Origin of the sequence: Martinezella multihospitum (genome assembly GCF_900094585.1) — a bacterium.
Lineage (GTDB): Bacteria > Pseudomonadota > Alphaproteobacteria > Rhizobiales > Rhizobiaceae > Rhizobium > Rhizobium multihospitium.
Genome location: NZ_FMAG01000005.1, coordinates 1 through 56,321, shown reverse-complemented (window position 1 = coordinate 56,321; position 56,321 = coordinate 1). Strand labels below are relative to the sequence as shown.

Annotated in this window: 55 protein-coding genes (1 of these 55 running past the window's edge); 35 read left to right on the top strand and 20 right to left on the bottom strand. The window is 61.3% G+C overall.

The annotated features are described in order from the left end of the window. On the top strand, positions 1-162 hold the final stretch of the coding sequence (locus GA0061103_RS20755) for a 2,3-bisphosphoglycerate-dependent phosphoglycerate mutase (protein ID WP_092714550.1). The gene continues 474 nt to the left of window position 1, outside the view; 162 of the gene's 636 nt are visible here — the last part of the coding sequence; its start codon lies beyond the left edge, outside the window; the stop codon is at positions 160-162. Positions 163-356: 194 nt separating this feature from the next. Here the strand turns inward: GA0061103_RS20755 and phnF are convergent, their stop codons facing one another. Next, positions 357-1,091 (bottom strand): phosphonate metabolism transcriptional regulator PhnF, encoded by a 735-nt coding sequence (gene phnF / locus GA0061103_RS20750; protein ID WP_092714548.1) that lies wholly within the window; start codon positions 1,089-1,091, stop codon positions 357-359. A gap of 101 nt (positions 1,092-1,192) precedes the next feature. On the opposite strand from phnF, the gene phnG reads away from it, so the two are divergent. The 15 genes from phnG to phnN all read left to right on the top strand — a co-directional run bounded on the left by phnG (position 1,193) and on the right by phnN (position 14,175). Next, entirely contained in the window at positions 1,193-1,669 is a 477-nt protein-coding gene (phnG, locus tag GA0061103_RS20745; RefSeq protein WP_092714546.1) for a phosphonate C-P lyase system protein PhnG, read from the top strand. Further along, positions 1,669-2,295 (top strand): phosphonate C-P lyase system protein PhnH, encoded by a 627-nt coding sequence (gene phnH, locus GA0061103_RS20740; RefSeq protein ID WP_092714544.1) that lies wholly within the window; start codon positions 1,669-1,671, stop codon positions 2,293-2,295. The genes phnG and phnH overlap by 1 nt, the downstream gene beginning before the upstream one ends. A 3-nt stretch (positions 2,296-2,298) precedes the next feature. Next, positions 2,299-3,408 (top strand): carbon-phosphorus lyase complex subunit, encoded by a 1,110-nt coding sequence (locus tag GA0061103_RS20735; protein WP_092714542.1) that lies wholly within the window; start codon positions 2,299-2,301, stop codon positions 3,406-3,408. Continuing rightward, positions 3,405-4,301 carry an alpha-D-ribose 1-methylphosphonate 5-phosphate C-P-lyase PhnJ gene (locus tag GA0061103_RS20730; protein WP_092714540.1) on the top strand — a complete coding sequence of 299 codons (897 nt, stop codon included), beginning with the start codon at positions 3,405-3,407 and terminating at the stop codon, positions 4,299-4,301. Before GA0061103_RS20735 ends, GA0061103_RS20730 begins: the two co-directional genes overlap by 4 nt. After that, the gene (phnK, locus tag GA0061103_RS20725; RefSeq protein ID WP_092714538.1) at positions 4,298-5,074 is read left to right on the top strand and encodes a phosphonate C-P lyase system protein PhnK; all 777 of its coding nucleotides are present in this window, start codon (positions 4,298-4,300) and stop codon (positions 5,072-5,074) included. The genes GA0061103_RS20730 and phnK overlap by 4 nt, the downstream gene beginning before the upstream one ends. A 9-nt stretch (positions 5,075-5,083) precedes the next feature. Further along, the gene (phnL, locus tag GA0061103_RS20720; protein ID WP_092714536.1) at positions 5,084-5,791 is read left to right on the top strand and encodes a phosphonate C-P lyase system protein PhnL; all 708 of its coding nucleotides are present in this window, start codon (positions 5,084-5,086) and stop codon (positions 5,789-5,791) included. Further along, entirely contained in the window at positions 5,788-6,405 is a 618-nt protein-coding gene (locus GA0061103_RS20715; RefSeq protein WP_092714534.1) for a DapH/DapD/GlmU-related protein, read from the top strand. Before phnL ends, GA0061103_RS20715 begins: the two co-directional genes overlap by 4 nt. A 94-nt stretch (positions 6,406-6,499) precedes the next feature. After that, on the top strand, positions 6,500-7,054 hold the full coding sequence (locus GA0061103_RS20710) for a pyridoxamine 5'-phosphate oxidase family protein (RefSeq protein WP_092714532.1): 555 nt from the start codon (positions 6,500-6,502) through the stop codon (positions 7,052-7,054). 223 nt (positions 7,055-7,277) lie between these two features. Beyond that, entirely contained in the window at positions 7,278-8,132 is an 855-nt protein-coding gene (gene phnC / locus GA0061103_RS20705; RefSeq protein WP_092714530.1) for a phosphonate ABC transporter ATP-binding protein, read from the top strand. A gap of 95 nt (positions 8,133-8,227) precedes the next feature. Next, positions 8,228-9,139, top strand: a complete 912-nt coding sequence (gene phnD / locus GA0061103_RS20700; protein WP_092714528.1) for a phosphonate ABC transporter substrate-binding protein — start codon at positions 8,228-8,230, stop codon at positions 9,137-9,139. Between the two features lie 66 nt (positions 9,140-9,205). After that, positions 9,206-10,186, top strand: coding sequence for a phosphonate ABC transporter, permease protein PhnE (phnE, locus tag GA0061103_RS20695; RefSeq protein WP_092714526.1), 981 nt, complete (start codon positions 9,206-9,208; stop codon positions 10,184-10,186). Positions 10,187-10,194: 8 nt separating this feature from the next. Further along, a complete protein-coding gene (phnE, locus tag GA0061103_RS20690; RefSeq protein WP_092714524.1) occupies positions 10,195-11,541 on the top strand; it encodes a phosphonate ABC transporter, permease protein PhnE in 1,347 nt (448 codons plus the stop codon). A 189-nt stretch (positions 11,542-11,730) separates the two neighbouring features. Continuing rightward, the gene (locus tag GA0061103_RS20685) at positions 11,731-12,423 is read left to right on the top strand and encodes a DUF1045 domain-containing protein (RefSeq protein WP_092714522.1); all 693 of its coding nucleotides are present in this window, start codon (positions 11,731-11,733) and stop codon (positions 12,421-12,423) included. Between the two features lie 10 nt (positions 12,424-12,433). Next, positions 12,434-13,573, top strand: a complete 1,140-nt coding sequence (locus GA0061103_RS20680) for an alpha-D-ribose 1-methylphosphonate 5-triphosphate diphosphatase (RefSeq protein WP_092714520.1) — start codon at positions 12,434-12,436, stop codon at positions 13,571-13,573. After that, positions 13,570-14,175, top strand: coding sequence for a phosphonate metabolism protein/1,5-bisphosphokinase (PRPP-forming) PhnN (gene phnN, locus GA0061103_RS20675; RefSeq protein WP_092714518.1), 606 nt, complete (start codon positions 13,570-13,572; stop codon positions 14,173-14,175). The genes GA0061103_RS20680 and phnN overlap by 4 nt, the downstream gene beginning before the upstream one ends. A gap of 284 nt (positions 14,176-14,459) precedes the next feature. On the opposite strand, the gene polA is transcribed toward phnN, so the two are convergent. Further along, positions 14,460-17,462: a DNA polymerase I gene (gene polA, locus GA0061103_RS20670; RefSeq protein ID WP_092714516.1), complete on the bottom strand. Its 3,003-nt coding sequence runs from the start codon at positions 17,460-17,462 to the stop codon at positions 14,460-14,462. A gap of 438 nt (positions 17,463-17,900) precedes the next feature. Here polA and GA0061103_RS20665 point away from each other — a divergent pair, with 438 nt between their 5' ends. Then, positions 17,901-18,317, top strand: coding sequence for a MarR family winged helix-turn-helix transcriptional regulator (locus GA0061103_RS20665; RefSeq protein ID WP_092714514.1), 417 nt, complete (start codon positions 17,901-17,903; stop codon positions 18,315-18,317). Between the two features lie 13 nt (positions 18,318-18,330). Here the strand turns inward: GA0061103_RS20665 and GA0061103_RS20660 are convergent, their stop codons facing one another. Both GA0061103_RS20660 and GA0061103_RS20655 read right to left on the bottom strand, forming a co-directional pair. Next, positions 18,331-18,567, bottom strand: coding sequence for a transposase (locus GA0061103_RS20660; RefSeq protein ID WP_092714512.1), 237 nt, complete (start codon positions 18,565-18,567; stop codon positions 18,331-18,333). 68 nt (positions 18,568-18,635) lie between these two features. Beyond that, a complete protein-coding gene (locus GA0061103_RS20655; RefSeq protein WP_092714510.1) occupies positions 18,636-19,307 on the bottom strand; it encodes a glutathione S-transferase family protein in 672 nt (223 codons plus the stop codon). 152 nt (positions 19,308-19,459) lie between these two features. Here GA0061103_RS20655 and GA0061103_RS20650 point away from each other — a divergent pair, with 152 nt between their 5' ends. Then, entirely contained in the window at positions 19,460-20,371 is a 912-nt protein-coding gene (locus GA0061103_RS20650; protein WP_113346030.1) for a LysR family transcriptional regulator, read from the top strand. A gap of 127 nt (positions 20,372-20,498) precedes the next feature. Here the strand turns inward: GA0061103_RS20650 and GA0061103_RS20645 are convergent, their stop codons facing one another. Beyond that, complete coding sequence (locus tag GA0061103_RS20645) at positions 20,499-22,841, bottom strand: bifunctional diguanylate cyclase/phosphodiesterase (RefSeq protein ID WP_092714506.1); 2,343 nt, start codon at positions 22,839-22,841, stop codon at positions 20,499-20,501. Positions 22,842-23,040: 199 nt separating this feature from the next. Between GA0061103_RS20645 and GA0061103_RS20640 the strand changes: the two genes are divergently transcribed. Both GA0061103_RS20640 and GA0061103_RS20635 read left to right on the top strand, forming a co-directional pair. Further along, complete coding sequence (locus tag GA0061103_RS20640; protein WP_092714504.1) at positions 23,041-24,429, top strand: M20/M25/M40 family metallo-hydrolase; 1,389 nt, start codon at positions 23,041-23,043, stop codon at positions 24,427-24,429. Positions 24,430-24,558: 129 nt separating this feature from the next. Continuing rightward, entirely contained in the window at positions 24,559-25,491 is a 933-nt protein-coding gene (locus GA0061103_RS20635; protein WP_092714502.1) for a nucleoside hydrolase, read from the top strand. 25 nt (positions 25,492-25,516) lie between these two features. On the opposite strand, the gene GA0061103_RS20630 is transcribed toward GA0061103_RS20635, so the two are convergent. From GA0061103_RS20630 to GA0061103_RS20605, 6 genes are all read right to left on the bottom strand, one after another. After that, complete coding sequence (locus tag GA0061103_RS20630; protein WP_245304834.1) at positions 25,517-26,494, bottom strand: alpha/beta hydrolase; 978 nt, start codon at positions 26,492-26,494, stop codon at positions 25,517-25,519. Between the two features lie 84 nt (positions 26,495-26,578). Beyond that, entirely contained in the window at positions 26,579-27,748 is a 1,170-nt protein-coding gene (locus GA0061103_RS20625; protein WP_092714498.1) for a M20 aminoacylase family protein, read from the bottom strand. Positions 27,749-27,829: 81 nt separating this feature from the next. Beyond that, the gene (locus GA0061103_RS20620; protein WP_092714496.1) at positions 27,830-28,891 is read right to left on the bottom strand and encodes an ABC transporter ATP-binding protein; all 1,062 of its coding nucleotides are present in this window, start codon (positions 28,889-28,891) and stop codon (positions 27,830-27,832) included. Continuing rightward, the gene (locus GA0061103_RS20615) at positions 28,888-30,561 is read right to left on the bottom strand and encodes an ABC transporter permease (RefSeq protein WP_208603542.1); all 1,674 of its coding nucleotides are present in this window, start codon (positions 30,559-30,561) and stop codon (positions 28,888-28,890) included. Before GA0061103_RS20615 ends, GA0061103_RS20620 begins: the two co-directional genes overlap by 4 nt. Before the next feature lie 205 nt (positions 30,562-30,766). Continuing rightward, positions 30,767-31,783: an iron ABC transporter substrate-binding protein gene (locus GA0061103_RS20610; RefSeq protein ID WP_092715148.1), complete on the bottom strand. Its 1,017-nt coding sequence runs from the start codon at positions 31,781-31,783 to the stop codon at positions 30,767-30,769. A 119-nt stretch (positions 31,784-31,902) separates the two neighbouring features. After that, on the bottom strand, positions 31,903-32,787 hold the full coding sequence (locus GA0061103_RS20605) for a LysR family transcriptional regulator (RefSeq protein ID WP_208603541.1): 885 nt from the start codon (positions 32,785-32,787) through the stop codon (positions 31,903-31,905). A 99-nt stretch (positions 32,788-32,886) separates the two neighbouring features. Between GA0061103_RS20605 and GA0061103_RS20600 the strand changes: the two genes are divergently transcribed. After that, on the top strand, positions 32,887-33,294 hold the full coding sequence (locus GA0061103_RS20600) for a CidA/LrgA family protein (protein ID WP_092714493.1): 408 nt from the start codon (positions 32,887-32,889) through the stop codon (positions 33,292-33,294). Further along, positions 33,281-33,985, top strand: a complete 705-nt coding sequence (locus tag GA0061103_RS20595) for an LrgB family protein (protein ID WP_092714491.1) — start codon at positions 33,281-33,283, stop codon at positions 33,983-33,985. Before GA0061103_RS20600 ends, GA0061103_RS20595 begins: the two co-directional genes overlap by 14 nt. A gap of 57 nt (positions 33,986-34,042) precedes the next feature. Here GA0061103_RS20595 and GA0061103_RS20590 read toward each other — a convergent pair whose 3' ends face one another. Next, positions 34,043-35,380 (bottom strand): MFS transporter, encoded by a 1,338-nt coding sequence (locus GA0061103_RS20590; RefSeq protein ID WP_092714489.1) that lies wholly within the window; start codon positions 35,378-35,380, stop codon positions 34,043-34,045. 393 nt (positions 35,381-35,773) lie between these two features. Here GA0061103_RS20590 and cyoA point away from each other — a divergent pair, with 393 nt between their 5' ends. From cyoA to GA0061103_RS20565, 5 genes are all read left to right on the top strand, one after another. After that, positions 35,774-36,892, top strand: coding sequence for a ubiquinol oxidase subunit II (gene cyoA, locus GA0061103_RS20585; protein WP_092714487.1), 1,119 nt, complete (start codon positions 35,774-35,776; stop codon positions 36,890-36,892). 47 nt (positions 36,893-36,939) lie between these two features. Next, positions 36,940-38,943, top strand: a complete 2,004-nt coding sequence (gene cyoB / locus GA0061103_RS20580) for a cytochrome o ubiquinol oxidase subunit I (protein WP_092714485.1) — start codon at positions 36,940-36,942, stop codon at positions 38,941-38,943. Between the two features lie 5 nt (positions 38,944-38,948). Next, entirely contained in the window at positions 38,949-39,578 is a 630-nt protein-coding gene (cyoC, locus tag GA0061103_RS20575; RefSeq protein WP_092714483.1) for a cytochrome o ubiquinol oxidase subunit III, read from the top strand. Further along, positions 39,575-39,979, top strand: a complete 405-nt coding sequence (gene cyoD, locus GA0061103_RS20570) for a cytochrome o ubiquinol oxidase subunit IV (protein ID WP_092714481.1) — start codon at positions 39,575-39,577, stop codon at positions 39,977-39,979. The genes cyoC and cyoD overlap by 4 nt, the downstream gene beginning before the upstream one ends. A gap of 189 nt (positions 39,980-40,168) precedes the next feature. Continuing rightward, positions 40,169-40,933 carry an SURF1 family protein gene (locus GA0061103_RS20565; protein WP_092714479.1) on the top strand — a complete coding sequence of 255 codons (765 nt, stop codon included), beginning with the start codon at positions 40,169-40,171 and terminating at the stop codon, positions 40,931-40,933. Positions 40,934-41,450: 517 nt separating this feature from the next. Here GA0061103_RS20565 and GA0061103_RS20555 read toward each other — a convergent pair. Continuing rightward, positions 41,451-42,017: a histidine phosphatase family protein gene (locus GA0061103_RS20555; RefSeq protein ID WP_092714476.1), complete on the bottom strand. Its 567-nt coding sequence runs from the start codon at positions 42,015-42,017 to the stop codon at positions 41,451-41,453. A 243-nt stretch (positions 42,018-42,260) separates the two neighbouring features. Between GA0061103_RS20555 and GA0061103_RS20550 the strand changes: the two genes are divergently transcribed. From GA0061103_RS20550 to GA0061103_RS20540, 3 genes are read left to right on the top strand one after another with little or no spacing between them, the layout of a single operon-like run. Further along, positions 42,261-42,470 carry a CbtB domain-containing protein gene (locus GA0061103_RS20550; protein ID WP_092714474.1) on the top strand — a complete coding sequence of 70 codons (210 nt, stop codon included), beginning with the start codon at positions 42,261-42,263 and terminating at the stop codon, positions 42,468-42,470. A gap of 12 nt (positions 42,471-42,482) precedes the next feature. Continuing rightward, a complete protein-coding gene (locus tag GA0061103_RS20545) occupies positions 42,483-43,223 on the top strand; it encodes a CbtA family protein (protein ID WP_092714472.1) in 741 nt (246 codons plus the stop codon). A 34-nt stretch (positions 43,224-43,257) separates the two neighbouring features. After that, on the top strand, positions 43,258-43,887 hold the full coding sequence (locus GA0061103_RS20540) for a hypothetical protein (RefSeq protein ID WP_092715146.1): 630 nt from the start codon (positions 43,258-43,260) through the stop codon (positions 43,885-43,887). Between the two features lie 37 nt (positions 43,888-43,924). On the opposite strand, the gene GA0061103_RS35430 is transcribed toward GA0061103_RS20540, so the two are convergent. Continuing rightward, positions 43,925-44,233 (bottom strand): GCG_CRPN prefix-to-repeats domain-containing protein, encoded by a 309-nt coding sequence (locus GA0061103_RS35430; protein ID WP_092714470.1) that lies wholly within the window; start codon positions 44,231-44,233, stop codon positions 43,925-43,927. A gap of 241 nt (positions 44,234-44,474) precedes the next feature. Here GA0061103_RS35430 and GA0061103_RS20530 point away from each other — a divergent pair, with 241 nt between their 5' ends. Continuing rightward, positions 44,475-46,082 (top strand): inorganic phosphate transporter, encoded by a 1,608-nt coding sequence (locus GA0061103_RS20530; protein WP_092714469.1) that lies wholly within the window; start codon positions 44,475-44,477, stop codon positions 46,080-46,082. Positions 46,083-46,294: 212 nt separating this feature from the next. Here the strand turns inward: GA0061103_RS20530 and GA0061103_RS20525 are convergent, their stop codons facing one another. The 5 genes from GA0061103_RS20525 to GA0061103_RS20505 all read right to left on the bottom strand — a co-directional run bounded on the left by GA0061103_RS20525 (position 46,295) and on the right by GA0061103_RS20505 (position 51,672). Next, entirely contained in the window at positions 46,295-46,744 is a 450-nt protein-coding gene (locus GA0061103_RS20525) for a Ros/MucR family transcriptional regulator (protein ID WP_092714467.1), read from the bottom strand. Positions 46,745-46,914: 170 nt separating this feature from the next. Then, the gene (locus GA0061103_RS20520) at positions 46,915-47,502 is read right to left on the bottom strand and encodes a helix-turn-helix domain-containing protein (RefSeq protein WP_208603540.1); all 588 of its coding nucleotides are present in this window, start codon (positions 47,500-47,502) and stop codon (positions 46,915-46,917) included. A 112-nt stretch (positions 47,503-47,614) separates the two neighbouring features. Continuing rightward, positions 47,615-48,403 (bottom strand): EAL domain-containing protein, encoded by a 789-nt coding sequence (locus tag GA0061103_RS20515; RefSeq protein ID WP_092714465.1) that lies wholly within the window; start codon positions 48,401-48,403, stop codon positions 47,615-47,617. A 334-nt stretch (positions 48,404-48,737) separates the two neighbouring features. Further along, positions 48,738-49,550 (bottom strand): sugar phosphate isomerase/epimerase family protein, encoded by an 813-nt coding sequence (locus tag GA0061103_RS20510; RefSeq protein WP_092714463.1) that lies wholly within the window; start codon positions 49,548-49,550, stop codon positions 48,738-48,740. Positions 49,551-49,794: 244 nt separating this feature from the next. Further along, positions 49,795-51,672: an adenine deaminase gene (locus GA0061103_RS20505; RefSeq protein ID WP_092715143.1), complete on the bottom strand. Its 1,878-nt coding sequence runs from the start codon at positions 51,670-51,672 to the stop codon at positions 49,795-49,797. Between the two features lie 326 nt (positions 51,673-51,998). Here GA0061103_RS20505 and GA0061103_RS20500 point away from each other — a divergent pair, with 326 nt between their 5' ends. Genes GA0061103_RS20500 through GA0061103_RS20485 form a run of 4 tightly spaced genes read left to right on the top strand, consistent with a single transcriptional unit; the run spans position 51,999 to position 55,763 of the window. Further along, positions 51,999-53,036 (top strand): ABC transporter substrate-binding protein, encoded by a 1,038-nt coding sequence (locus GA0061103_RS20500; RefSeq protein ID WP_092714462.1) that lies wholly within the window; start codon positions 51,999-52,001, stop codon positions 53,034-53,036. Positions 53,037-53,082: 46 nt separating this feature from the next. Beyond that, positions 53,083-53,907, top strand: coding sequence for an ABC transporter permease (locus tag GA0061103_RS20495; protein WP_092714460.1), 825 nt, complete (start codon positions 53,083-53,085; stop codon positions 53,905-53,907). Beyond that, entirely contained in the window at positions 53,907-54,698 is a 792-nt protein-coding gene (locus GA0061103_RS20490) for an ABC transporter permease (RefSeq protein ID WP_092715141.1), read from the top strand. Before GA0061103_RS20495 ends, GA0061103_RS20490 begins: the two co-directional genes overlap by 1 nt. A 6-nt stretch (positions 54,699-54,704) precedes the next feature. Continuing rightward, positions 54,705-55,763 (top strand): ABC transporter ATP-binding protein, encoded by a 1,059-nt coding sequence (locus GA0061103_RS20485; RefSeq protein WP_092714458.1) that lies wholly within the window; start codon positions 54,705-54,707, stop codon positions 55,761-55,763. Between the two features lie 44 nt (positions 55,764-55,807). On the opposite strand, the gene GA0061103_RS20480 is transcribed toward GA0061103_RS20485, so the two are convergent. Next, the gene (locus GA0061103_RS20480; protein WP_092714456.1) at positions 55,808-56,110 is read right to left on the bottom strand and encodes a winged helix-turn-helix transcriptional regulator; all 303 of its coding nucleotides are present in this window, start codon (positions 56,108-56,110) and stop codon (positions 55,808-55,810) included. Positions 56,111-56,321: the final 211 nt, after the last annotated feature.

Genomic DNA, 56,321 nt, shown 5'->3' with positions numbered 1-56,321 from the left:
GGCAATTCGCTGCGTTCGCTCGTCATGGTTCTTGACCGGCTGAGCAAGGCGCAGATCCTGGAGCTCAACCTCGCGACCGGTGTGCCGATGGTCTACAAGCTCAAGGCCGATTCCACCGTCGCCTCGAAGGAAGTCCTCGGCGACATGTCCGGCGCGCATTGAGCGGCGTCTGACTAATTAGTTCCGGAATAGCCCCTCACCCTAGCCCTCTCCCCGTAAACGGGGAGAGGGGATCACCTTCGTACCCTCGTCTCGGCAGGTTAGTCGAGGGAAGGCTGTGGGCGCGTCCATCCCCTTCTCCCCGCGAGCGGGGAGAAGGTGGCCGATAGGCCGGATGAGGGCAATGCATCGCGCCGCTAATTCTCGACGGTAAAGCGCACCCTGTCGGCGGCGAAGCGGGAGATCGAATACTGCACCGGCACGTTGTCGAGATCTGAATTCAGCGCCTGGGTGATTAGAACGATGGCGCCCGGCGATAGTTGCAGATCGGCGAGGTCGCCCTCATCGGCATGCGTCGCGGTGATTTCGGTGACGACGCGCACATAGTCTGGCACGCCAAGCTCGCGAAACGCCTTGGTGATCGATCCGGTGGCGCGGTACACCTCGGCGATATTGCCGAAGCGATCCGCCGGGAACCAGCTTGTCGCCCGCGATACCGGGCGATGATCCGCGTGACCGAGCGTTTCGAGCCTTATCAGCGGCGCGCCAGCCTTGATTTTCAGCTGGCGGGCCAATTCCACGCTTGCAGGCTCTTCACCTGATGCAAGCAGCGCGCTGCGGGTCTCGCGCACCTGATCGCCGATCCCTTGTGAGAATCTCGTCCGCTTCGAGATCGGGAAGCTCAAGCGCTCCTTACGCTCGATCAGCGTACCCCGCCCCTGGACAGCCCGGACGATGCCTTCCTGCGCCAGCGCGGCAAGCGCGCTTCGGATCGTGTGCCTGTTGACGCCGAACTGCAGCGCCAGCGTCGTTTCCGGCGGCACCATACCCGTCTCGTCGAAATCCCCATGATTGATAGAGTTGCGAATCCGGTCGGCAATCTGCCGCCAGAGCGCCACGCCCGTTTGCCTCTGTATCTTTTGGCCTGCCATCTCGCCCACTCGCCCTGTCACACGCTTGTCACGACTCACTAATAAATATAAGACTATCTTGTATGGTTGTCTATATCAATAGACATTTAGAGGAAGGCGCGATGAATTCAGCACAAAGGCAGGAAGCGGCCGCCCAGGAGCGCCGGGAACGCAAGCGCGTTGCCGATCTTCTGGCGCAGGCGCAGCGCGACGAGCTCGAGGCGGCCTGGGAAGCATTGCCGACCAAGCCGACGGCACAGCCGGTGCGCGGCCCCGAGACCGGGCTCGTCATGGTGCGCGGCCGCATCGGCGGCGGCGGTTCGCCCTTCAATCTCGGCGAGGTCACGGTGACACGGGCCACCATACGGCTGGCATCGGGCACCATCGGCCATTCGCATGCGCTCGGTACCGATCGGGAAAAGGCCCGGCTTTCGGCCATCTTCGACGCCTTGTGGCAACAATCCGCCACCAAGGAATTCGTCGAGAAAGCGGTTCTGCAGCCCGTCATCGACCGCATTACCGAATATGATCGCAAGCGCGCCGAAGAGACGGCCGCGACCCGCGTCGATTTCTTCACCATGGTTCGCGGAGAAGATTGATGAGCCTGTTCAGCACCCCGACTTTCGGCAACGAGGCCCTGACCGGCGGTTTCAGCGATCCGGTCTTCGACGCGCAGAGCGTCTTCAAGATGACGATGGATGCCATGGCACGCCCGGGAACCATAGAGGTCATCACGGCCGATGCTGCACCGCCTGCCCCACTCGGTATCGCCGCCGGCGCCATCGGACTGACGCTTTGCGATCATGACACGCCGGTCTGGCTTTCCAACAGCCTCGCAAGATCGAGCCTTTCCGAGTGGCTGGCCTTCCACACCGGCGCGCCCGTTATTTCCGAGCGGCTGGAAGCGCATTTCGCCTTCATCGAAGCCGGCATGGCGCTTTCCTCCTTCAGCCAGTTCGGCATCGGCACCCAGGAATATCCCGACCGCTCGACGACCATCGTCTTGGAAATCCAGAGCCTGGAAGGCGGCAAGCAACTGGCGCTTTCCGGCCCCGGCATCAAGGATGTGACCATGATCGCCCCGGTCGGGCTGCCGGATGCGCTGCTGCGCATCTGGAACGACAATCGCGCGCTCTTCCCGCGCGGCGTCGACCTCATCCTGACGGCTGGCCGGCAATTCCTCTGCCTGCCGCGCACCACCAAGATCACCGCGACGGAGTTGTGACATATGTATGTTGCCGTTAAGGGTGGCGAAGCCGCCATCGCCAATGCTCACCGGCTGCTGGCCGACCGTCGCCGCGGCGACCGCTCGCTGCCGGCCGTCGGCATCGACCAGATCGTGGCGCAGCTGGCGCTCGCCGTCGACCGCGTCATGGCCGAAGCCTCGCTTTATGACCGGACACTGGCCGCACTCGCCGTTCGCCAGGCGCGCGGCGACATGATCGAGGCGATCTTCCTGCTCAGAGCCTACCGCACGACGCTGCCGCGTTTCGGCTACTCCCAGCCGCTCGACACCACAGTCATGAAGATTGAGCGCCGCATCTCGGCGACCTACAAGGACCTGCCCGGCGGCCAGCTGCTGGGGCCGACCTTCGACTATACGCACCGCCTGCTCGATCCCAGCCTCTTGACCGACGAGCCCGTGGACGAGCCGATGCAGCGCCCGGCCGAGCAGGGCCGCATCATGCGCGTCTCGGAAATCCTCGGCCAGGAAGACCTGATCGAAGGCGACGGCACCATGCCGGTTGATCACGAGATCGGCGATCTGACGCGCGAGCCGCTGGAATTCCCGATGACCCGTGACCTTCGCCTGCAGGCGCTCGCCCGCGGCGACGAGGGCTTCCTGCTGGCGCTCGGCTATTCGACCCAGCGCGGCTATGGCCGCAACCATCCGTTCACCGGCGAAATCCGCATCGGCGAAGTCGAGGTGGAATTTGATGTGCCGGAACTCGGCTTTGCCGTCTCGCTCGGCCGCATCCAGGTGACCGAGTGCCAGATGGTCAACCAGTTCGCCGGCTCGGCCAAGGCGCCGCCGCAATTTACCCGCGGCTACGGCCTGGTCTTCGGCCAGAGCGAGCGCAAGGCCATGGCGATGTCGCTGGTCGACCGCGCGCTGCGCGCCGAAGAACTCGGCGAGGATATCGTTGCGCCGGCTCAGGACGAGGAATTCGTTATCTCCCACTCCGACAACGTGCAGGCAACCGGCTTCGTCGAACATCTGAAGCTGCCGCACTATGTCGACTTCCAGGCCGAACTCGACCTGGTGCGGCGCATGCGCCGCGATTTCGAGGCCGCTCGCGAAAGCGGCATGGACCCCATGACGGAGGCAGCCGAATGACCGAACTGGCCACCTACAACTTCGCCTATCTCGACGAGCAGACCAAGCGGATGATCCGCCGCGCCATTCTGAAGGCGATCGCCATTCCCGGCTATCAGGTGCCTTTCGCCTCGCGCGAGATGCCGATGCCTTACGGCTGGGGCACCGGCGGCGTGCAGCTGACGGCCGCGATCATCGGCCCGCAGGACGTGCTGAAGGTCATCGACCAGGGTGCCGACGACACGACTAATGCCGTCTCCATCCGCGCCTTCTTCCAGAAGGTCGCCAATGTCGCTGTCACCACCCGCACGGACGAGGCGACCATCATCCAGACGCGCCACCGCATTCCGGAAGCCAAGCTCGGGCCGAACCAGGTGCTCGTCTACCAGGTGCCGATCCCGGAACCCTTACGCTTCCTGGAACCGCGCGAGACCGAGACGCGCAAGATGCACGCGCTCGAGGAATACGGCCTCATGCATGTGAAGCTCTATGAGGATATCGCCCGCAACGGCCGCATCGCCACGACCTATGACTATCCGGTCAAGGTCGCCGGCCGCTACATTATGGATCCGTCGCCGACGCCGAAGTTCGACAATCCGAAAATGCACCTGTCCGATGCGCTGCAGCTTTTCGGCGCCGGCCGTGAAAAGCGCATCTATGCAGTACCGCCGTATACCGAAGTCGTTAGCCTCGATTTCGAGGATCATCCGTTCGAGGTGCAGCGCTTCGACAAGCCCTGCGCGCTCTGCGGCGCCGAACAGGTCTATCTTGACGAGGTGATCCTCGACGACAAGGGCGGCCGCATGTTCGTCTGCTCCGACACCGATTTCTGCGAAGACCGTCGTGCTCACGGCCATGCCGGTACGATGCTGGCATCCGATGGATTGCCGGGTAGCAAGGAGGCTGCCGAATGAGTGACTCACCGCTTCTCAAGGTCAAGGACATCTCGAAATTCTATGGCAGCCGCATCGGCTGCCGCGACGTGTCCTTCGAGCTTTGGCCCGGCGAGGTTCTCGCCATCGTCGGTGAATCCGGCTCTGGCAAGACGACGCTGCTCAACTGCATCTCGACACGGCTGCTGCCGACAACGGGCAGCGTCGAATACCATATGCGCGACGAGGCCTATCGCGACCTGTTCCGTATGAACGAAGCCGAGCGTCGCTTCCTGATGCGGACCGACTGGGGCTTCGTGCATCAGAACCCGGCCGACGGCCTGCGCATGACGGTTTCGGCCGGCGCCAATGTCGGCGAGCGGCTGATGGCGATCGGCAACCGCCACTACGGCAACATCCGCAACACCGCCATCGACTGGCTGGAGCGGGTCGAGATCGATGCCGACCGCATCGATGACCAGCCACGCGCCTTCTCCGGCGGCATGCGCCAGCGTCTGCAAATCGCGCGCAATCTGGTGACCGGCCCTCGCCTCGTCTTCATGGACGAGCCGACCGGCGGCCTTGACGTGTCCGTGCAGGCCCGCCTGCTCGATCTGGTGCGCGGCCTCGTCAACGATCTCGGCCTCTCGGCCATCATCGTCACCCACGATCTCGCCGTCGCCCGGCTGCTCTCGCACCGCATGATGGTGATGAAGGACGGCCAGGTCATTGAGCACGGCCTTACCGACCGCGTACTCGACGATCCGCGCGAACCCTATACGCAACTGCTGGTCTCTTCGATCCTGCAGGTCTGAGGACATAACATGGCAACCCCACTCGTCGTTTCCGAAGTCTTCAAAAGCTTCACCATGCATCTGCGCGACGGCATTCGCTTGCCTGTCGTTGCCGATGTCTCCTTCTCCGTCGCCTCGGGCGAATGCGTCGTGCTCGGCGGCCCCTCCGGCATCGGCAAGAGCTCGCTCTTGAAAATGATCTACGGCAACTACGCCGTCGACAGCGGCCAGATCCTCGTCACCCATAAAGGCAGGATCGTCGATCTTGCGACGGCCGACCCGCGCACCGTGCTCGACGTGCGTCGTCAGACCATGGGCTATGTCAGCCAGTTCCTGCGCACCGTGCCGCGCGTCGCCGCCATCGATGTGGTTGCCGAGCCGCTGGTGGCCCGTGGTGTGGCCGTGGCCGAAGCCCGCGAACGGGCAGCGGAGCTGCTGGCCCAGCTGAACCTGCCGCAGGAACTCTGGCAGCTGCCGCCCGCCACCTTCTCCGGCGGCGAGCAGCAGCGCGTCAACATCGCCCGCGGCTTCATTACCGATCACGCCATCCTGCTGCTCGACGAGCCCACGGCATCGCTCGATGCCCGCAACCGGGCCGTCGTCGTCGACATGATCGAACAGAAGAAGGAAGCAGGCGTCGCACTGCTCGGCATCTTCCATGACGAGGAGGTGCGCGAGGCCGTCGGCAGCCGCATTCTCGACGTCTCGCAATTTTCGCCGCGAAAGGCAGCCGCATGAGCAGGAAATTGGGCGAAACGCCCTTCATCAGCGCTTCGGCGAGCGTCAACAACTCGACGCTCGGCCGCTATACCGAGGTGTCGGATCGCTGCCGCATTGATGAAGTCGAGATCGGCGACTATTCCTACATCATGCAGGATGGCGGCGTCTGGTGCGCGACGATCGGCAAATTCGTCAACATTGCCGCCGCCGTGCGCATCAACGCCACCAACCATCCGACCTGGCGCGCGACGCTCCATCACTTCACCTATCGCGCCGCCGATTATTGGCCAGATGCCGATATGGAGACGGATTTCTTCACCTGGCGGCGCGACAACCGGGTCGTGATCGGCCACGACGTCTGGATCGGCCACGGCGCGACCGTGCTGCCCGGCGTCACGGTCGGCAATGGCGCCGTCATCGGTGCAGGCGCCGTCGTCTCCAAGGACGTGGCTCCGTACACTATCGTCGGCGGCGTACCAGCGAAGCTGATCCGCGAGCGCTTCACGCCTGAGGTTGGAGCGCGCATGGACAGGCTTTCATGGTGGGATTGGGATCACGACCGCCTGCGCACGGCGCTCGCCGATTTCCGCGCCCTTTCAGCGGAAGAATTTCTGGATCGCTACGAGGCCTGAGAACGGTTTCTACCCTCATCGGACTTGCAAGGCGCCGACAGGCGATCCAGCTTTCAAACGAGCCTTGCAAGTTCGGAATCGGGAGGCGTTCCTCATGGCAAAGCAGTTTTCCAGCATCGACGACCGGCTGCGCGATTTCATCACGCGCCAGCACATCTTCTTTACGGCATCGGCGACAGCAGAGTCCCGTGTCAATGTTTCGCCGCGCGAAGCGCTGTGCCTGCGCATCATCTCCCCGAATACCGCCATCTATCTCGACCGCACCGGCAGCGGCAACGAGACGTCTGCCCATATGAAGGCTGACGGCCGGCTGACCATCATGTTCTGCGCGGTTGAGGGACCGCCGATGATCCTGCGCCTCTATGGCCGCGGCCGGATCATCCATCGATCGTCGCCCGAATATCGCGAATTACTGCACACACATTATGCCGGAGACGAGCCGCTCGGCGCGCGGCAGATCGTATGGCTCGACATCGATCTGGTGCAGACATCCTGCGGCTTCGGCGTGCCGCTCTTTTCCTATGAAGGCGAAAGACCGAGCCTCGATCAATGGGCTAAAGCCAAAGGTCCTGATGGTATTGAGGAATACCGGCGCGAGAAGAATGTCCTCAGTATGGACGGTTTGCCGACGGGCTTATTTGACGGCTAAAGACAAGCAAACCTCTCAGCCGGCTAATCTTGCAAAATCGAGCCGGATTGTAACAGCAGTTACACAAAACTGACATTGGAGCTTCATGAAGCGGGACTAATCGGTTGCCTTGTGGTTGGCGCCAGCCCCCTCGAAACTCCTTTCGAGGCAGGGGCACGCGCCCATTCTTTGCACCGGTATCGCTGAAATTTCTGCAGCCCGGCAGCCGCGAAAGGGAAGCAACATGTTCGAACTCAGGAATGTCTCGCGCCGCTTTGGAAACAAGCTCGCCGTCGATTCCGTGACTTTGGACATACCGCAAGGACAGATGGTCGGCGTCATCGGCCGGTCCGGCGCCGGCAAATCCACCCTGCTGCGCATGATCAACCGTCTGGCCGACCCGAGCTCCGGCTCCATCCATTTCTCCGGCACCGAAGTTTCGAAGCTCAGCGGCCGCGCTCTGCGCAGCTGGCAGCGCGATTGCGCCATGATCTTCCAGCAGTTCAATCTGGTCCCGCGTCTCGACGTGCTCACCAACGTCATGCTCGGCCGCCTCAATCATCGCTCGACCATCATGAGCCTGCTTTCTGTCTTCACCCGCGAGGAGCGTATCGAAGCCATCGCAGCGCTCGAGCGCCTCGGCATCGAGCAGACGGCGCTGCAGATGGCCGGCACGCTTTCCGGCGGCCAGCAGCAGCGCGTCGCCATCTGCCGCGCCTTGATGCAGCAGCCGAAGATGATGCTCGCCGACGAGCCGATCGCCTCACTCGACCCGCTCAACGCCAAGATCGTCATGGACGCGCTGCGAGATATCAACGAGCGCGAAGGCATCACCGTCATCACAAACCTGCACACGCTGGATACGGCACGCAACTATTGCGAACGCATCGTCGGCATGGCGGCCGGCAAGGTCGTCTTCGACGGCAAGCCTACCGATCTGACGGCGGCCGCCGTCAAGGAAATCTACGGCACCGACAAGGACGGCGCCGGCATCGACGAGACCATGACGTCGACCTCCATCAACATCGCCGATCCGGCCGCACAAGCCGCGACGACTGAATCTGCCGGCCCGCAACCGCTGGCACTGGCCGGTCTCTGAGAGGGACGGCCGGGATCGAAGGCCCGCGTCAAGGGCGCATTTCTTCTATCAGACCGAAGACATCCGGGGACACCGGTTAATCAGGAGACGAACCCATGTTGAAGAAAGCACTCTTTGCCGCTACGGCGCTTGTTGCGCTCGCAGCCGGCGCTGCGGCTAACGCTGCAGATCTCAAGGAATTCCGCGTTGGCATTCTCGGCGGCGAAAACGAAGCCGACCGTCTGCGCAACTACGCCTGCCTCGCCGACCACCTGAAGAAGGAATTCGGCTTCGAGAAGGTTTCGCTGTTCCCGGCCGCCGACTATGACGGCGTTATCCAGGGCCTGCTCGGCGGCACGCTCGACTTCGCAGAACTCGGCGCTTCCGGCTACGCAGCCGTCGCCATCAAGGACCCGAAGGCCGTTACCCCGATCTTGACCACGCAGCAGACCGACGGCTCGACCGGCTACTACTCGATCGGTCTCGCTCTCAAGTCCTCCGGCATCAAGACCATCATGGACGCCAAGGGCAAGAAGCTCGGCTACGCCGACCCGGACTCCACCTCGGGCTACCTCGTTCCGCTGACGCAGATCCCGAAGACCACCGGCGTTCCGAACGACAAGTTCTTCGCTTCGACCCAGTTCAACGGCGGCCATGAAAACAACCTGCTCGCCGCCTATGACGGCAAGGTCGACGTTGCTGTCGACGACTCCTCGGGCGTTGGCGATTTCAAGGACGGCTTCACCTCCGGCACCTTCCGCAAGGAAGTCGACAAGGGCGCCGTCGACCCGAACAAGCTCGTCGAAGTCTGGCGTTCGCCGCTGATCCCGAACGGCCCGCTCGTTGTTCGCAACGCTCTCGGCACCGAATGGCAGGCCAAGCTTTCGGACTTCTTCATGAAGCTCCCGACGGCTGACGCCAAGTGCTTCAACGCCGTCGAAGGCGGCGATTTCAAGGGTTATGTCAAGGTTACCCCGGACTTCTACAACGCCGTTATCGACGTTCGTAAGGCTGCCATCGGCGGCTGATCCGCATTCCGATAATTGGGCGGCCGGCAACGGCCGCCCTTTTGCTATTCACAAAGGCTGGATTTGATGACGATCGCCGATACGCACCCGAACATGCAAAGCGCGCCACAGAGCGCCAAGGAGATCGGCGATGCCTGGAGCAAGATGGTGGCCAAGCGCCGCCTCTACACCGGCATCGGCCTCGTGATCCTGCTCGTCGCCTTCGTCAGTTCGGTCCGCTTCGCCGACGAAAGCAATGCCGGCCACTTCTTCGAGCGACTGCCGCATCTCTTCGATTTCCTGAGCTGGCTTATCCCCAAGGACTGGAACGACGTCTACCGCGCCCTTTTCGACCTGCCGAGCCCGAATGGGGCGAACGGCGCCGGCGGTGAGGAATTCAATTTCCCGCTCGGCCGCGTCTATGTCTGGGGCGATTTCTACATTCCCGAATATTTCGAGCTGATGATCATCACCATCAACGTGGCGCTGGTGTCGACCATCATCGGCTTCGTCTTCGCGGTGCCTCTGGCCTTCTTCGCCGCCCGCAACATGTCGCCATCTAATCCAGTCCGCCTGGTGACGAAGCGCATCATGGAATTCCTGCGGGCCTTCCCGGAAATCGTCATTGCCGGCCTGTTCTCCGCGATCCTGTCGATCGGCCCGATTGCCGCGATCATCGCCGTCGGCCTGCATACGATCGGCGCGCTCGGCAAGCTGTTCTACGAAGTCGTCGAAAACATCGACATGAAGCCGGACGAGGGCATGCGCGCCGTCGGTGCGAGCTGGACGGAGCGCGTCCGCTTCGCCGCCATGCCGCAGGTTCTGCCGAACTTCATGTCCTATGCGCTGCTGCGCCTCGAGATCAATGTCCGCGCCTCAACGATCATCGGCGCCGTCGGCGGCGGCGGTATCGGCGAGGAGCTGAAGCTTTCGATCTCGCGCGGCTTCGGCGCCAAGACGATGGCACTCGTGCTGCTGCTCTTCGTGACCATCATCGCCGTCGACCAGTTCTCCGCATGGCTCCGCCGCCGTCTCGTCGGCGAGCATGCCTTTCTTTTGCAGCATTGAGGTTGACCATGTCCGTCATCGACGCCGGCCGTATGCAGGAAATCGAAGCGCGCTATCCGGAGATCCTTCACCGGTCCTTCCGCCAGCGCTTCGGCGCGCTGATGATGTTCATCGGCGTCATCCTCTATGGCATCTATGCCGTATGGTTCTTCGATCTGCCGAAGGTCATCTCGGAAGCGCATTGGGAGCGCGTCGGCATCTATCTCAGTGAATGGGTGAGCTATGACGTGCAACCGGAGTTCCGCATCTCCGGCGACAAGATCAGCATCAAATATCCGCGCTTCTCGCCGCTGGGCGACAATCCGAACCCAGATTGGGTGAAGACCAACCCCGACGGCAGCATGACGGTTTCCGTCAGCGGCACAAGCCGCACGGTGACGGTGACGAAGACGCAGGCGATCGTCACGGCGCATGGCATCACCATCCCGATCGACATTACCGGCGACACGCCGAAGCTCGTCGGCTCCGAGCCCGTTCCCAGCTGGATGACCGTCTATGACGACAATATCCTGGTCAACCTCGGCTTTGCCGGCGATGCCAGCATCTCCTCGGATCGCGTGAAGATCCGCAAGCGCTTCATCGGCTGGGCCAATTTCGTCTTCGACACACACTCGCCCTTCTTCGACAAGCCGGCGAGCGAGGTCATCGGCCTGATCGTTTCCGGGCCACGGCTGGACCCTGCTCAGTCCAATCTCTCGCTGGCCTTCGACAATATCTGGAACAATGGCGCCTGGCAGCATGGCGACGTCTGGACCAAGCTGTTCCAGACCATCGTTATGGCCTTCCTAGGCACGCTGCTCGGTTCGCTCGCGGCTTTCCCGCTCGCCTTCCTGGCCGCCCGCAACATCACGCCGAACCGGCTGCTCAATCAGATATTGAAGCGCTTCTTCGACTTCCTGCGCTCGGTGGACATGCTGATCTGGGCACTGTTCCTGACCCGCGCCTTCGGCCCCGGCCCGCTCGCCGGCAGCGGCGCGATCTTCCTCACCGAGACGGGCACGCTCGGCAAGCTCTATTCCGAGGGCCTTGAGAACATCGACAACAAGCCGCGCGAAGGCGTGAAGTCCACCGGCTCGCCGACCATTCTCGTGCATCGCTACGGCATCATGCCGCAGATCGTTCCGGTCATCGTCAGCCAGACGCTCTACCAGTGGGAATCGAATGTGCGCGGCGCGACCATCATCGGCGCCGTCGGTGCGGGCGGCATCGGCCTCAAACTTTGGGAAGCCATGCGCACCAATGCCAACTGGGAAAATGTCGCCTATATGGTGCTTTTGATCCTGATCGTCGTCTTCCTGTTCGATGCCGCATCCAACGCCTTGCGCTCGCGGCTGATGGGGACGCGGGTCAGATAAAAAAGAACCAGAAAAAATCGTTCCGCATCATCATTCTGTCACGGGAATCCGGTAGCGCAGGCCGGCAAGACCGTAACGGTCAAGCCGGCTTTAGCCGGATTCGAATCGTTGCTGCCTTGCTGCTCTTGCGGTTTGTCGCAAATCACCCAACAGTGTCCCGCGCAGCCGATTTTTCCAAGGAATGCAGCCTTGCGCTATGCTCTCTATTTCACGCCGCCCAAAGACGACCCGTTGACGTCGCTTGCCGCCCGTTGGCTGGGCCGCGATGCATTTTCCAATGAGATTTTTTCCGACAAAGCCATGGGACCCGTGCCGGAAGGCCATGCGGAGCTGACGGACGATCCGCGCCGCTACGGTTTCCATGCCACGCTGAAGGCGCCTTTCGAGCTGGCCGCCTCGGTGACCGAGCGCGATCTGCTCGAGGTTGCCGCGGAATTCGCCGCGCAGACCAAAGCCTTCACCATTCCCGAGCTTGTGCTTGGCCAGCTCGGCCATTTCTTCGCGCTGGTGCCCGGCTCGCTTTACCAGCCGCTGCAGGATTTCGCCTCACGCGTGGTCAAGACCTTCGAGCCGTTCCGCGCGCCGCTTTCGGACCATGACATTGCCCGGCGCAAGCCGGAGGGACTCACCGAACCACAGCGCGCCAACCTGCTGCGCTGGGGCTATCCTTACGTCAACGACGAGTTCCGCTTCCACATGACGCTGACGGGACGCGTGCCCTCCGAGCGTCAGCCCGAATTGCAGGCAATCCTCGCCGAGCGCTTCGCCGAGCACACCGGCAAGCCGCTCGACATTTCCGGCCTCGCGATCTTCGCCGAAGATGAGCGCGGCGCTCCCTTTACCGTCCGTTCCTGGCTGCCGCTGACCGGCGCTTCAAAGTGAAAGACCTGACATGACCAAAGAAACCGTCCTTTCCAACGCCCGCATCGTCCTCGAAGACCAGATCGTCGAAGGCTCCGTGCTGATCCGCGACGGTCGCATCGCCGCCATTTCCGAGGGCAAGTCTGCAGTCGGCGAGGATTTCGAAGGTGACTTTGTGATTCCCGGTCTGGTCGAGCTGCATACCGACCATCTGGAAGCGCATTACTCTCCGCGCCCAGGCGTGCGCTGGAACAAGACGGCTGCCATCCAGGCCCATGACGCCCAGGTCGTCACATCAGGCATCACCACGGTGTTCGACTGCCTGCGCATGGGCTCGGACGAGGATGGCGGTTTCGAAAAGGGCGAGATGCGCGACATGGCCGACGCCATTCAGGCAGCCCAGCGCGAAGACCGCCTGCGCGCCGACCACCTGATCCACCTGCGCTGCGAAGTCTCCTCCGACAACGTTCTCGACCACTTCCAGGATTTCGAGAAGGATGCTTACGTCCGTCTGGTCTCGCTGATGGACCATGCGCCGGGCCAGCGCCAGTTCCAAACCATGGATCAGTACATCTTCTACTACCAGAAGAAGCGCGGCCTGAGCGATGAGGTCTTTGCCCGTTTCGTCGCCAAGCGGCAGGAAGAATCGGCAAAGTACGCCACACCGAACCGCGACGCGATCGCCAAGGTCTGCGCCGAGCGCGGCATCACCGTCGCCAGCCACGACGACGCGACGCTTGCCCATGTCGACGAAGCCATCCACTATGGCGTTCGCCTCGCCGAATTCCCGACCAGCGTCGAAGCCGCAAAGGCTTCGCATGGCGCCGGCATGAGCGTGCTGATGGGCGCGCCGAACATCGTGCGCGGCAAGTCGCATTCGGGCAATATCGCCGCTCGCGATCTTGCCGAGCTTGGCGTACTCGATGTTCTTTCCTCCGATTACGTGCCGCTCAGCCTGCTGCACGCGCCCTTCATCCTGGCAGATGAAGTCGAGGGCATCTCGCTGCCGCAGGCGATTGCGATGGTGACGGCGACGCCTGCAAGAACCGTCAGCCTGAACGACCGCGGCCGCATTGCCGAAGGCCTGCGCGCCGATCTCGTGCGCGTTCGCCGCGACCACGGCGTGCCGGTCACGCGGTCGGTCTGGCGGGAAGGACGGCGGGTCGCATGAGCGCGGACGCCAACACCAAGCCGGCTCATGACGGCTTGTCGGATGCCGCTTCGGGCACGTTGGCTGTTGTCGTCGGCCCGAGCGGTGCCGGCAAGGATACGCTGATGAACCTGGCTGCCCGGCATTTCGCCGGCCGGCCCGATATTCACTTCGTCCGCCGCGTCATCACCCGCGATGGCGAGGCCGGCAACGAAGATCACAGAAGCGTTTCCGATGCCGACTTCGATGCGATGGAGAAGACTGGCGCCTTTGCCGTGTCCTGGGAGGCGCATGGGCTGAAATACGGCATCCCAGCCGATATCTTCGCTGAACTTGCGCGAGGCAATCTGGTCATCGCCAATGGCTCGCGCTCGGCGCTGCATCATTTCCAGGCTGCATTCCCGCGTCTGAAGGTCATCAACATCACGGCGTCACGCGACGTGCTTGCCGAACGGCTGATGGCGCGCGGACGCGAAAGCCGCGAGGACGTGCTGAAGCGGCTGGAAAGAAGCTCCCTGACCGTTCAGGGCAGCTACGACGTCGCCGATATCGACAACAGCGGCACGCTCGAAGAGGCGGAACGCGCGATCATTTCCGTGCTGGAAGCGTTGGTCCGGAAGTAAGAGCGCTGAAGCCGCCCAATCTCGCCCCTGGCGGGCGAGAAAGCAATTTCAATGGCTTAGAAATTGCGATACCGAAGGCTCCGCATACTCCGGAGCTTGGCGCAATTTCTAAGCCATTGAAATTGCAAGAGAGGGGCCTTTTCTTGCGTAAATCGTCTCAGGGTTCAGCTTGCCCCTGTCCGCCCCCGCCCTTGCAAAATCTAGCACTTAGCCTTGCGGCTAAATACTGATTTTGCTTTCCCGCCCGCCCCTTCGATAAGCTCAGGAGGTCGGGATTGAGAGCCTCAGTGGGCCTCATCCCAATTGTTTGCGGCGCGGGCATCGACCTTCAGCGGCACGGCCATATCGACCGCCGGCATGGCGGCATTTTCCATGACCGAGACGATGATCGGCGTCGTGCGTTCGACATCGGCATCCTCGACTTCGAAGATCAGTTCGTCGTGCACCTGCAGCAGCATGCGCACGCGATCACCGAGCCCGGCTGAAGCCAGCGCCGGCTCCATCTTGATCATGGCGCGGCGAATGACGTCTGCCGCAGACCCTTGGATCGGAGCGTTGATCGAGGCGCGCTCGTTGAAGGCACGGACGGAGGGGTTGGAGGAGCGGATTTCCGGGAAATGGATGCGGCGGCCGAAAATCGTCTCGACATAACCCTTGTCGCGCGCGGCCTGCTTGGCACCGTCCATGTAGTCCCGGATGCCGGGGAAGCGCTCGAAATACTTCTTGATGTAATCGCCGGCTTCCGAACGTTCGATCGACAGCTGGTTGGCAAGACCGAAAGCTGAGATGCCGTAGATGATGCCGAAGTTGATCGCCTTGGCGCGGCGGCGAACTTCGCTCGGCATGCCCTCGACCGGAACGCCGAACATTTCCGACGCCGTCATCGCGTGAATGTCGATGCCGTCTTCGAAAGCCTGCTTGAGCTGCGGGATATTGGCGACATGCGCCAGCACGCGCAGTTCGATCTGGCTGTAGTCGGCGGAAACCAGCTTGTGACCGGGCGTCGAGATGAAGGCCGTGCGGATCTTGCGGCCTTCCGCCGTGCGCACCGGAATATTCTGCAGGTTCGGCTCGGAGGACGACAGACGCCCCGTGGTAGTCGAGGCCAGCGAATAGGATGTGTGCACGCGCTTCGTCTCGGGATGGACGTAGCCCGGCAGAGCATCGGTATAGGTCGATTTCAGCTTGGTGAGCTGGCGCCAGTCGACGATCTTGCGCGGCAGTTCGAAGCCGGCCGCCGCCAGATCCTCCAGCACCTGTGCCGAGGTCGACCATTGCCCGGTCTTCGTCTTGCTGCCGCCGGCCAGTCCCATCTTGCCGAAGAGGATGTCGCCAAGCTGCTTCGGAGAGCCGATGTTGAAGCGCTCGCCGGCGAGCGTATAGATCTCGTCCTCGAGAGCGGCGGCACCCTGCGCCAGCTCGCCCGAAAGGCGCGACAGGATCTGCCGGTCGATGGTGATGCCACGCTCTTCCATATGCGCAAGCACCGGCACGAGAGGCCGCTCCAACCGCTCGTAGACGGCCGAAAGTTTTTCTGCTGCAAGTCGTGGTTTCAGCACCAGCCACAGGCGCAGCGTCACATCGGCATCCTCGGCGGCATAGGCGGTGGCGCGGTCGATATCGACGAGATCGAAGGTGACATTGGATTTGCCGCTGCCGGCAACGTCCTTGTAGGCGATCGGCTTGTGGCCGAGCCAGCGCTCGGAGAGGCTGTCCATGCCATGCGTGGCGTTGGAGCCGCCATCGAGCACATAGGAGAGCAGCATCGTGTCATCGAACGCCTTGGTCTCGATGCCGTAGCGCTTCATCAGCAGATAGTCGTATTTGAGGTTCTGCGCGATCTTCAGGATGGAGGTATCCTCCAAAAGGTCCTTCAACCTCGCAAGAGCATCGCGCAGCGGAATCTGATTATCGGCCAGGCCGCCGCCGAGCAGATCGCCTACACCGGTCTTGTGGGCAAGCGGGACATAGGCGGCACGGATGGAGCTGCCCGTGGGATCATTGCGGTTATCAGCGACCGCCAGCGAGAAACCGACGATTTCGGCCTGCATGACATCGAGCGACGTCGTTTCGGTATCGAAGGCGACGATGCCGGTCTCGCGCGCATCCGCGATCCATTGATCGAGGGTGGCAATATCGCGAATGGTCACATATTTTGAATGATCGATCGGAGCAGTGGCGAAGCTTGCCGCCCTTGCGTTGGCAAGTGCGGCCGGTTCCGTAAGCCCCTCGACGGCCAGGCGCGGCTTTACCGCCGGTGCCGGAACGGAGGCTCCCTCGGCCGTAACCTCGCTGCCTGCAACAAGCTCGGCATTTTCGCCGGCGTCGAGATCGGGGCCGTGCGCACTCTCAGCCAGTTCGACTTTGACGACGGCGGGCTCGATCGCCGCGGGATCGCAATCGCAGGCATCCGCAACGCGGCGCGTCAGCGAGGTGAATTCCATCGCCTTCAGGAAGCCGATCAGCTTCGGGCCGTTCTGCGGCTCCAGCACCAGCGCATCGAGATCAAGCTCCAGCGGCACATCGGTCCTGAGCGTCACCAGCTGGCGGGATATGCGAGCAAGCTCGGCATTGGCGATGATGTTTTCGCGGCGCTTCTGCTGCTTGATTTCGTCGGCGCGGGCAAGCAGCGTGTCGAGGTCGCCGAATTCTTCCAGCAGTTGCGCCGCGGTCTTCGGGCCGATGCCGGGTATGCCCGGCACGTTGTCGACCGAATCGCCGGTCATGGCCTGCAGATCGATCATCTTTTCCGGTGGCACGCCCCATTTCTCGATGACATCAGGAATGCCGATCTGCTTGTCCTTCATGCTGTCATACATGTGGACCATTGGCGTGACGAGCTGCATCAGGTCCTTGTCGGACGAGATGATGGTCACATCGGAGCCGGCTGCCTCCGCCTGTCGGGCATAGGTGGCGATGATGTCGTCGGCCTCGAAGCCGTCGGTCTCGATACAAGGCAGATTGAAGGCACGGGTCGCTTCGCGGATCAGCCCGAATTGCGGGATCAGCTCCTCCGGCGGTGCCGCGCGGTTTGCCTTGTATTCCGGGAAAATCTCCTTGCGGAAGGTCTTCGAGGAATAGTCGAAGATGACGGCGAAATGCGTCGGCGTCACCCCGACCGAGGTATCTCGCGCCGAGGTCAAAAGCTTCCACAGCATGTTGCAGAAACCGGAGACGGCGCCGACGGGCAATCCATCGGACTTGCGCGTCAGCGGCGGCAGGGCGTGAAAGGCCCGGAATATGAAACCGGAGCCGTCGACGAGGAAGAGATGATCACCTTTTTTCATGGAAGCATGGATAGCGTGGCGCACTTCCAACGTCCATATAAACTTCAGTTTTACAGTGTTGTGAGACGGCCAAATCTCTCACCGAAACGTTACTAACTTTTAATCAATCTAATCTGCGCATTCCCTTGAAAAACCACATTCGAAACCTCAAATCATACTCACCGGCGATTGATACGCCGCGGGTCTGACAACCGGCCTGTCCCCCGCCATGTCAGACTTGGACAAAGGCCTATCCCCTCTCCGGGCCTTTGTCCCCCTTTCATGAGCCGCCATGGCGTCCCCTCCAGGCCATGGCGGCTTTTTCATGCCGAAAAATGCAACCTATGAAGGTGAAAAAATAGACTGAAGTTGCTGATTTCAGAGGGTCTCTACCCAAATAATTGCTGATTGTCTTGACCTTGAATTATCGGCATATTTGCAATCATGGGATTTAATCGGATGGACTCCGCCGCCTACCTTGCCAGTCAGATGGCAAAGGGATTCGCTCGCTCGCTACAACAACGCGCGGCGAAGCTCGGCTTTTCCCCCGGTCAGTTTCCGATCCTGCTGGAACTGTGGTCCGAGGATGGGCTCACGCAGAAACAGCTGCTCGAGAGGGTCGATATCGAACAGGCGACGATGGCCAATACGCTGTCGCGCATGGAACGGGACGGATTGGTGGAGCGCCGCCCGCATCCTTCGGACAAGCGGGCGCAACTGGTCTTCCTGACGAACAAGGCCGCAGCCATGCAGGCGGAAGCGATCGAGGCCGCCATGGCCGCGGACACGGATCTCCTCAAAGACTTTCGTCAGTTCGAGCGCGAACTGCTGCTGGAATATATCCGGCGCGTGCTGGAGAATGCCAAGCAGCTCTAGGGCTAAGACTCATTCAGAGCCAGAAGGCCAAGGCGGTGGCGAGTGCCACGCTTGAGCGGAAGTTGGCGGCGAGCTTGCCATAGCGGGTAGCGACACGGCCGAAGTCCTTGAGGCTGCGGAAGGCGTTCTCGATGAGATGTCGAGCACGGAAGCCCTGCTTATCCCAGCGATGATTCGCTTGCGGTTGTGCCGGAATGACCGGGACGGCGCCGGCATCGCGAGCCAGGCAACGCAGCCGATCAGCATACAAGATCGTCGCGATTGCGGCCAGCGCGCATCATCTTCACACGCGCGCCGGCCAGACAGGAGGGGCAGAAACTATAGTTTCACGCCGACGCTCGCCAGGAAGCTTTCCATACGGTTGTCAACCTCAGCCTTCGTCTCCGCCCACGCTGGGAACGACTGGAGAAGATTGTCATGCCAAGCGATAAGGTTCGGAAATTCCTTGAGCGGAAACTTTGCACGATCGACCTGGGAGAACGGAGCCGCGATATCGATATCAGCAAAGGTCAACGCGTTGCCAACCATGAATTTACGGTCTTCAAGATGCTGGTCGAGTACCTTCGCTGCAGCGCGGATCTTACTCTCAGCAAATTTGATGAGGGACTCGTCCTTCGGTACGCCCATGACCGTCTTCCCCACACGCTCATCGAAGATCGTGGTGGTGAAGGTGCGCCACTGCTCGCCAGACCAGAACATCCACTGAAGCACTTGGAAGCGTTCCTCCTGTGTGGTTCCGACCAGCGTTGAATTCGCCTTGTTGGCAAGATACAGATTGATCGCAGAAGCTTCCCAGAGAATGGTGTCTCCATCCTCCAGAACCGGCGTCAAACCGTGGGGATTGAGGCGCGATTTGAATTCGTCGGTCTGGCTCTCGCCTTTGAAGAGATCGACTTTAACGCGTTCGAGTTCAATGCCCATGATCTTCGCAGCGGTGGTCACGCGACGCAAGCTGCCCGAGCCGGGATCGCCGTAAATCTTGATTGTCATAACTGTTCCTTTCGGTTCCAGACCCGTGAACGGGCGGTCGAACGTCAATTCGCATATTCCCTTTGCGAATGACATTCATGCTTGACGAATGTCATCTATTCTCTATTGGAATTCATCGTAGTGGTGACTACGCGACGGGCGGGATACAGGTGATGGATAAGCTAGACGCGATGCGGATGTTCGTGCGCGTCGTCGAAAGCGGAAGCTTTTCGCAAGCAGCACGGGACCTGAACGTCAGCCAACCGACGGTCAGCAAGCAGCTCGCCGCACTCGAAGCGCGGCTCGGGACGCAACTCCTCGCGAGAAGTTCGCGTGCCCTTGCCGTGACGCCCGCAGGACAGGATTATTACGAAGCCACCGTCCGTATCCTTCAGGATCTCGACTTCGTCGAAGAAAGAGTTCTTGAAGGGCAGTCAGCCCCCTCGGGGCTGGTCCGCGTGACTCTTTCGCCAGCATTCGGGAGGATGTTCGTTATCCCCCGGCTAGCGGATTTCAGGAACCGTTTCCCTGACGTCGCGATCGAGATGGAAGTCTCGGGGCGGCACGTTGACCTCATCGAGGAGGGGATAGACGTCGCGATCCGTATCGGTCGGCTTTCGGATTCAGCACTCGTCGCCCGGCGCATCGGCGACATGCGGATGATAACCCTGGCCTCCGCCGGCTATTTCGCCCAATACGGCACACCGCAAACGTTAGACGAACTGCGCACCCACCAGCGTATCAGTTATGTCTACCAGGGCGATATCGTTGGGTGGGGTTTCCAAGTAGACGGCCGGCAGGTCACTGTCGACGGTGGGGGAGCTTTCCGCACGAACGACGCCGAGCATGTCCGCGGTGCGGTCCTCGCGAGCCTCGGCATCGCCCATCACGCGAGTTGGCTATTTGCGGATGTTCTGGCCTCCGGCGAGGTTGTACGAATTCTGGACCAGCATGCACCGCCGCCCTTTCCGATCAACGCTGTTACTGTTGCCGGGCGGCGCATGCCTTCCCGAGTGCGACAATTTATCGATTTCCTCGCTGCGATTTGCGCCGACGAGCCGGAATTAAGGATAGGCGACGGCTAGCCCGTCATGGAGCGGACGGCTCCGGATTGCCCTGCACAGGAGGACGCCGAACAGGCCCTTATCGTCCGCCCAGTCGATCATTGGCGCTTATCCCGCTGCGCGCAGCAGCAAGAAAGAGGCAAACGCCCTAGCCCCGCCCGACCACCTTATCCAGCGCAGCTTGGTATTGGCTGGGTCCGACGTCCGGCCTGCCGAAGAATATTCCCTGAAGCTGAGCGCAGCCTTCTTCGATGACGATGCGGCGCTGGGTTTCCGTTTCCACGCCTTCCGTCACGACGGGCATGTTCAGGCTGTGACCGAGGCCGATGATGGCACGGACGATCGAGCGCGCTGCCGGATCATGTTCGAGAGCGCCCGTGAAGCTGCGGTCAACCTTGATCTTGTCGAAGGGGAAGGCGCGCAGATTGCTGAGCGAGGAAAAGCCGGTTCCGAAATCATCCATGACAACGCGCACGCCGAGGCGGTGCAGCCGCTGCAGGGTCGCGATGACAGCCGTGCGCTCGCGCATCAGAGCCGCCTCTGTGATCTCCAGTTCAAGGCGCTGCGGATCGAGACCTGTTTTGCGCAGAATCCGCTCGATCTGGTCGTACAGGGTTGGGATCATGAATTGCAGCGGCGAGAGATTGACCGCGACATTCGCGGGCTCGCTCCAGCGCGTTGCCTCCTGGCATGCCTGCTGCAGCACCCATTCGCCGATCGCGACAATCGATCCGCTTTCCTCGGCAATGGGAATAAACGTCTCCGGATCGATCACGCCACGATCCGGATGCGCCCAGCGCAACAGCGCTTCATAGCCGCTGACGCTGTCGCTGCCGACATCATAGATCGGCTGATATTCCAAAAAGAGCTGCCGGCGGAGAATGGCCTGGCGCAGATCATTCTCAAGCTGACGGCGCGTGCGCACGGCCTTGTCCATTTCCGCATCGAAGAAACAGGCATGGCCCCGGCCCGCATGCTTGGCGCGATAGAGCGCCATATCCGCATTGGCATAAAGCTGCTCGGCGCTCGTGCCATCGCGCGGATAGATGGCGATGCCGATGCTGACGCCGACGGCCGTCGGATCCCGCGCCGTATCCATTTCCATACCGAATTCGGCCAGAATGCGCTCGGCAAGACGGGTTGCCCCCTCGGGCTGCCGGCGCTTCGGCTGGATGATGGCGAATTCGTCGCCGCCAAGCCTTGCCACCGTATCGCCATCCTCGATCGCACGCTGCAGGATGCCGGCGACCTTGCAGAGGATGCGGTCTCCTTCGGCGTGACCGAAGACGTCGTTGATCGCCTTGAAGCGGTCGAGGTCCAGGCAGAAGATCGCGACTTCGCCGCCCCTGCGGTTCACCATCTGCAGTGCCTGGCGCATGCGCTGGTCGAACAGCGAGCGATTGGGCAGATCCGTCAATATATCGTGGTGCGCCAGATGCTCGATCATCTGCTGCGCCTGGCGACGCTCGGTCAGGTCGCGCACGACAAGCACACTGCATTCGTGGCCGCGATAGGTGATGGAGCGCCGCACGGTCTCAACGGGGATCGCCTTGCCATCGCACCCCGACAGCGTCGTTTCCAGCGGAATGGCGGCTTCGGCCTGGATATCCATGTCGATGGTCAGAAAGACATCGGGCGCGACACCGATCACCTGCTGTGCCGACCAGCCGGAAATGGCGAAGAACCGCTCGTTCGCATCGATCACCCGACCGTCGCGGACGATGAGTAACCCTTCCAGCGAAGCATTGGCGAAACCCCGGAGATCGGTCAGATGACGGTCGATGAAGATGGCGCCAAGAGCGATGAGGATCAGACCCATCGCGGCAGTCATGACGATGCCGGCAAGGATGCTTCGATCCATGGCGAGGGCAGCACCCGGCATGCCCACTTCGGGCGTCAGCATGACGCCGCTCATCGCGGTGAAATGCAGGGAGCAAATCGCAAGCAAAAGAAGAAGAGCGCCAGCCATGATGCGCCTGAAGCCATGAAGACTGCGAAACACCAGGAAAGCCAGTGAGGAGAAGACGCCACCGATGGCGACTGAAGCGACGACGCGTGGTATATCGAAGGAGAGCTCTGCCGAGGCCTCGATGGCCTGCATGCCTGTGAAGTGCATGGCGGCTATTCCGAACGCCATCAGCAAGCCGCCGACCGCAAAGGAAACGCGATTATCCCATTCGAAGGCAACGGCAATGGCAAGCCATGAGCCGACGATGGCAAGAACCACCGAAAGCACAGTCAGCGAAACGCCATAGGAGATCGGGAGACTGCTCTGATAGGCGAGCATGGCGATGAAATGCGTTGCCCATATGCCGACACCGCTGGCAAACGCCGCAGCAACAATCCAATAGCGACGCTGATGCGACTGGCATTCCTGCGCACGCGAAAAAAGGAGCATGGTGGCAAGGCTGCCGATAAGGCAGATGACCGCCGCTACAACAATAAGCCTGAAGTCATGATCGTCACGAATACATGCAATCACTGAAAACATTACGCGTCTCCAGAATACGCTTCTGGATTGATGTTATTTCTAATAATCTAAAAAACTTGTAAACTACATACGCAACTAATCACATAAGGGCAGGCCTCGATCGAAAGACGCAAGCTACGGTAAATTTTCAGTTTTAATGCCTCGAAACCCGCCGGGCTTTGGTCTATCGTCCATCCAAATCTCATGTAAGGAGTCGGATATGACCGATCTATCGCCCGTTCTCGACCGCGCCGATCAGAACCTCCCTTCCAGTCTCGACAACCTCTTCGAACTGCTGCGCATCAAGTCCATCTCGACGGACCCGGACTACAAGGCGGAATGCCGCAAGGCGGCGGAATGGCTGGTCGCCTACCTGAACTCGCTCGGCTTCAAGGCTTCCGTGCGCGACACGCCCGGCCATCCGATGGTGGTCGCCCACCACGATGCCGGCAGCGCAGATGCTCCGCATGTGCTGTTCTACGGCCACTACGACGTGCAGCCGGTCGATCCGATCGAACTCTGGGAAAGCGATCCTTTCGCCCCCGCGATCAAAGACCTGGGCAATGGCCGCAAGATCCTGGTCGGCCGCGGCACTTCCGACGACAAGGGCCAGCTCATGACTTTCGTCGAAGCAGTGCGCGCCTATAAGGAAACCAGGGGCGCGCTGCCGGTGCGCATCACCATCCTCTTCGAAGGCGAAGAGGAATCCGGCTCGCCCTCGCTCAAGCCCTTCTTGGAAGCCAATGCCGCCGAGCTGAAGGCGGATTTCGCCCTTGTCTGCGATACCGGCATGTGGGATGGCGATACGCCGGCAATCTCCGCCGGCTTGCGCGGTCTTGTCGGTGAGGAAATCGTCATCACCGCAGCCGACCGCGACCTGCACTCCGGCATCTACGGCGGCGCTGCCGCCAATCCCATCCATATCCTCAGCGATATCCTCGCCGGCCTGCATGACGAGACGGGACGCATAACGCTTGCCGGCTTTTACGACGGCGTGGAGGAAACGCCCGCCAATATCAAGGCCTCCTGGGAAACGCTCGGGTTGACGGCCGAAAAATTCCTCGGTGAAATCGGCCTCGCGATCCCGTCGGGCGAAAAGGGCCGTTCGGTGATGGAACTCACCTGGGCGCGGCCGACGGCCGAAGTGAACGGGATTACGGGCGGCTATACCGGCGCCGGCTTCAAGACCGTGATCGCGGCCAAGGCATCGGCGAAGGTTTCCTTCCGCCTCGTCGGCCAGCAGAACCCGGCGGCGATCCGCGAGAGCTTCCGCACCTATGTGCGCTCGAAAATCCCCGGGGATTGCTCGGTGGAATTCCACGAGCATGGCGGCTCGCCGGCCATTCAGCTTTCCTATGATTCGCCGACCCTGACCAAGGCGAAGACGGCGCTCTCCAACGAATGGCCGAAGCCCGCCATCGTCATCGGCATGGGCGGCTCGATCCCGATCGTCGGCGATTTCCAGCGGATGCTCGGCATGGAATCGCTGCTGATCGGCTTCGGTCTCTCCGACGATCGCATCCACTCGCCGAACGAGAAATACGAACTGCGCTCCTATCACAAGGGCATCCGCTCCTGGGTCCGCGTGCTCGACGCGCTCGCCGGCTAAGCCATCTGCGGGTGCGCGTCCCTGCGCCCGCCCGCGACCATCCCCGCCGGACGGCAAGGGATGCCGTCATCCGAATCGGGAAGGCCAAGGCGGCCGTCGCGTCAATTCATACCGCCGATGAGATAAGACATGGGAATCTGGATCGATACCGATATGGGGTTCGATGACATCGCCGCCATTCTGGTGGTCGCGCATTCGGATCTTGTCATCGACGGCATTTCGCTTGTCAGCGGCAATGCGCCACTGTCTCATGTCCAAGCCAACGCCGCGAGCGCGGCTGCGGTCTTCAACTGGACGTTTCCGATCCATAGCGGCCGTGAGCTGCCGGTGCTTTGCAAACTGGAAACGGCACAGAGCATTCTTGGCCAGACCGGCATTCCCACTGCGGGCAGAAGCCTGCCGCCAGCCGATCCGCTGCCGGTAAGCGATGCCTTTGGCGCCCTCTGCAATTGGCTTTCCGACGGCAATGGGCCGAAGCGCATCCTGGCACTTGGTCCGCTCACGAACATCGCGGCGCTGGCGCTGGCACGGCCGGATCTTGCCGCCCGCATCGACGAGCTGACATGGATGGGCGGCGGCGTCACGGCGGGTAATCATACGGCGTCGGCGGAATTCAATGCCTTTGCCGATCCCGAAGCCCTCGCGATCGTGCTGGCGCATGATCTGCCTTTTCGCATGATCGATCTCGATGTCTGCCGCAAGGTGCTGGCTTGGCCTGCCGATGTCGCCCGCATCCGCGAAATCGCTGGCGAAAAGGCGCAGCTGCTGGCCGATCTCTTGGAGGGCTACGTCAACATCGCCATCAGCCGAGGCAGGCCGGCGATGGCCATCTACGACCCGACGGCGGCCGCCATTTTCGTCGAGCCGGAGGTTGCCACCCTTCGGCATGCGCGGATCGATGCGGAATTGCAGGGGCAATATACGCGCGGACGCACCGTCGTCGAAACCCGCGCCTCGCATGGGCAGTTCAATGCCCATTTTGCCGCCGAGATCGACGCGGAGAAAGCGCGCGCGATCATATTCGGCGCGATGTTGCGAGAAGCAGGCCAGTCTGCGATCTAGCCAAGCGGCCGCCCGCCACCTCCGCTTACTCTCTGCTCAAATCCGGGCGCAGACGCTGCTTCACGAACCGCGTGACCTCCTCGCTCAGCTCGCGATCCTCGGGCGCGCCCATGAAGCCGCCATGCGGCATAGCTTCGAAGATGTGCAGTTCGACGGGAATTTCGGCGCGGCGTAGAAGCCGGTGCATGCGCACGGCATTGGAGAGGAACAGATCCCGCGTGCCGCTCTGCAAAAACGTCGGCGGGAAGCCCTTGGAAAAGTCACCGAAGAGCGGCGATAGATAGGGATGAGCGAGATCCACTCCCTTCGCATAGAGCAGATTGTTCGGCATCAGCGATCCCGGCAGGACGACGTCGACAAGCCGATTGACCTGAAAGCTGTCTCCGGATTCCGTGAGGTCCAGCTCGGGTGAGAGCAAAACCAGCGCGGCGGGCAGCGGCAAACCCTCATCACGGGCGCGCAATGTCATCGCAGCGGCCAGATTGCCGCCGGCGGAGCGGCCGCCGATGATAATATTTTCCGGTCTGTATTGCGTCAGCAGATGGCGATAGACCGTTATGCAATCATCGAGCGCGGCGGGATAGGGATGTTCCGGCGGCATCCGATAATCGATGCCATAGCAGCGGATGCCGTGCTGGTCCGCGTGGCTCTGCGCCCCAACGCGGCAGGCAATTCCACCCCCCATGACCAGCGCACCGCCGTGAAGATCGATGTAGGCATGATCTTCGGAAAACGCGCCGCTCGGCGTGGCGATGTGGACGCAAGCCTCGCCGATCTGCACCGTCTCCGCAGTGGCGCGCACTTGCCCCGCCAGCCTTTCAGCTGCTGATTGGTAATAGATGTCGGCGAAGGCCTTCAGTTTCATCCAGCCATTGAAATCGCTCGTGTCGGGCATGACGTGCCGCGCGTTCAGCGGGATTCCGTCTTCACCGACAGCGCGGTGCAGAGCCGCTCGCGCCTCCGGGCTTATCGAAGTCGGAAACGGCACGGTCCGCTCCGGCATTTTCACTCCGTTGCATTTATCATTCATCGTGTTTCTCGATAGGTTTGTCGGCGCACGAATGCCGGCATCTTGATGATATCGGGATCAGCCAGGCAATTCCTGCTCGACCAGCGTCGTCCAGAAGGCGACACCCGAGGCGATCGCTTCGTCGTTGAAGTCGTAGGCGGTATTGTGATGCAGGGCGCCATCAACGGCGGGGCCATTGCCGAGCCAGACATAGCAGCCGGGCGCCTTCTGCCCGAAGAATGCAAAATCGTCGCCGGCTGTCGATGGCGGAAAGCGGGTCTGCACATTCTCGCCAAAGACCGTCCTCGCAGCCATCAGCGCCCGCGCCGTCGCGTCGGCATCGTTGACGACGGGCGGAATGCGGCGCTCGAACTGATAATCGACGGCAATGCCGTACATGGCGGCCGTCCCATGCGCCAGGCGGCCGATCTCTTCTTCGAGCTGATCGCGGACCGTGGGCGTATAGGCGCGCGCCGTGCCGCCGATCTCAACGATGTCGGGAATGACGTTCAGCGCCTTGGGATCACCCGCCTGCAGCGAGCAGGCGCTGACGACGGCCGGCTGCAGCGGATCGACGACGCGGCCAACGATGGTTTGCAGAGAAGACAGGAAGGTTGCCGCCGCCGTGATCGGGTCCTTGCCGAGATGCGGCTTGGCGCCGTGGGTGCCGGTGCCGCGGAAGGTGATACGCCAGCTGTCCGACGAGGCAAGCTGCGGTCCTTCGACAACGGCCATCTCATCGACGGCAAGGCCGGGCATGTTGTGCAGACCGTAGACGGCATCGCAGGGAAAGAGATCGAACAGGCCCTCTTCCACCATGCGCTTGGCGCCGCCCCGACCTTCCTCGGCCGGCTGGAAGATGAAATGCACCGTGCCGGAAAAGCCACGCGTAGCGGCAAGGTGACGGGCGGCGCCGAGCAGCATCGTCGTATGGCCATCATGTCCGCAGGCATGCATCTTGCCGGGAATGGTCGATTTATAAGGGCGATTGCCCTTCTCCGGCATGGCAAGCGCATCCATGTCGGCGCGAAGGCCGATGCGCCGCGTGCCGTTGCCGACCTGCAGCGTTCCGACGACACCGGTCTTGCCGAGGCCACGATGCACCGTCAGCCCCGCTTCCTCCAGCAAAGTGGCGACGACGCCGCTGGTGCGCTCCTCCTCGAAGCCGAGTTCGGGATGGGCATGAAGGTTGCGGCGAAGCGACGTGAGGAAAGGGAGATCCTGCGCGATCTCATCGGGAAAAGACATGGGAGATTCCTTCGGCATGGGGCACGGTGACGGCGTGCCTTATCTTCCCCAAAGCCCCGCCTGCTTCAACCCAAATGACGCTCAGGCTTCGAGCTTGTTGAAGACATGTGCCTTTCCGATGACGCTTACCGAAACCATGCTGCCGACCTCGGGCAAGCCGACGCCGGAGCTCTTGATGTTCAATGTCTCGGAGCCGTTTGCATTGGAGAGCACGACCGTGACCGCGCAGACGGCGCCGCCGAATTCGATTTCCGTCACCTTGCCGATGCAGGCAGCTCCCGCGCCGGCCTCATCAATAGCCTCGAGGCGCAATTGCTCGGGCCGCAGCATGATGTCGGTGCGCCCCTGCCGGCTCTCGGTATCGACCGGAATCTGTCCAAGGACGCATTTGGCCGATCCTTTATCGAGATCGGCCGAAAGCACGATGGCATCGCCAAGGAAGAGCGCCGTCTCGCGATCCCTGGGGCTGAGATAGAGCGCCTGCGGCGTGCCGGCCTGTATGAGCCTGCCCTCGCGCAGGACAGCAACCTGATCGGCGAAGGACAGGGCTTCCGCCTGGTCATGCGTCACCAGGACCGCCGTGATGCCGGCAATCTGCAGCACGCGGGCGACGGCCTTGCGCATATTTTCACGCAAGCCGGTATCGAGAGCGGAGAAGGGTTCATCGAGCAGCATCAATCGCGGCTTGCGGCCGAGGGCGCGGGCAAGCGCTACGCGCTGCTGCTGGCCGCCAGAGAGCTGATGCGGGCGGCGATCGAGCATGCCGCGGTCGAGCTCGACCATATCGATAAGGGCGTTGATGCGCTGATCACGGTCGCGCGCGCCGCGCTCCATGCCGAAACCGATATTCTCCGATACGCTCAGATGCGGAAACAGGGCGCCATCCTGCGAGACGATGCCGATGCCGCGACGATGCGCCGGCACGATCGCCTCTCCATCGGCCAGGGTTTCGCTTTGAAGCACCACCTGGCCGGCATCGGGGGTCTCGAAGCCGGCGATGATGCGCAGCAGCGTCGTCTTGCCAGAGCCGGAAGGGCCGACGATGGCGGTGCGGCTGCCGGCGGCAACCGTGAGATCGATATTGTCGAGCGCGTGCACGGGGCCGTAGTGCTTGCTGATGTTCTTGATCGCCAGAAAGGTCATTGTCCGGCCGTCCGCTTGGATTGCACGTAAAGGAGAAGGGTGAGCGGCAGCGACAGGACGACCATCATGAAGGCGTAGGGTGCTGCGGAAACATAGTCGATCTCGCTGGTCAGCGACCAGAATTTCGTCGCCAGCGTTTCCGTGCCGTTGGGAGAGAGCATCAGCGTCGCCGTCAGCTCGTTGGTGATGCCGAGCGCGACGAGTGCGACGCTGGCGGCAAAACCGGGAGCGGCAAGCCGCATGGTGATCTGCCGCACGGCTTGCGCCGGCGTGCGGCCGAGCGCCATGGCGGCGCGCTCGAGCTCGACGGGTGCCTGGGCGATGCTGGCGCGGAGGCCAACCATGGCACGCGGCAGGAATAGGAGGACATAGGCGAGCAGCAGCGTCGCAAAGGTTTGATAGAGCGGCAGGATCAGCCGGACGGTGATGGACACCAGGGCGAGCGCGACGACGACGCCCGGCAGCGAGCCGACATAATAGTGGCAGGCTTCAAGAATGCGCTGCAGCCGACCGGGCGCACGCACTGACAGCCATGCCATGGGGGTCGCCGCAATGGTGGCGAGGAGGCCGCCGGCGATCGCGAGAAGAATGGTCTGCAGCAAGGCGGAGCCGACCGTATCGATCCGCCAGACACCCGCACCGCCAAGATAAAGCCAGCGCGCCAGGGTGACGAAGGGAATGCCGAGGGTCAGCGCAGCCGTGATGATGGGCAGCGCGACCGCGGGAACGACGAACCAGCCGAGACGGCGCCGATCGGCCGGCCGGGCTGCACCCGAGCCGATGCGGGCGTAGCGTTCGTTGCCGCGCACCAGCACTTCGATGCCGAGCAGCAGCAGGCAGCAGAAGACGAGGACGCCGCCGAGCATATTGGCGGCCGGGCTGTTATAGGCTGACTGGAACTGATCGACGATCGCCGTCGAAAACGTGTCAAAGCGGATCATCACGTAGAGGCCGTATTCCGCTAGGAGATGCAGGCCGATCAGCAGCGAGCCGCCGCAGATGGCGAGACGAAGCTGCGGCAGGATCGCCCGGAAGAAGACGCGCCAGGGGCCGAGGCCGAGCGAGGCGGCGGCATCCTCGATCGCCGGATCGAGCCGGCGGAGCGCGGCGGCAACCGGCAGGTAGAGGAAGGGAAAATAGGCAAGCACCGAGACCAGCACGCCACTCCAGAGCCCGCGCATGCTCGGCACGAGGCTGACCCAGGCATAGCTGTGCACGAAAGCGGGCACGGCAAGCGGTGCCGCCGCAAGCCACGACCAGAGGCGCGCGCCCGGAATATCGGTGCGCTCCGTCAGCCAGGCGAGCGTGACCGCCAGCAGGATGGAAAGCGGGATGGTGCAGACTTCGAGCAGGACAGTATTGACGAGCAGCTCGCCGACACGGTTGCGGAAGATGAGCGCTATGACTTCGGCCCAGCCGGTGTCGATCGTGATCCAGACGATGAAACCGAGCGGCACCAGGCTCAGAAGCGCGACGACGGAAGCAAGGGCGACGACGGAGGCATGCCGGACGCGGCTGCGGGGGGCAGCCGTCAGCGGGGGCATTCGCATGGCGGCAGGCTCGCCGGCATATGTGTTCTTCTGCAGCAAATCCGAGCTGCCTTTCACGCCCTGAAATAGGAAGGCAATCGCCGCTTGCGGCGATTGCCCGATCGATCGGCCTAGGAGCATGATGCCGAAAAGTGTGAGCGGTTTTCGGACGACATCATGCTCTACGTCTTTGAGTTTAGAGCGGATTCAGATTTTGGGTCGAACAGACCTAAAATCATCCGGCTCTAAAGGCCATCCGTATGCCCCTAGCAGGGCATACGACGGTGATGCAAGAGCAAAGCCCGCCCGAACGCGCTCGAAACGCGCCACGGCATGGGCTTTCTCCTTAGATGAGGCCTGCTTCCGTCATCAGGTCGGTAACCTTCTTGCTGTTCAGCTTCGAAGGCTCGACCTTAGGCGCCTGCAGTTCGGAGAGCGGCACCAGCTTCGAGTTGGAAGCATCGCCGTTGCCGACGGCATATTCATAGGAATCGCCATCGCGAAGAACGGCCTGGCCGCCCTCGCCGGTGATCCACTTCAGGAATGCCTGGGCTTCCTTCTGGTGCTGGCTGGAGGCAAGCACGCCGCCGCCGGAGATGCTGACGAATGCGCCCGGATCCTGGTTTTTGAAGTAGTGAAGCGCGACGTTCTTGCTGTTTTCGCCGGTCTTGGCCTGATCGCCGAACCAGTAGTAGTGATAGATCACAGCACCTTCGATTTCGCCGGCGTTGACAGCCTTCATGGCAACGCTGTTGCCCTTGTAGAAGCTTGCATTTTCCTTCATCGCCTTCAGCCAGGCGCGGGTCGCATCCTCGCCCTTCAGCTCGAGGAACGCGCTGACAATCGCCTGGAAGTCGGCACCAGCAGGCGAAGCACCCCAGCGGCCCTTCCACTTGGCATCGGCGAGATCCAGCATCGACTTCGGCAGATCGGCTTCCTTCAGCTTGGTCTTGTCATAGGCGAAAACTGTCGAACGGGCGGCAACGCCGACCCAGTTGCCATCGGCAGCCTTGAAGGTTTCCGGCACCTGGGCGAGCGTTGCGGCATCGACCGGGGCGAAGAGCTTGTTGGCATCGACCAGCGTCATGCCCGGGGAATTTTCCGTCAGGTAAACGTCGGCGGGAGAAGCAGCGCCTTCCTGGATGATCTGGTTGGCGAACTGCATGTCGCTGCCATTGCGGATCGTGACCTTGATGCCGGTTTCCTTGGTGAAGCCATCCGCCCATGCCTGCGTCAGCGCCTCGTGCTGGGCGTTGTAGACGACGATACCTTCGGATTCGGCGGCGTTCGCCATCATCGGAGCAACGGCAAGGCCCACGGCTAGCGCCAGCGCGCTGGTGAGATGAGAAAAGGAAAAAGTCATAAAGTCCTCTCGCTTGAAAAGCGCTGCCCCCGGCAGCAATTCCGTAGCCTATATTTTTCCTGAGCGTTTTTTTCAAGTTTGCACTCGGCTCGCTTTATCACAAAAGTTTGAAAAGAGAGTCAAGTTTTCACGGCTATCTCCGCGGCGAGGTCGAGCCAGGCGCGGCCGGCATGCGATAAATATCCGCCGCGTCGCCAGATCCAGGCCATATGCCACTCCATTCCCGGCTCGACGACGAGGGCATGGCTGACGCCGGGGCGCTGTCGCTGTTCGGCGATCAGTCGCGGCAGGAAGCCGACGCCGAGGCCGGCGACCACAAGCTCGACGATAAAATTGATCTGGCTTGAACGCGCGGCGATGTCAGGCGCGAAACCGGCGGAGCGGCAGGCATCCAGAATGATGCTATTGAGAGCGAAGCCGGTTTCGAACAGGAGGAAGGGATTGCCCGCCAGCGCCGCAAGCGGCACCTGTTCCTGCCCGGCAAGCGGATGCGCCGACGGCAGGAGGACATGAATCGGCTCGCAGCGTACGCTCTGCCACTCGAAGGCATCGGGCGTCGGCAGCAGCGAAGCGCCGAGATCGACCTCGTCGGCCAACACCATTTCCTCAAGCCGTTTTGCCCCCTGCTCCACCAGCCGGATCTCGATGCCGGGATAGCGGTTGCGGAAGACTGCGAATACCGGAGCGAACAGAGCATCGTTACCGATCGGCGGCAGGCCGAGACGCAAGGTGCCGCGCGTCAGGCCGCGCAGCTCGGACAATTCGGCCAGCAGGTCGTCGCGCCCGACGAGGATGGCAATTGCCCGGCGATAGACCACCTCGCCGGCATCCGTCAGGGTGGTGCGATGACCGATGCGGTGGAGCAAGGGCAAGCCAAGCTCGTCCTCGAGCTGGCGCACGGCCTTGCTGACCGCCGACTGAGTTGTGAATACCACCTTGGCAGCTTCCGAAAAGCCACCCTGGCGCACCACCTCGACGAAGGCTTTCAATGTCCGAAGCTCCATGACCATTCCTTATAGGACTGGATTTTATGAAATCAATTCATTTTGTTCATGCTGAGACAGAGCTTATCTTCAGGCCAGTCAATTTTCCCGAGTTTCTCCATGCGTATCGACCTACAGAACCGTCCGAAACTGGGCCGCCTCGCTCAGATCCTGCTTCTCATTGCCTTCTGGCAGGCGGGGGAAGCCATCGTGCACCTTGCGCATCTGCCGATCCCCGGCGCCATCGCCGGGATGCTCTTGGTGCTGGCGCTATTTGCGAGCGGCAAGGTCAAGCTGACGAGCATGAAGCGCGGCGCGGAGTGGTTTCTCGCCGAGATGCTGCTGTTCTTCGTGCCGGCGGTGCTCGCCCTGCTCGATCATGGCGAATTCATCGGCATCATCGGGCTGAAAGTGCTTGCGGTGATCTTCGCCGGCACCATCATCGTCATGGGTGTCACCGCGATAGCGATCGATATCGGCTACCGCCTGATGATGCGCCAGGGAGCACCCCGTCATGTCCAGCATTGAAGGCCTCGCAGCCGGCCTGTTCTGGCCGCTGGCGACGATCGGACTTTATTATCTTTCCAAGGCGCTCTATCGGCGCCGGCCTTCACTCTGGCTGTCGCCGCTGGTGGCGGTGCCGGCGGTGCTGATCGCCATCGCTCTCGTGCTGCATGCAAACTATCAGGACTATATGCATGACAGCCGCTGGCTGCTGGCCCTGCTCGGGCCTGCGACCGTTGCCTTTGCCGTGCCGATCTACGAACAGCGCGGCCTCATCAAGCGCTATTGGCCGGTGCTGCTGTTCGGTGTGACGGTCGGCAGCACCACGGCGATGGTTTCGGCCTGGGGGCTTGCGAGCCTTCTGGGTCTCGACGAAAGCCTGCGGCTCAGCCTGATGCCGCGCTCGATCAGCACGCCCTTCGCCATGGTGGTTTCAAATGATATCGGCGGTGTGCCCAACCTCACCGCCGTCTTCGTCGTCATCACCGGCCTGCTCGGCGCCGTGGTCGGCCAGATGCTGTTGCGGTGGCTGCCGCTGAGATCAGGCATGGCGCGCGGCGCGCTTTACGGCATGGGCGCGCATGGCATCGGCGTCGCCAAGGCTCACGAGATCGGTCGCGAGGAAGGATCGATCGCCGGGCTCGTCATGGTGCTGGTGGGGCTGACGAATGTATTGGCCGCGCCGCTGATTGCCTGGCTGATGCACTCGGCTTGAACGAAAAAGGGCCGCGGCACGTTCATGCTGCGGCCCTTTTGCATTCGAAGATCCGGCTCAGTTGTCGCGCGTCTCCAGCGTCTTGCTGAAGAAGATCGCAACCAGCGTGCAGACGACGCCGGAGAGCAGATAGAGGCTGGTATAGACGAGGCCGAACTGGCTCGAGAGCGCAAGCGCCACGAATGGCGCGAAGCCTGCACCGATCAGCCAGGACAGATCCGACACGAGGGCCGAGCCGCTATAGCGATAGTTCTGGCTAAAGCGCGAGGCGCTGGCGCCTGCCGCCTGACCGAAGGAAAGGCCGAGCAGCGTGAAGCCGAGAACCACGTAGATGTGGCGGCCGGTCGCGCCGCCATCGAGCAGCCAGGGCGCGACGAAGGCGAAGCAGGCGATCAGCACGGCGCCGATGGCGAGCTGATTGCGGCGGCCGATCCGGTCGGCGAGCATACCGGAACAGATGATGGCGAGAATGCCGCAGATCGCGCCGAGGAACTCCACCAGCAGGAACGAGCCAGGAGTCTGCTCGCTGTAAAGCGTGACCCAGCCGAGCGGGAAGACCGTCACCAGATGGAAGGTCGCAAAGCTTGCCAGCGGCACGAAGGCGCCGATCAGGACATCGCGGCCATGCACGCGCAACAGCTCGGTCATCTTCACGGGTTCAAGCTCGTGGCGCTCCAGCAGCGTGCCGAACTCCTCGGTGGCGACCAGACGCAGGCGGGCGAAGAGTGCGACGACGTTGACGGCGAAGGCGCAGAAGAAGGGATAGCGCCAGCCCCAATCCAGGAAGTCCGCCGTCGTCAGGCTCGTGACGAAATAGGCGAACAGAGCGCTTGCCAGCATGAAGCCGATCGGGGCGCCGAGCTGCGGGATCATCGCATACCAGCCGCGGTGGTTGGTGGGTGCGTTCAGAGCCAGCAACGAAGCCAGGCCGTCCCATGCACCGCCGAGCGCAAGGCCCTGACCGATGCGGAAAATGGCAAGCAGGACGATCGCATAGACGCCGACTTCGGAATAGCCGGGCAGGAAGCTCATGGACGCCGTGGAACCACCGAGCAGGAATAGCGCGATCGTGAGCTTGACGCCGCGGCCATAGGCGCGGTCGATCGCCATGAAGATGAAAGAGCCGATCGGGCGCGCAATAAAGGCGAGCGCGAAGACCAGGAAGGAAAGCAGCGTGCCATGCAGCGGGTCGGCGAAGGGGAAGATCAGCTTCGGGAAGACCAGAACCGATGCAATAGCATAGACGAAGAAATCGAAGAATTCGGACGTGCGACCGATGATCACGCCGATGGCGATATTGCCGGGGGCGACGGAGCCACCCGCATGCATGCTGCGGGCATCGCTCTCCAGAGTTGAAGATGTGGGGTTCAGTGATTCATGCGTAACGCTGACCATGCGCGGGAGCCTCCCTCTCCGAGCACGAATTCCTCCACGAATTCGTGCATAATGAAAATGTCGATCAAACGTGCGAACATATCAAGTATCGAGCATGAAATAATTCGCAAATTAGCAATCAAATCGGGCCATTTCCGCCTTTGACGCCGCATTTCAGATCAGACAGGAACCGTCGCCGATAGCCATTTGTTCCGATCCAGGTATATTGGCGGCGATAAAAGCGAATGGCCTCATGGAAAACCTTCTGGATTTCTGAGGGTTTTCCCGATACGTGGGACAGCATTCCATACCGCAATGCACTCAAGCTTGCTGCGGTGCGACGAAACACCTCATATCGTTCATGACCGCCGTCCTTTAGTCGCGGTAGGGTCGAAACAAAAAGAGCTTTAAGACGTGCCAAGACTATCGAAGATTTTCAGCCGTTTATCCGTCATCCCGTTGTTTCTGCTGCTGTCAGGTTGCAATCTGGTGGTGATGGCTCCCTCCGGCGATATCGCCATGCAGCAGCGGGACCTCATCATCGTCTCGGTCGTGCTGATGCTGATCATCATCATCCCGGTGATCTTCCTGACGCTGTTCTTCGCCTGGAGATACCGCCAGTCGAACACAGAGGCGACCTACGAGCCGGAGTGGCATCATTCGACGCGTCTGGAGCTGGTCATCTGGTCCGCTCCGCTTGCCATCATCATCGCGCTCGGCGCGGTGACCTGGATCAGCACCCATCAGCTCGACCCCTACCGTCCGCTGGACCGCATAGCCGCCGACAAGCCGCTCAGCGCCGACGTGAAGCCGCTGACGGTCGAAGTGGTGGCGCTCGACTGGAAATGGCTCTTCTTCTATCCGGAATACGGTATCGCTACCGTCAATGAGATAGCCGCTCCCGTCGATCGGCCGATCAACTTCAAGATCACCGCTTCGTCGGTGATGAATTCCTTCTTCATCCCAGCGCTGGCCGGTCAGATCTACGCGATGCCGGGCATGGAGACGAAGCTTCACGCCGTCATCAACCATCCCGGCGAATTCCAGGGCCTGTCGGCCAACTACAGCGGCGCCGGCTTCTCGAACATGCGCTTCAAGTTCCACGGCTTGGATCAGGCCGGTTTCGACCAATGGGTCCAGAAGGCAAAGAGCCAGGGCACGGCGCTCGGCCGCAATGAATATATGGCGCTCGCCAAGCCCAGCGAACGAGAGCCGGTACGCTACTTCAACGCCGTCGACGACGGGCTCTACAACGCCATCCTCAACGTGTGCGCCGATCCGAGCAAGATGTGCATGAGCGAGATGATGCATATCGACGCCAAGGGCGGTGCCGGCAAGGAAAGCCACGAAAACCGCGAGCGTCTGATCTACGACAACCGCGAAGACGACCCGGCCGCCGTCACGCCAGTCAAGGCCGATGGCGGCGCCGTTCACACCATGCAGCATGGAGACAACTCGATGCCGGGCATGGATATGGGCAACGGCTCTTCTTCCGATTCGTCGACCGGTTCGGCGCAGCATCAGGGTCATTGATCCGGTGCGCTCAATAACAAGACATTCATAAGGGACAGAGGCAATCCATGTTTTCCAACCCGGACCTCTATAAATTCATCTTCGGTCGGCTGACGCTCGACTCCATTCCGTATCACGAGCCGATCCTCGTCGTGACCTTCCTCGGTGTCGCCATCGGCGGTATCGCCCTTCTCGGCCTGCTGACCTATTTCCGCCTCTGGGGCTATCTCTGGAAGGAATGGTTCACCAGCATCGATCACAAGAAGATCGGCATCATGTATGTCGTACTCGCGCTGATCATGCTGCTGCGCGGTTTCTCCGACGCGCTGCTGATGCGCCTGCAGCAGGCGATCGCCTTCAACGGATCCGAGGGCTACCTGCCGCCGCACCACTACGACCAGATCTTCACCGCCCACGGCGTCATCATGATCTTCTTTGTGGCGATGCCCTTCGTCACCGGCCTGATGAACCTCGTCGTGCCGCTGCAGATCGGCGCCCGCGACGTCTCCTTCCCGTTCCTGAACAATTTTTCGTTCTGGATGACGACGGCAGGCGCGATCGTCATCATGATCTCGCTCTTCATCGGCGAATTCGCGAAAACCGGCTGGCTGGCCTATCCGCCGCTTTCCGGCATCGCCTATAGTCCTGATGTCGGCGTCGACTATTATATCTGGGGCCTGCAGGTCGCGGGTATCGGAACGACGCTCTCGGGCATCAACCTGATCGCCACCATCGTCAAGATGCGCGCGCCGGGCATGACCTTCATGAAGATGCCCGTTTTCACCTGGACGTCGCTCTGCACCAACATCCTGATCGTTGCGTCCTTCCCGATCCTGACCGCAACGCTCGCACTGCTCACCCTCGATCGCTACGCCGGAACGAACTTCTTCACGAACGACCTCGGCGGCAATCCGATGATGTATGTCAACCTCATCTGGATCTGGGGCCACCCGGAAGTCTACATTCTGATCCTGCCGGCTTTCGGCGTCTTCTCGGAAGTCGTCGCCACCTTCTGCGGCAAGCGCCTCTTCGGCTACGCCTCGATGGTCTACGCCACCTGCGTGATCATGATCCTCTCCTACCTCGTCTGGCTGCACCATTTCTTCACGATGGGCTCGGGCGCCAGCGTCAACTCCTTCTTCGGCATCACGACGATGATCATCTCGATCCCGACGGGTGCGAAGCTCTTCAACTGGCTGTTCACGATGTACCACGGCCGCATCCGCTACGAGCCGCCGATGCTATGGACCGTCGGTTTCATGGTGACCTTCACCATCGGCGGCATGACCGGCGTCATGCTCGCAGTTCCGCCGGCCGACTTCGTGCTGCACAACTCGCTGTTCCTGATCGCCCACTTCCATAACGTGATCATCGGCGGCGTGCTGTTCGGCATGTTCGCGGGCGTCAACTACTGGTTCCCGAAGGCCTTCGGCTTCAAACTCGACCCGTTCTGGGGCAAGATGAGCTTCTGGTTCTGGCAGATCGGCTTCTGGTTCGCCTTCATGCCGCTCTACATCCTCGGCCTGATGGGCGTCACCCGCCGCGTCAGCCAGTTCGACGATCCGTCGCTGCAGATCTGGTTCATCATCGCAGCCTTCGGCGCCGGCCTCATCGCCATCGGCATCGCCTGCTTCCTCATCCAGCTCGCCGTCAGCTTCATGAAGCGCGAAGAGCTTCGCGACCACACAGGCGATCCCTGGGGCGGCCGTACGCTCGAATGGTCCACCTCGTCGCCGCCGCCGGCCTACAACTTCGCCTTCACGCCGATCGTCTACGATCACGACGCATGGTGGGACATGAAGAATCGCGGCTACGTCAGGCCAACCGAAGGCTTCATCCCGATCCACATGCCGAAGAACACCGGCACCGGCATCATCCTCGGCGTTCTCTCCATCGGCTTCGCATTCGGGATGATCTGGTACATGTGGTGGCTCGCCGCCATCACCTTCGTCGCGATGCTCGTCGTTACGATCGGCCATACCTTCAATTACAAGCGCGACTACCACATCCCCGCCGACGAGGTCGTCAAGACCGAGAACGAGCGCACGAAACAGCTCGCAGGACAGGTGTAAGACTTATGACGACCTCAACCGCACACGCTCCCAAGGATGGCGAAACACCCGCCTTCTACATGACGGAAGAGCATCATCCGGAAGGCAGCACCATGCTGGGCTTCTGGATCTACATCATGAGCGACTGCCTGATCTTCGCAGTCCTCTTCGCCACCTTCGCCGTACTCGGCCACAGCTATGCGGCCGGCCCGTCGCCGGCCGACCTCTTCGAGCTGCCGCTCGTCGCCCTCAACACGGCGATGCTGCTCTTCTCGTCCATCACCTATGGTTTCGCCATGCTGGCGATGGAGAAGAACAACAAGTCGGGCACGCTGATGTGGCTGACGATTACGGGTATCTTCGGCGCCCTCTTCATCTTCTTCGAACTTTATGAGTTCTATCATCTGATCCTCGACGGCGCCGGCCCGCAGCGCAGCGCCTTCCTGTCGGCCTTCTTCACGCTGGTCGGCACGCACGGTCTGCACGTCACGACCGGTATCGTCTGGCTGATCACGCTGATGGTGCAGGTTGGCCGCTACGGCCTGATCCCGGAAAACAAACGCCGCCTGATGTGCCTTTCGATGTTCTGGCACTTCCTCGACGTCGTCTGGATCGGCGTGTTTTCTCTCGTCTACCTCATGGGAGTTCTCGGATGAGCTCGAACGCAAACCATTCGCATCATTCCGGCGACGCCCACGGCCACGATCACCATGGCGGCCACGAGGCGGCACACGGCACCTTCAAGAGCTACATGACGGGGTTCATCCTCTCCGTCATCCTGACCGCCATTCCCTTCTGGCTGGTCATGGCCAAGGTGATCCCCGATCCGGCCGTCACCGGGGCGATCGTCATGATCCTCGGCGCGATCCAGATCGTCGTGCACATGATCTACTTCCTGCACATGAATACCCGCTCGGAAGGCGGCTGGAACATGATGGCGCTGATCTTTACGATCGTAATCGTCATCATCGCACTGTCCGGCTCGCTCTGGGTCATGCATCACCTCAACGCGAACATGATGCCCATGTCGCCCGAGATGATGCGCAACATGCCATAAGATCGAGCGGCGGGCCTTCAGGCGAAGGCCCGCCCTCTTCCCGGCGCGAAAATTCCGCCGGATGCTGCGCGGTGCATTCTCGAAAATGCCGGTAGCCGCAGCCGAATATTCCCGACGACGCGTGATCTTCAGCGAAGAGAATCGAACCTCCCGAAATCATGCGGCAGCGCCTCCCCGGAGACCAGCGCCATGACCGACATTTCCTCGACCACATCGCAGAGCCAGCCGCGCTCGACGCTTACCCTTGCCATCTGGGTATCGCTGCTTCTGCTTCTCACAGTCTTCCTCATCGGGCTCGGCACCTGGCAGGTGAAGCGGCTGCACTGGAAGTTGGATCTGATCGCCAGGGTCGATGCCCGCGTCCACGCACCGGCGGTTCCGGCTCCCGGTGCCACGCAGTGGGCCGATGTCACGGCAGAAAACTCGGAATACAAGCATGTGCAGGCGAGCGGGACTTTCCTCAATGACAGCCAAGCGCAGGTCTATGCCTCGACTGCGCTTGGCGCAGGCTACTGGGTGCTGACGCCGCTGAAGCTTGCAGACGGCACGATCATCATCGTCAATCGCGGCTTCGTGCCGACCGAAAAACGCAATCCGTCGACGCGTGCCGAAGGCGAGATTGCTGGCGAGACGACCGTTACCGGCCTGCTCAGGATCAATGAACCTAAAGGCACGCTGCTGCGTTCGAACGTGCCGGCGGACGAGCGCTGGTATTCACGCGACGTGACGGCGATCGCGGAAGCCCGCGGGTTGCAGAAGGTGGCGCCCTACTTCATCGATGCCGACGATGCGAAAAATCCGGGCGGACTGCCCGTGGGAGGTCTGACGCAGATCACCTTCCACAACAGCCATCTCGTCTATGCCATCACCTGGTACGGACTGGCCGCGATGACATTCGGCATGGCCGGATATCTCGTCTACTCCGAACGGCGGCGGGCCAAAGCGGGCCGCTGATCGCCACCCTTTGCTTTCACGCAATTTCCAGCGCGAAACCGCACTTTTGTGGAAACTGCTCTGGCGAGATGGGTGATAGCACCGCTTATGCCGTGGGGATGGGAATGTTATGATCGAGGTTGGATTCGACGATGGTTTAAACAAAAAGTGAAGCGGCTGAAGCAGCAGTTTTGAGGTAGCGCTCCTCACGATAGATAGTGTCAAATAATAGCCTGGAAATATTCAGAATAATGGATTGGTTCCCTATAGTCTTCATCGCGTTCAAGGTTCTCGTGTTAGGCACGGGCATGTTCTTCGCCATCAAGTGGCATCACCATCAAGGGAAGAAGAATAAATAACAAAACCAGCGGACCGTAAGCGCCCGCCGAACACAAGTTGTCACAGCCGCGACGTCCGGGATCGGCTGGCTTGGCCAGACAATACGGCGCCATCTTCGTCCATTGGGGTCAAGTCAGAATAAAACGGCCCATCAAAAGCTTGAATCACATCAAGCCAATGTTGTGAATCCCCACAGACCTTAGATCGTCATCTTCGGGAAGCGAAGCTGCCAGCGCCGGCCGTCGCTCGTCATTTCGACGATCCCGAACGGCTCGACATCAACAGCCCAGAATGCCGCAGGCGGCGCCTGCAGGGCCTGCAGAACGGCAGCGCGAATGACGCTTGCATGGGTGATGACGACGATATGGCCGGCATCCTCGATATGGTTTCCCATCCATTCGCCGACGCGTTTCATGACCGACGACAGGGCTTCCCCGCCATGCGGCGCGACCGACGTATCCGTCATCCAGAGCGCCAGAGAATCCGCGTCCTTTTCATGCAATTCTGCAAGGGATTGCCCCCGCCAGTCGCCATAATCGCATTCGCGCAAGGCGACATCCGGGATGGCGTCGAGACCAAGAACCGTGGCGGTCTGGCGCGCGCGCAGAGCCGGGCTAGCCCAGACCCGATCGATAGCCCCCAGCCCGAAGGATAAGGATTGAGCCTGCTGAGCCGCCTTCGCCTCCAAGGGTTCGTCATCCGGAAAGCAGCCATTCCGATTGGCTTGCGTCGCCCCATGGCAAATCCAGCTCAAACGCGTTTTCATAAGACTGTCCCAACTCCATCCCCTGCCGCGCTCTTGTCGCGATTTCGCATCGCAGTGGCGCTTGATTGACAACCATCTTTACAAATAGATATAAACTTGCACTTGCGGGTGCGGAAGCCGGTGGAATTCCGGCGCGGTCGCGCCACTGTAATCGATGACGGAAGCTTCGCCTTCGAGAGCCAGACCCTTCCCGCAAGAACCCTTCCGCAAATGGAACGCGCTTTTCTTCAAGAGGGAGATACAATGTCCGACACCACTTTCGCCCCAACCGCCATTCCGCAGCCGATTCCACTCGGCCAAATTCTGCCCTGGGCCATTTTTGCCGGCCTGCTGATGCTGCTCGCGATCTATTTCGTCGGCGCAGAGGAAGGCGCGACCTCGCTCATCTCGGGTATGTATGTGCATGAATTCGTGCATGATGCCCGTCACCTTCTCGGCTTCCCCTGCCACTAAGGGGTCAAGCACATGGTTGGACGTCTTTTGCTCCGCGGCATGATCGTCGGGGCCGTTGCCGGTATTCTCGTTTTTGCCTTCGCCCACATCTTCGGCGAACCGCTGGTCGACTGGGCCATCGGCTTTGAAGAAAAGGCCGCACAGGCGGCCGGCGAAGCGCCGGAGCCGGAAATCGTCAGCCGCGCCACACAGGCGGGCATCGGTCTCCTCACCGGCAGCGTGATCTTCTCGACCGCAATAGGCGGGTTGTTCGCGCTGGTCTTTTCCTTTGTCTACGGTCGCGTCAGCCCTCTCGGCGCGCGCGGCACGGCAGCGCTGCTCGCCATCGCCGCTTTCGTGACGATTTCGCTCGTGCCCGACATCAAGTATCCGGCAAACCCGCCGGCCGTCGGCAATCCCGATACGATCGGCGCAAGAACGGAACTGTTCTTCATCATGATCGTTGCCTCCGTCGTCGGCATGATCGTCGCCGTGGGCTTCGGTCGCAGGCTGGCGGCGCGATATGGCTCCTGGAACGGTGCGATCATTGCCGGCATCGGCTACATCGCCTTCATCGCGCTGATCCAATATCTGCTTCCTCCCATCAACGAAGTGCCCGAGCAATTCTCCGCCGTCGTGCTCTGGCGCTTCCGCATCACATCGCTCGGCATGCACGCCATCCTGTGGACGACGCTTGGGCTTGCCTTCGGGGCCTGGGCGGAACGCCAGCTGCCGCAGACACGCTATGGCAATGCAGCCCTTCGCCGGGCTTAGTGTGGTAAATAGATCGCATCCCGCGCATGGCAACATGCGCGGGGGATGCCTCTATCCAGGCGGCGTCCTGTTTGCAATCTTCTGGCTGATACTGTCGGGTTGTTGGCCGGCTTCGGTTGCCGCGCATGGCGGTGGTTCCTCCGGCAGCCAGGCCGGCATCCCGATCCCTGGCCTCACCCATGGCGAAATGGCTGTGATCGCTCCCTATTACGGGCGGATCGTCTCGCTTGCCGAGAGCACATCGGATACCGACGAAACCTTCCGCCGCCTCTTGAACTTCGCGCAGATCCAGCGCGCCTATTGCCTATGGGGCCTGATGCCGGGCAGCATCAGCGACGAGGAGAGTCCGTTCAACGAATGCTCCCATGCCTACCTCGCCGCAGCGGAGGCGGTGCTGCTGCAGATGCGTGTCATGAGAGTGGAGAAAGCATCGGTCGACGATCTCGTCTCCGATATCGACGCGACACTCGTGCGCAACAACCTCTCGCTCGTCCTGTGCAAATTCAGCGGCGAGAGCTTCAATACGGCCGATCTCATCCGGCCGAAACTTGCCGATATCGCGCTTCATGCGAAAAGCCTTGCCGCGATTTTATCGGCCAGCCTGCTCGTTCTTGCGGGGCTATGGCTCGCAGCGCACGCGTTGCGACCTCAAACCCACTCTTAAACAAAACACCGCCGCAAAGCGCGGCGGTGTTTTGATCTTACCAGTAACGCGGGCGATCACGCCAACGGTCATCGCGCCAACCGTCGCGATGATGGCGATGGCCGTGCCAGCCCCATGGTGGCGGCGGTGGCGGCCTGTAGTAACCCCAGCGCCGAGGCGGCGGGCCCCAGCGATTCGGGCGGCATTCGCCCCAGCGCGTCAGGTGCCAGCCACGACCGCAGGCATAGTCAACTTTCACGATCGGCACTGAGGCCGCTGTCCCAACGGCTGGGATAGGCATTGCCTCTGCCGAAGATACAACCAGGCTGCCGAACAAGGCAGCGATGGCAATCACGGACGATCTCATTTTGATGGCCCTCTATCCAAGTCCCTTACATGCGGGATTTAACCCCCCGAGGTATGAACGCCGGCTGAACCGAAAAAGGCCATTTGACGGCGAAATCAAGATCGGGCCAAACGTATGTCCGCAGCCGAAAAAAGCATACTGTTGCCGGCATTTGCAGCCAGCCGCAACCTACTCGCGCGTCACGAGAGTTTCATGAAGGAGGCTTACACCGACGATATCAATTGCCATAAAGGAGTTTGGGATGGTCGACCTCGCTTCAAACACTTCGGAGGGTGGCAATGCCAACCATCCAATTCACGGCGCCGGCAGTTCGGCAAAATGGTTTCTGCCGATCTTCGGTGTCATCGTGCTGGCCGGCCTTGCCTATGTCGGCTATGCCCTTGGCAGCGACCTCGCCGAAGCCGCCGCTGTTCCGTGGATCCTGCTCGGCCTGGCGCTGCTGATCGCGCTCGGCTTCGAATTCGTCAACGGCTTCCATGACACGGCCAATGCCGTGGCAACCGTCATCTATACGCGGTCGCTGCCAGCGGAATTCGCCGTCATCTGGTCGGGCTTCTTCAACTTCCTCGGCGTTCTCACCTCTTCAGGCGCCGTCGCCTTCGGCATTCTGGCGCTGCTGCCAGTCGAACTGATCCTGCAGGTCGGCTCCGGCTCCGGTCTCGCGATGGTCTTCGCCCTGTTGACGGCCGCCATCATCTGGAACCTCGGCACCTGGTATCTGGGCCTGCCGGCATCGAGCTCGCACACGCTCGTCGGCTCCATCATCGGCGTCGGTCTCGCCAACCAGTTCCTGGCACCCGCCGGCTCCGCCACCAGCGGTGTCGACTGGTCGCAGGCAAGCAGCGTCGGCATGTCGCTGCTCCTGTCGCCGATCATCGGCTTTGCAATGGCTGCAATATTGCTGCTGGTCGCCAAGGTGCTGATCCGCAACAAGGAACTCTATGAAGCGCCGAAGGGCAATGCGCCGCCGCCGGCCTGGATCCGCGGCCTGCTGATCTTCACCTGCACCGGCGTCAGCTTCGCCCACGGCTCGAACGACGGCCAGAAGGGCATGGGCCTCATCATGCTTATCCTCATCGGCCTCGTGCCGACCGCCTTTGCGCTGAACCGCACGCCCGATGTCAACTATCTCGAAGCGTACAAGGCTGCCTCAACGCAGGTCGAGACCGTGCTTGGCAAGTACGTGAAGCCCGGCGTTGCCGCTCCGGCCGATCCGAAGGCTGCCGTCAGCGATGCCGTCAAGACCAAGACCTGGTCGGATGCGACCACGCCGGCGCTGCAAGCCTACATCCACTCGACCAGCGCCGAGATCGCCGCTTATCCGAGCGTCGAAAAGCTGCCGAACGGGCTCGTCAGCAACGTTCGTAACGACATCTACCTGATCGGTGAATCGCTGAAGCTGATCGACAAGCAGAAGCTGCTGCCGATGAACGCCGACGACCTGAAGGCTGTCACGAACTATCACGCCGCCGTCGATCACGCGACCAAGTTCATCCCGCTCTGGGTGAAGGTTGCCGTCGCCTTGGCACTCGGCCTCGGCACCATGGTCGGCTGGAAGCGCATCGTTGTCACTGTCGGCGAAAAGATCGGCAAGACGCACCTGACCTATGGCCAGGGTGCTGCCGCCGAAGTCGTCGCCATGCTGACGATCGGTGCCGCCGACCATCTCGGCCTGCCGGTTTCGACCACGCACGTCCTGTCCTCCGGCGTCGCCGGTACCATGGCCGCCAACGGTTCCGGCCTGCAATGGTCGACCGTGCGCAACATGCTGATGGCCTGGATCCTGACGCTGCCGGCCTCGATCGCCCTTGCCTTCGTGCTGTTCATCGTGCTGCGCCAGGTCTTCTAGTCGTCGCCGATAAAGATGCCGGACATTCCCGATAAGGCAATGGCGCCCCTTGCAGGGCGCCATCTCATTTGCGGCAATCCGCCAGCAGACACGGCACGGCGGCAAGCGGCGCAAAACGCATATAAAGCGCTCGCGAATATCCGCCCGCATTCCCACGAAGCGTCGAAGTCATACCCGTCGGGAACGCATGAGGCGCCTGTTTCCGAATTGCTTCAGCCGACGCGTTCCCTCTTGCTGCCATTCGCACCGAGGCCGGAAATCTTGGCAAGCTCCGAACGACGGTTGGCGTAATTCTGCGCCACCATCGGATAGTTGGGAGCAAGTCCCCATTTCTGTCTGTACTCCTCAGGCGTCATGCCATAATGCACGCGCAAATGGCGCTTCAACGTCTTGAAGCGTTTGCCGTCTTCGAGGCAGACGATGTAGTCGCTTGTCACCGATTTCTTCAAATCCACCGCCGGCACCAGATTGCTTCGATCGACGATCGAAGCCGACCCATCCAATGTCTGCAGCGCCTCGTGAATATCCTTGATAAGCCTGGGGAGACTGTGAACAGGGATGGCATTGTGGCTGACATAGGCCGAAACGATCTTCACGCAGCCATCGAACAAAGCAGGTGTCTTCTGGGGTACAGGGTCTTTTCTCTCGCTGAAAGAATCCATGATCTTTTCCCGGATCTCATTTGGTTCCTCGCGCGCCGCCCCGCTCGAATTGCATCATGCGCGATACCCGCAGCCGGGCAGCGCGCCGTTTCGATTTGCGCCCTGTTCCAGGAGCGCGATCCCGGTTTGGTAACCGGGGCACAATGCGTCCGCATGCAATGCGGGCGCAATCATAGCCGGTAGCTTTTCGCTCCGTATCCCATATCCGCAGCGGTCTGCGGCAGTTCGCCGGCGGAGTCCGAGAAGTAGACCGCCAGCTTGTTGCAAAGAGTGACGAGCGGCATGCCGAGCATGAACGCCGTATGAGTGGGATCTCCGCCGCAATGCTGCAGCGTCTGAAGAATAAGCTTGCGCTCGACATCCTCCATCGTCTGGCCGACAAGACTACCGACGGCGGTATCGACCGCTCCCTGCAGCAAACGGCCATCGCCAAGATGGAGAGTGATCTCCTCGATCAATCGATTTTCGCTCGCGGTCACGATGACGACGTCATCGGTATGACCGCCGAGCTCGCACAGGACATAGAGCCCGGTCTCGGCATCTATGCTAACGCGGCCGATCGCTTCGGCCGCCTGATCGCAGATAAGGACATGCGGCTCGGCTCCGCCGACGAATGAGGCGGCCAGCTCGCCGCTCCCGGAGAAGACGATGCGAAGCCGGCTCACAAAAGCGCGCAACAGTGTCTTCGTCTTGAGCTCGCTCGCCGCCCGGGCCGCCGAGATCTGATAGGCCGATGTGAAAGCCGGCTGCTTCATCATGACGTCACCTGCAAGGCCCTGATAGCAGGCTTCGTCGAAAGACCGGCAGACATACGCCATGCACAACGATTGGAGATCGCGGTCATATCCGGCGGGAAAACAGTAGGAACAGTCATTCCACCCCCCGCAAGACGGCTTTCCGCTTGTAGCGCCGGAGCTGCGCCAAGGAAACCGGCTTCGACAGCAGGAAGCCCTGTACATGCGTTGCGCCCGCTTCCCGCGCTACATCGAGCTGGGAACTGGTTTCGATACCCTCGACGACGACAAAGGGAGCAAAGCAGGCGGCAAAACCGACGAGATGGGAGAGGCTATCGCTTCCGTCGCGGCCTCGCCTGTTATCCCACACGAAGGCTGCATCGATCTTGATGATATCGGCAGGCACCTGCAACAGCGATGCCGGCGTGGCAAAACCCGACCCGAAATCGTCAATGGCGATACGACAGCCGAGATCACGGATCATCTTCATGCGCTCGATGGATGCGCCAACCACGGGATAGCTTTCGGTGACTTCGATGATGAGGCGCGAAGCAAGCTCCGGGCGGCGGCTGATTCGGCCGAATACATCGGCGAACCGATCGGAGTGCGACAGGCTGGTGGCGGATAGGTTGAAACCGAGAACCAGCGCCTTATCCGCAGTCAGATCGGACAGCACCATATCCAGAATACGCAGATCGAGATCGAACCAGCGATCCTGCCGCTCGAGCAGCGAGACGAAGGTGCCGGCCGTGTGCACGGTGCCGTCCGAGTCCGTTACGCGCGCCAGACTTTCCGCGTAGAACACCTTGCCGACATTTCCGGCATCATGAATCCATTGCGCCGCAAAACCCAGACCGCCTTCGGCGATCGCCTTCAAGATCAGGGCTCCATGCCCCTCCTCCTCGCGGCTCGCACTACCGTTCATCGGACTTCCCCTTCGGGGCGACGCGGCGATCGGGAAATATCCAGCAGCAGAAAACAGCGGGTGATGAACGGCGCGCTTCGCTCCGAAACATCGGATTCCGGTGTCTATAATCCGCCTCTTCCATCTTCCAGACACCCTCAAACCTCAATCATTGAGGCCCCCTTCATCGAGCTGGAAATATTGCGCCGAAGACCGTAGTCAACCCAGCATGGACATGCCTACGAGATAGTTATTTAATAATTGCTAATACACTAATTAACTAGCGCTGCAAAAGTCAATCTCCGCGCAGCCTTCTCCCGTACAACTAAACTAAAATATTAATGCTCTTCAACAATTATTCACCACTTGCCATCTGGGGCCACCAGCCACTTTGCCGCGCCGCCTGCAGCGCCAAATCCAGAGGCGGCAGATCCTGATGCCACAATCTTTCCCACTCCAGACTCTTGATACCGGCATAACCATCGGCATCGAGCGCTGAACGCAGGGCCGCCATCGGGAACTCGCCGGTACCAGGCAGCACATAACTATAGGGCAGCCTCGGCCCCGGCCTCGAAACGCTGTCCTTGATGTGGAGATGGTGCGTGTTGCGCCGAACCTGCTTCCAGGTCTCGACGGGATCTTGTCCGCCCTTGCGCCAAGTATGATGCGTATCCCAGATAAGCGCGCAATCGGGCGCTATTTCAAGGAAGCGTGGAATAGCGTCCGGCAGCGCAAGGAAATCATGTGTCTCGATGACCATAGCGGCATGAAAGCCTTCACGCTCCGCAGTCTCATGCCACCATTGCAGCGTCGCCAGCGCCTCGGCCAGCTCGCCCTTATCGGCGGTTTCGCCGCCGTCGAAAACCCGGAGCGAACGAACGCCGGCGGCCTCCGCCCATGGAAGATAGCGCAGGAACTCTTCCTTTGCCTGGGCTGTCGCGCCGACAAGACGCAGCGAAGTATTGAAGGCACAGACGCTTATCGGAGAGGCCTGCAACACTTTGGCCAGGCCGGCCGGAGAACCGAACCTTTCGTTGAAATAGGCAACCAGATCGACAGTGCCGCCAAGGGCGCGGATTTCGATGGCATCAATGCCATGTTTCGCGGCCAATCCGAGGGCTTCGTTCAATTCGAATTCCGCACATCCCAGTGTGGAAAATGCCGACATTGTCCGCGACCTGTCACTATCAACTGCAATCACCAGAGCCTCCTCCGCCCGGTTGCCGCTCGCTCGACGCGCGGATGGGTACGCTCTACCCTTCCACGGTCCGCGGCTCGACATAAGTAACCAAATAGATAATTAAGTAGCGGGCTTCGACCGTCAAGCTCCGATCGCAATCCACCCCGTAGGGCAGCTCATCAACGATCAACGGCGCGGCGGCGGATATTCAGAATAAGGACAATGGATATCCCTACCAGACGATCGGATGCGTCTCTCCGGTCGCGACATTGACAAAGCCTTCCGGCGCCCTTTCGGAAGGAGCGACCAGAACCCAACGCCAGGGCGCGCAGGTAAGCGTCGCGAAGGAAAGCCGCTCGGGAAAGCCCGGCCACCAGCGCGGCGAGAAGGTTGGCTCATACATCCAGTCGATCTCGGCCCCGGCCTTATAGAGCGCCTGCATCTCCGCATCCAGCTCTTCTGCCGAACGCGCCGTCATCAGACCGCCGACTTCATAGCGGACGCGGGCGATGACCTTGCCGCCAGAGACCAGCACCCAGCCGCCCTGCTGCTCCTTTAGCGCGTTCGCGACCATGGCCATCGCCTCATCGGAGGAGCCGACGACCCAGATATTGTGTTTGTCATGACCGAGTGTGGCGCCGAGCGCGGTATCCGGCGTGCGCGGCCCCGTGCCCAGCCAGAACATGCGCGCGACCTTGGCCTCGCCGGAAAAGCGGTCGACGATCGCGAATTTCGTGACGTTGCGATCGTGGTCGCGCTGGACGGCGCCATCGCTGACGGGCAGGTCCATGGTGATGAAGTCATCAGCCCAATGGAATGGCCGCAGCAGCGCAGCCTTGGCTATGGCCGCTTCCGATGGAGCGGCGATGCGAAAATCGTCCGCCGCGACGGTTCGATCGACGCGGACCGTCTGCGTCGCCCATTCCGGCCAGTCGATCTCGGGGCGAACGCCGACGAAAGCCTTGCCTTCGGCTGCCGGCCTGCCATCGGCCCAGACCTTGGCGATCGCCAGCGTTTTCACGTCATCCAGCAGCACGATATCGGCGAAGCGGCCCGGCGCAATCGAACCGACCCAAGGCGTCAGCCGCATGTGGCGGGCCGGGTTGATCGTCACGCATTGAATGGCGATTTCAGGCGCCAGTCCGTTCTCGATCGCAAGCCGGACATTATGATCGGTAGCCCCGATCTTGAGCGTATCGCTGGCGCTGCGATCATCGGTGACGAAGGCGATCTGCGACCAGTCGGACAGGCCCTTGTCGATCAGCCCCTTGATGACCTCGGGCAGGGAATGCGGTCTGAGCTCGATGAACAGGCCATGCGTCAGCTTCTCCCAGATCTCCTCCAGGAACCAGCCCTCATGATCGGAGGCGAGGCCGGCGCCGGCAAAGGCATTGATCGACGCCAGATCGCGCAGGCCCGCGCCATGACCCTCGACGACGCCGCGCTGCTCGAAGGTGGCCCGGATCATGCCCCAGAGGCGATCATAAGCAGGATTCTCCGGATTGCTGACGGACGGCCAATCCATGACCTCGTCGAGCCCGGCCACCATCAGGCTTTCGCTCAGAAACGACTTCTGCTCGTCATAGCCGAAATGGCCGCCGCCCCATTCGTAAGCGGTCGGCGGCACAGCCGATCCAGGCAGAGGGAAAATCTTCATCGGCGAGCCGCGGCGGCGCGCTTCCAACCAGAATTCCAGATTGCGGGCGCCGTTCACATTGGAAAACTCGTGGCTCGCCTCGCAGGTCCAGGTGACGCCATGCGGCATGACCAGGGCCGCTTCCCATTCCGGTGTCAGATGCGAGCTTTCGATATGCTTGTGCGCCTCGCCGAAGCCGGGGACGGCGGCAAGATGCGGCTCGTGCACGCGCTCGCTCACCTCGCCCTGATAGCTGCCGGCCGGGCCGACATAGGCGATGCGCCGGCCTTTGACAACGATTTCCTGATCGTCCAGCCAGGTGCGGCTATGCACATCCAAAAGCTTGCCGACACGCAGCAGACTATCCGCGGGCCGGCGGCCGAGCGCGGTCAGCGTCAGATCCTGACGGATCAGCACTTCGTCCGCCGCATTGATAAGCAGATCGTCGGGAAGATTTGTGTTCGGGGATGTCATGAAAAGCATGCCTGCAGGATATTCGGTCAGTTGAGGGTAGAGATGACCGATCCGCGTGTAAAGCTGCCTGGCCCACCGGCAGAATAATCGCATGTGAAATGAAAGCATTGCTGTGCCGCTCCTTCTCCCGAGGAGGGAGAAGAGTTCGCAGATCTCAACGATGTGCAATGGCCAGACGTCGCAGCGTGACGCAACATATTCATCCCATCAAAGGCAAAAACCGCCACCCTGCCCATTTGTTGGGCTTGTAAAGCCAGTGCTCGAAAAATAGTATCCTGCAAGCTTGAAACATATGCCCGATTTCATTGACCAAAAGGATTTCGAGAATGAAAGGCCTCACCCTTGCCCGCGCCGCGGGATTTGCTCTCCTTGCCGCGGCAACCGCCATGCCGGCCTTTGCCCAGGCAAAAACGCTGACCATTTCATGGTGGGGCTATAATGGCGAGAAAATGCAGGCCAACATCATCGAGCCCTTCAAGAAGACCTGCGGTTGCGACGTCGTCTTCGAAACCGGCAACAATGCCGACCGCCTCAACAAGCTGAAACTGCGCAGCGGCAAGGGCGTCGACGTCATCTATCTCACGGACAGCTATTCGCAGCTCGGCATCCAGCAGGGCCTCTTCCAGCAAGTCGACCGCAGCAAGATCCCGAACCTTGCCGATCTCTACGATATCGCCAAGGCGCCGCAAGGCAATTACGGCCCCGCCTACACGATCGGCCGCGTCGGCATCGTCTACGATACGGCGAAGGTCAATCCGCCGATCACTTCCTGGAACGATCTCTGGCGCGATGACCTGAAGGGCGCCATTTCGCTGCCGGGCATCACCACGACGGGCGGTCCGCTGACGGTGCTTCAAGCCGGCAAGCATGCCGGCGTCGATCCCTATGCCGATGCCGACAAGGCGTTCGAAGCCATCGAGGCGCTGAAGCCGAATGTCGTCAAGAACTACAATACCGGCTCCGAGCTGGTGAACCTGATCTCGACGGGCGAGGCCAAGGTGGCGATGACGCAGGATTTTGTTCTGACATCCCTGCGCGCTGCCGTTCCGACGATGGCCTGGGCCGATCTGAAGGAGGGCGATATCGCCGTCCTCAACACGGTCAATATTCCGAAGGGCTCGGAAAATGTCGAGCTTGCCCACCAGTTCATCAACTTCATCCTGTCGAAGGACGTGCAACAGGCGGAAGCCGAACAGGGCGTCGATGCGCCTGTTTCCACCAAGGTCGTGCTGCCGCCGGAAAAGGCCAAGCTCTGGACCTATGGCGCCGAGATGATCGCCAAGCTCAGCCGCATCGACTATCAGAAGCTGATCGAGGCGCAATCCGACTGGGTCGACCGCTGGAACGAGATCTTCGGCATGTAACAGGGCATGCCGCACACTCCTGCGGCGTTCTCACGGAATTTAGTTGATGAAGCATTTGATGAAATGGGGTTTGGCGACGCCGGCGATCGTGGCCGTGACGCTCTTCCTGCTCGTTCCGGTGATCATTACGATCGCGGCGACCTTCGGCGAACCCAAGGGAGTGTTCTCCCCCTATGTCGCCTTCTTTTCCAGCGGCTTTCGCCGCACGGTGCTGTTCAGGACGATCGAGGTTGCGCTGATCACGACGGCGATCTCGCTGTTTATCGGCTTCATCGCCGCCTATGTGATCGCGCAGATGCCGGACCGGGCCAAAAGCGTGATGATCATCGCCGCGGTCTTTCCGCTGCTGACCGGCGTGGTCGTGCGCTCCTTCGCCTGGCTGATCATTCTCGGCAAGAATGGCATTCTCAACACCATCCTCATGTCGATCGGCGTCATCAACGAGCCGTTGTCGATGCTCTACACCGAGGGCTCGGTGATCGTCGCCATGGTCTATCTCTTCGTACCCTTGATGATCCTGACGCTTGTCGGCGTGCTTGAGGGCATCCCGCAGGATCTCATCCAGGCGGCGACGTCGCTCGGTGCAACGCCGGCCGCAACCTTTCGCCAGGTCATCCTGCCGCTGGCGACGCCCGGCCTCATCGTCGGCGCCGTGCTTGTGTTCACCGGCAGCTTCACCTCTTACGCCACGCCGCAGCTGCTCGGCGGCGAAAAGCAGATGATGATGGGCACCTTCCTCTATCAGCGCGCCATGGTCACCTTCGATTGGGTCGGCGCCTCGACGATTGCCGCCATCATGGTGGTGGTCACGATCGGCATTGTCGCGATCATGAGCCGTCTGGCGCGACGGCTGAACCCGATGGCGGTGTGATCATGACAAGAACGGTCCACCCCGCGCTCGCCGCTTTCACCGCCCTCGTCTTCCTGTTCCTGCTGGCTCCGCTCGTCATCATCATCGGCGCCGCCTTCAGCGACACGACCTATCTCACCTTCCCGCCGCAGGGCCTGACGCTGCACTGGTTCTCGAACATCTTTCAGATCGAGGCCTTCCGCACCACGGCACTCACCAGCCTGCAGCTTGCCTTCCTCGGAACCGCGCTCTCTCTATTGATCGGCATTCCCGCGGCCTATGCCATCAGCCGTTACAGGGTCGAGCTGCCGCGCTGGCTTTCGACGCTCTTCGTCTTGCCGATCCTCGTTCCGGAAATCGTCTTCGGCTTCTCGCTGATGAAGTCGATCACCATCGGGCTCGGGCTGCCGATCTTCCCGAGCCTTCTGATAGGCCATGCGCTGCTGGTGCTGCCCTATTCGGTGCGCGTCGTCAGCGCTAGCCTCGCGAGCTTCGATTTCTCGATCGAGGAAGCCGCTATCAGCCTCGGCTGCCCGCCCTTGAAGACCTTTTTGACCGTGGTGCTGCCGAATATCCGCGCCGGTGTCATCGCCGCCTTCATCCTCGCTTTCATCACCTCGATCAACGATGTCTCAGTCTCGGTCTTCCTGACAGGCCCAGGCATTTCCACCCTCCCGATCCAGATCCTTGCCCATATGGAACAATTCTTCGACCCGACCATCGCCTCGGTTTCCGTGCTGCTGATGCTCGTCACCGTCGCCGTCATGGCGATCGTCGAAGCGACCCTGGGCCTCACCTTCCTGACAAAGTAGCCGCCCGTGACCGTATCGCTTTCTATCAATTCCATCAGCGCCCATTACGGCAAGACGGCCGTGTTGCAGGACCTGTCCCTTTCAGTCGCCGCCGGCGAACTGGTCTCGCTTCTCGGCTCGAGCGGCTGCGGCAAGACGACGACCCTGCGGCTCGTCGCCGGCTTCCTGCAGCCGACGAGCGGCACGATCAAGCTCGGTGAGCGCGACCTGACGACGCTGCCGGCGCATGCCCGCGATATCGGCCTCGTGTTTCAGAACTACGCGCTGTTTCCGCATCTGACCGTGCTCGAGAACGTCGCCTTCGGCCTCAAGCAGCGCCGCCTGCCGACGAAGGAGCGCCTTACGAAGGCCGCCGCCATGCTGGATCGCGTCGGCCTTTCCGGCCTCGGCGACCGCCTGCCCGGCGCCCTCTCCGGCGGCCAGAAACAACGCGTCGCACTCGCCCGCGCCCTCGTCATCGAACCGCCGCTCCTGATGTTCGACGAGCCGCTCTCCAATCTCGATGCCAAGCTCAGGGTCGATATGCGCGTCGAGATCCGCCAGCTACAGCGCGCCAATGGCACGACCTCGCTTTACGTGACCCACGATCAGGAGGAAGCCTTCTCGATCTCCGATCGCGTCGCCATCATGAATGCCGGCCGCATCATGCAGCTCGATACGCCGGAAATCCTGTACCGAAAGCCCGCGAACAGCTTTGTCGCCCGCTTCGTCGGTTTTGAGAACCTGCTGCCTTTGCGTGTCATTGCCCGCGAGGGTGTTTTGATCCAAGCCGAGGCCGAGGGTGGCGCGAGAATCACGTTGTCGCAGGATGATTTCGGTCCCATTCCCGACAGTTTTGTCCTCGGCTCCCGCGCGGACGGCCTTTCGGTTCGGCGCGAAGGCAACGGCTTGCCCGCGGTTTTGGGAACCCGCACCTATCTTGGCCGCGCCTACCAGTATCAATGCGAGACGGCAGCCGGTGCCATCGTCGCCAATGGCGCCCTGTCAGAGCCAATGGCAGCCGGAAGCAACGCGGTGCTGCTGCCTGTGCCTGAGCAATGCTGCATCCTCTCATCGGAGGCGTAGGCAGAAAATAGTCTGCGTCACCGCCTCAATTTCCCAGAATTGCTCTATCCCGCCGCGTCGTAGGACGCGCGATGCGTTTCGATTTCGCCCAGATGCTCCACCACCCATGCCGCAAGATGCGTCACGGGCACCGAAAGCGAGCGCCCCAGCTCGGTCAGGCCATATTCGACCTGGGGCGGTATGGTCGGATAGACCGTTCTCGTCAGCATTCCCTCACGTTTCAAGGCCTTCAGGGTTCGGGTCAGCATCTGCTGGGAAACCCCGCCGATCATCCGCTTCAATTCATTGAAGCGCCGCGGCCGCTCCACCAGCATGGCAATGGCAAGCACCGTCCATTTGTCGCCCATGCGACCAAGGACTTCGATCACCTTCCGAGCTGAACGGGCCAGTGCGTGAGAAGGCCTAGCCCGACAGAGTTGGGGCACGCGATAGTTCAGAGTCTAGCCTTTCGCGTTTGGGCTGGCGTGTGCGGCTGCCTTTGATTTCCTTGGGGAATTTTCTTTCGTTCGGCTTCTGGTTAAGGTGATCTAGCGAACGAGGAGCTACGATTACCAGCGA

Bases quoted from the DNA above. Each gene is read 5' to 3' on its own strand.
- GA0061103_RS20665 (WP_092714514.1), top strand. From the start codon at position 17,901: ATGGACTCCGCCGCCTACCTTGCCAGTCAGATGGCAAAGGGATTCGCT.
- GA0061103_RS20600 (WP_092714493.1), top strand. From the start codon at position 32,887: ATGCGTATCGACCTACAGAACCGTCCGAAACTGGGCCGCCTCGCTCAG.
- GA0061103_RS20480 (WP_092714456.1), bottom strand. From the start codon at position 56,110: ATGGGCGACAAATGGACGGTGCTTGCCATTGCCATGCTGGTGGAGCGG.
- GA0061103_RS20550 (WP_092714474.1), top strand. From the start codon at position 42,261: ATGTCCGACACCACTTTCGCCCCAACCGCCATTCCGCAGCCGATTCCA.
- GA0061103_RS20655 (WP_092714510.1), bottom strand. From the start codon at position 19,307: ATGACAATCAAGATTTACGGCGATCCCGGCTCGGGCAGCTTGCGTCGC.
- GA0061103_RS20715 (WP_092714534.1), top strand. From the start codon at position 5,788: ATGAGCAGGAAATTGGGCGAAACGCCCTTCATCAGCGCTTCGGCGAGC.
- GA0061103_RS20650 (WP_113346030.1), top strand. From the start codon at position 19,460: ATGGATAAGCTAGACGCGATGCGGATGTTCGTGCGCGTCGTCGAAAGC.
- GA0061103_RS20540 (WP_092715146.1), top strand. From the start codon at position 43,258: ATGCGCGGGGGATGCCTCTATCCAGGCGGCGTCCTGTTTGCAATCTTC.
- cyoC (WP_092714483.1), top strand. From the start codon at position 38,949: ATGACGACCTCAACCGCACACGCTCCCAAGGATGGCGAAACACCCGCC.
- GA0061103_RS20510 (WP_092714463.1), bottom strand. From the start codon at position 49,550: ATGTCGGCATTTTCCACACTGGGATGTGCGGAATTCGAATTGAACGAA.
- phnE (WP_092714524.1), top strand. From the start codon at position 10,195: ATGTCCGTCATCGACGCCGGCCGTATGCAGGAAATCGAAGCGCGCTAT.
- phnE (WP_092714526.1), top strand. From the start codon at position 9,206: ATGACGATCGCCGATACGCACCCGAACATGCAAAGCGCGCCACAGAGC.
- GA0061103_RS20590 (WP_092714489.1), bottom strand. From the start codon at position 35,380: ATGGTCAGCGTTACGCATGAATCACTGAACCCCACATCTTCAACTCTG.
- phnN (WP_092714518.1), top strand. From the start codon at position 13,570: ATGAGCGCGGACGCCAACACCAAGCCGGCTCATGACGGCTTGTCGGAT.
- GA0061103_RS20530 (WP_092714469.1), top strand. From the start codon at position 44,475: ATGGTCGACCTCGCTTCAAACACTTCGGAGGGTGGCAATGCCAACCAT.
- polA (WP_092714516.1), bottom strand. From the start codon at position 17,462: ATGAAAAAAGGTGATCATCTCTTCCTCGTCGACGGCTCCGGTTTCATA.
- GA0061103_RS20515 (WP_092714465.1), bottom strand. From the start codon at position 48,403: ATGAACGGTAGTGCGAGCCGCGAGGAGGAGGGGCATGGAGCCCTGATC.
- cyoB (WP_092714485.1), top strand. From the start codon at position 36,940: ATGTTTTCCAACCCGGACCTCTATAAATTCATCTTCGGTCGGCTGACG.
- GA0061103_RS20565 (WP_092714479.1), top strand. From the start codon at position 40,169: ATGACCGACATTTCCTCGACCACATCGCAGAGCCAGCCGCGCTCGACG.
- phnC (WP_092714530.1), top strand. From the start codon at position 7,278: ATGTTCGAACTCAGGAATGTCTCGCGCCGCTTTGGAAACAAGCTCGCC.
- GA0061103_RS20615 (WP_208603542.1), bottom strand. From the start codon at position 30,561: ATGCTCCTAGGCCGATCGATCGGGCAATCGCCGCAAGCGGCGATTGCC.
- phnG (WP_092714546.1), top strand. From the start codon at position 1,193: ATGAATTCAGCACAAAGGCAGGAAGCGGCCGCCCAGGAGCGCCGGGAA.
- GA0061103_RS20555 (WP_092714476.1), bottom strand. From the start codon at position 42,017: ATGAAAACGCGTTTGAGCTGGATTTGCCATGGGGCGACGCAAGCCAAT.
- GA0061103_RS20545 (WP_092714472.1), top strand. From the start codon at position 42,483: ATGGTTGGACGTCTTTTGCTCCGCGGCATGATCGTCGGGGCCGTTGCC.
- GA0061103_RS20630 (WP_245304834.1), bottom strand. From the start codon at position 26,494: ATGCCGGAGCGGACCGTGCCGTTTCCGACTTCGATAAGCCCGGAGGCG.
- GA0061103_RS20495 (WP_092714460.1), top strand. From the start codon at position 53,083: ATGAAGCATTTGATGAAATGGGGTTTGGCGACGCCGGCGATCGTGGCC.
- GA0061103_RS20730 (WP_092714540.1), top strand. From the start codon at position 3,405: ATGACCGAACTGGCCACCTACAACTTCGCCTATCTCGACGAGCAGACC.
- GA0061103_RS20605 (WP_208603541.1), bottom strand. From the start codon at position 32,787: ATGGAGCTTCGGACATTGAAAGCCTTCGTCGAGGTGGTGCGCCAGGGT.
- GA0061103_RS20625 (WP_092714498.1), bottom strand. From the start codon at position 27,748: ATGTCTTTTCCCGATGAGATCGCGCAGGATCTCCCTTTCCTCACGTCG.
- GA0061103_RS20505 (WP_092715143.1), bottom strand. From the start codon at position 51,672: ATGACATCCCCGAACACAAATCTTCCCGACGATCTGCTTATCAATGCG.
- GA0061103_RS20735 (WP_092714542.1), top strand. From the start codon at position 2,299: ATGTATGTTGCCGTTAAGGGTGGCGAAGCCGCCATCGCCAATGCTCAC.
- GA0061103_RS20620 (WP_092714496.1), bottom strand. From the start codon at position 28,891: ATGACCTTTCTGGCGATCAAGAACATCAGCAAGCACTACGGCCCCGTG.
- phnH (WP_092714544.1), top strand. From the start codon at position 1,669: ATGAGCCTGTTCAGCACCCCGACTTTCGGCAACGAGGCCCTGACCGGC.
- phnK (WP_092714538.1), top strand. From the start codon at position 4,298: ATGAGTGACTCACCGCTTCTCAAGGTCAAGGACATCTCGAAATTCTAT.
- phnF (WP_092714548.1), bottom strand. From the start codon at position 1,091: ATGGCAGGCCAAAAGATACAGAGGCAAACGGGCGTGGCGCTCTGGCGG.
- phnD (WP_092714528.1), top strand. From the start codon at position 8,228: ATGTTGAAGAAAGCACTCTTTGCCGCTACGGCGCTTGTTGCGCTCGCA.
- GA0061103_RS20640 (WP_092714504.1), top strand. From the start codon at position 23,041: ATGACCGATCTATCGCCCGTTCTCGACCGCGCCGATCAGAACCTCCCT.
- phnL (WP_092714536.1), top strand. From the start codon at position 5,084: ATGGCAACCCCACTCGTCGTTTCCGAAGTCTTCAAAAGCTTCACCATG.
- GA0061103_RS20500 (WP_092714462.1), top strand. From the start codon at position 51,999: ATGAAAGGCCTCACCCTTGCCCGCGCCGCGGGATTTGCTCTCCTTGCC.
- GA0061103_RS20680 (WP_092714520.1), top strand. From the start codon at position 12,434: ATGACCAAAGAAACCGTCCTTTCCAACGCCCGCATCGTCCTCGAAGAC.
- GA0061103_RS20635 (WP_092714502.1), top strand. From the start codon at position 24,559: ATGGGAATCTGGATCGATACCGATATGGGGTTCGATGACATCGCCGCC.
- GA0061103_RS20610 (WP_092715148.1), bottom strand. From the start codon at position 31,783: ATGACTTTTTCCTTTTCTCATCTCACCAGCGCGCTGGCGCTAGCCGTG.
- GA0061103_RS20710 (WP_092714532.1), top strand. From the start codon at position 6,500: ATGGCAAAGCAGTTTTCCAGCATCGACGACCGGCTGCGCGATTTCATC.
- GA0061103_RS20520 (WP_208603540.1), bottom strand. From the start codon at position 47,502: ATGATGAAGCAGCCGGCTTTCACATCGGCCTATCAGATCTCGGCGGCC.
- cyoD (WP_092714481.1), top strand. From the start codon at position 39,575: ATGAGCTCGAACGCAAACCATTCGCATCATTCCGGCGACGCCCACGGC.
- GA0061103_RS20525 (WP_092714467.1), bottom strand. From the start codon at position 46,744: ATGGATTCTTTCAGCGAGAGAAAAGACCCTGTACCCCAGAAGACACCT.
- GA0061103_RS20645 (WP_092714506.1), bottom strand. From the start codon at position 22,841: ATGTTTTCAGTGATTGCATGTATTCGTGACGATCATGACTTCAGGCTT.
- GA0061103_RS20595 (WP_092714491.1), top strand. From the start codon at position 33,281: ATGTCCAGCATTGAAGGCCTCGCAGCCGGCCTGTTCTGGCCGCTGGCG.
- GA0061103_RS35430 (WP_092714470.1), bottom strand. From the start codon at position 44,233: ATGAGATCGTCCGTGATTGCCATCGCTGCCTTGTTCGGCAGCCTGGTT.